General features: G+C 65.8%; 52 protein-coding genes and 1 pseudogene (1 of these 53 only partly in view). 34 read left to right on the plus strand and 19 right to left on the minus strand.

What is annotated here, in order from left to right:
* The 7 genes and pseudogenes from AC1DHL_RS17600 to AC1DHL_RS17630 all read left to right on the plus strand — a co-directional run.
* On the plus strand, window positions 1–170 hold the 3' portion of the coding sequence (locus AC1DHL_RS17600; protein ID WP_478100784.1) for an amino acid ABC transporter permease. It extends 484 nt beyond the left edge of the window; the window shows 170 of its 654 coding nt (coding positions 485–654); its start codon lies off the left edge, out of view; the stop codon is at window positions 168–170.
* A 142-nt stretch (window positions 171–312) separates the two neighbouring features.
* Window positions 313–1,110, plus strand: coding sequence for a transporter substrate-binding domain-containing protein (locus AC1DHL_RS17605; RefSeq protein ID WP_478162784.1), 798 nt, complete (start codon window positions 313–315; stop codon window positions 1,108–1,110).
* A 25-nt stretch (window positions 1,111–1,135) separates the two neighbouring features.
* Window positions 1,136–1,915 (plus strand): amino acid ABC transporter ATP-binding protein, encoded by a 780-nt coding sequence (locus AC1DHL_RS17610; protein WP_478162785.1) that lies wholly within the window; start codon window positions 1,136–1,138, stop codon window positions 1,913–1,915.
* 19 nt (window positions 1,916–1,934) lie between these two features.
* Window positions 1,935–2,681, plus strand: a complete 747-nt coding sequence (locus tag AC1DHL_RS17615; RefSeq protein ID WP_478162786.1) for a sugar phosphate isomerase/epimerase family protein — start codon at window positions 1,935–1,937, stop codon at window positions 2,679–2,681.
* A pseudogene (locus tag AC1DHL_RS17620) lies at window positions 2,678–3,625 on the plus strand (sugar kinase); the annotation flags it as partial. The gene AC1DHL_RS17615 and the pseudogene AC1DHL_RS17620, both read left to right, overlap by 4 nt.
* 60 nt (window positions 3,626–3,685) lie before the next feature.
* Window positions 3,686–4,693 (plus strand): 2-hydroxyacid dehydrogenase, encoded by a 1,008-nt coding sequence (locus tag AC1DHL_RS17625; RefSeq protein ID WP_478162821.1) that lies wholly within the window; start codon window positions 3,686–3,688, stop codon window positions 4,691–4,693.
* A gap of 14 nt (window positions 4,694–4,707) precedes the next feature.
* The gene (locus AC1DHL_RS17630) at window positions 4,708–5,733 is read left to right on the plus strand and encodes a LacI family DNA-binding transcriptional regulator (protein ID WP_478162787.1); all 1,026 of its coding nucleotides are present in this window, start codon (window positions 4,708–4,710) and stop codon (window positions 5,731–5,733) included.
* A gap of 23 nt (window positions 5,734–5,756) precedes the next feature.
* On the opposite strand, the gene AC1DHL_RS17635 is transcribed toward AC1DHL_RS17630, so the two are convergent.
* Window positions 5,757–6,731, minus strand: coding sequence for an RNA polymerase sigma-70 factor (locus AC1DHL_RS17635; protein ID WP_478162788.1), 975 nt, complete (start codon window positions 6,729–6,731; stop codon window positions 5,757–5,759).
* Between the two features lies 1 nt (window position 6,732).
* On the opposite strand from AC1DHL_RS17635, the gene AC1DHL_RS17640 reads away from it, so the two are divergent.
* The 4 genes from AC1DHL_RS17640 (at window position 6,733) to AC1DHL_RS17655 (ending at window position 9,559) form a co-directional block, all read left to right on the plus strand.
* Window positions 6,733–7,668, plus strand: coding sequence for an SDR family oxidoreductase (locus AC1DHL_RS17640; protein ID WP_478162789.1), 936 nt, complete (start codon window positions 6,733–6,735; stop codon window positions 7,666–7,668).
* A complete protein-coding gene (locus AC1DHL_RS17645) occupies window positions 7,665–8,054 on the plus strand; it encodes a nuclear transport factor 2 family protein (RefSeq protein WP_478162790.1) in 390 nt (129 codons plus the stop codon). The genes AC1DHL_RS17640 and AC1DHL_RS17645 overlap by 4 nt, the downstream gene beginning before the upstream one ends.
* Window positions 8,055–8,199: 145 nt before the next feature.
* A complete protein-coding gene (locus AC1DHL_RS17650; protein ID WP_478100797.1) occupies window positions 8,200–9,195 on the plus strand; it encodes an ABC transporter substrate-binding protein in 996 nt (331 codons plus the stop codon).
* 73 nt (window positions 9,196–9,268) lie between these two features.
* Window positions 9,269–9,559: a 2TM domain-containing protein gene (locus AC1DHL_RS17655; protein WP_478162791.1), complete on the plus strand. Its 291-nt coding sequence runs from the start codon at window positions 9,269–9,271 to the stop codon at window positions 9,557–9,559.
* A 45-nt stretch (window positions 9,560–9,604) separates the two neighbouring features.
* Here the strand turns inward: AC1DHL_RS17655 and AC1DHL_RS17660 are convergent, their stop codons facing one another.
* The 7 genes from AC1DHL_RS17660 to AC1DHL_RS17690 all read right to left on the minus strand — a co-directional run bounded on the left by AC1DHL_RS17660 (window position 9,605) and on the right by AC1DHL_RS17690 (window position 14,404).
* On the minus strand, window positions 9,605–9,997 hold the full coding sequence (locus AC1DHL_RS17660; RefSeq protein ID WP_478162792.1) for a hypothetical protein: 393 nt from the start codon (window positions 9,995–9,997) through the stop codon (window positions 9,605–9,607).
* On the minus strand, window positions 9,994–10,287 hold the full coding sequence (locus AC1DHL_RS17665; RefSeq protein ID WP_478162793.1) for a type II toxin-antitoxin system Phd/YefM family antitoxin: 294 nt from the start codon (window positions 10,285–10,287) through the stop codon (window positions 9,994–9,996). Before AC1DHL_RS17665 ends, AC1DHL_RS17660 begins: the two co-directional genes overlap by 4 nt.
* 294 nt (window positions 10,288–10,581) lie before the next feature.
* Window positions 10,582–11,361, minus strand: a complete 780-nt coding sequence (locus AC1DHL_RS17670; RefSeq protein ID WP_478162794.1) for a cyclase family protein — start codon at window positions 11,359–11,361, stop codon at window positions 10,582–10,584.
* Between the two features lie 28 nt (window positions 11,362–11,389).
* Complete coding sequence (locus AC1DHL_RS17675; RefSeq protein ID WP_478162795.1) at window positions 11,390–11,773, minus strand: RidA family protein; 384 nt, start codon at window positions 11,771–11,773, stop codon at window positions 11,390–11,392.
* 14 nt (window positions 11,774–11,787) lie between these two features.
* Complete coding sequence (locus AC1DHL_RS17680) at window positions 11,788–12,771, minus strand: Bug family tripartite tricarboxylate transporter substrate binding protein (RefSeq protein ID WP_478100803.1); 984 nt, start codon at window positions 12,769–12,771, stop codon at window positions 11,788–11,790.
* A gap of 41 nt (window positions 12,772–12,812) precedes the next feature.
* A complete protein-coding gene (locus AC1DHL_RS17685) occupies window positions 12,813–13,259 on the minus strand; it encodes a hypothetical protein (RefSeq protein ID WP_478162796.1) in 447 nt (148 codons plus the stop codon).
* Window positions 13,260–13,267: 8 nt separating this feature from the next.
* Window positions 13,268–14,404, minus strand: coding sequence for an aminotransferase class V-fold PLP-dependent enzyme (locus AC1DHL_RS17690; RefSeq protein ID WP_478162797.1), 1,137 nt, complete (start codon window positions 14,402–14,404; stop codon window positions 13,268–13,270).
* Between the two features lie 35 nt (window positions 14,405–14,439).
* Between AC1DHL_RS17690 and AC1DHL_RS17695 the strand changes: the two genes are divergently transcribed.
* From AC1DHL_RS17695 to amaB, 3 genes are all read left to right on the plus strand, one after another.
* Entirely contained in the window at window positions 14,440–15,132 is a 693-nt protein-coding gene (locus AC1DHL_RS17695) for a Crp/Fnr family transcriptional regulator (protein ID WP_478162798.1), read from the plus strand.
* A gap of 227 nt (window positions 15,133–15,359) precedes the next feature.
* Window positions 15,360–16,562 carry a saccharopine dehydrogenase family protein gene (locus tag AC1DHL_RS17700; protein ID WP_478162799.1) on the plus strand — a complete coding sequence of 401 codons (1,203 nt, stop codon included), beginning with the start codon at window positions 15,360–15,362 and terminating at the stop codon, window positions 16,560–16,562.
* Window positions 16,559–18,061, plus strand: coding sequence for an L-piperidine-6-carboxylate dehydrogenase (gene amaB, locus AC1DHL_RS17705; RefSeq protein WP_478162800.1), 1,503 nt, complete (start codon window positions 16,559–16,561; stop codon window positions 18,059–18,061). Before AC1DHL_RS17700 ends, amaB begins: the two co-directional genes overlap by 4 nt.
* 8 nt (window positions 18,062–18,069) lie before the next feature.
* On the opposite strand, the gene amrS is transcribed toward amaB, so the two are convergent.
* Together amrS and amrB are read right to left on the minus strand one after the other, a co-directional pair.
* Window positions 18,070–19,134 carry an AmmeMemoRadiSam system radical SAM enzyme gene (gene amrS / locus AC1DHL_RS17710; protein ID WP_478162801.1) on the minus strand — a complete coding sequence of 355 codons (1,065 nt, stop codon included), beginning with the start codon at window positions 19,132–19,134 and terminating at the stop codon, window positions 18,070–18,072.
* A complete protein-coding gene (amrB, locus tag AC1DHL_RS17715) occupies window positions 19,131–19,940 on the minus strand; it encodes an AmmeMemoRadiSam system protein B (RefSeq protein WP_478162802.1) in 810 nt (269 codons plus the stop codon). Before amrB ends, amrS begins: the two co-directional genes overlap by 4 nt.
* A gap of 85 nt (window positions 19,941–20,025) precedes the next feature.
* Between amrB and AC1DHL_RS17720 the strand changes: the two genes are divergently transcribed.
* Entirely contained in the window at window positions 20,026–20,232 is a 207-nt protein-coding gene (locus AC1DHL_RS17720; RefSeq protein WP_478162803.1) for a DUF6494 family protein, read from the plus strand.
* A gap of 116 nt (window positions 20,233–20,348) precedes the next feature.
* Here AC1DHL_RS17720 and AC1DHL_RS17725 read toward each other — a convergent pair whose 3' ends face one another.
* From AC1DHL_RS17725 to AC1DHL_RS17745, 5 genes are all read right to left on the minus strand, one after another.
* Window positions 20,349–20,807, minus strand: coding sequence for an Lrp/AsnC family transcriptional regulator (locus AC1DHL_RS17725; RefSeq protein ID WP_478100818.1), 459 nt, complete (start codon window positions 20,805–20,807; stop codon window positions 20,349–20,351).
* Window positions 20,808–20,820: 13 nt separating this feature from the next.
* Window positions 20,821–21,279: a RidA family protein gene (locus AC1DHL_RS17730; protein WP_478162804.1), complete on the minus strand. Its 459-nt coding sequence runs from the start codon at window positions 21,277–21,279 to the stop codon at window positions 20,821–20,823.
* Complete coding sequence (locus AC1DHL_RS17735; RefSeq protein WP_478162805.1) at window positions 21,279–22,256, minus strand: transglutaminase family protein; 978 nt, start codon at window positions 22,254–22,256, stop codon at window positions 21,279–21,281. The genes AC1DHL_RS17730 and AC1DHL_RS17735 overlap by 1 nt, the downstream gene beginning before the upstream one ends.
* Before the next feature lie 2 nt (window positions 22,257–22,258).
* Window positions 22,259–24,925: a circularly permuted type 2 ATP-grasp protein gene (locus AC1DHL_RS17740; RefSeq protein WP_478162822.1), complete on the minus strand. Its 2,667-nt coding sequence runs from the start codon at window positions 24,923–24,925 to the stop codon at window positions 22,259–22,261.
* 150 nt (window positions 24,926–25,075) lie between these two features.
* Window positions 25,076–28,579 (minus strand): transglutaminase family protein, encoded by a 3,504-nt coding sequence (locus AC1DHL_RS17745; RefSeq protein ID WP_478162806.1) that lies wholly within the window; start codon window positions 28,577–28,579, stop codon window positions 25,076–25,078.
* Window positions 28,580–28,861: 282 nt separating this feature from the next.
* On the opposite strand from AC1DHL_RS17745, the gene AC1DHL_RS17750 reads away from it, so the two are divergent.
* From AC1DHL_RS17750 to AC1DHL_RS17800, 11 genes are all read left to right on the plus strand, one after another.
* The gene (locus AC1DHL_RS17750) at window positions 28,862–30,178 is read left to right on the plus strand and encodes an MFS transporter (protein ID WP_478100826.1); all 1,317 of its coding nucleotides are present in this window, start codon (window positions 28,862–28,864) and stop codon (window positions 30,176–30,178) included.
* 2 nt (window positions 30,179–30,180) lie between these two features.
* Window positions 30,181–30,909 carry a maleate cis-trans isomerase family protein gene (locus tag AC1DHL_RS17755; RefSeq protein WP_478162807.1) on the plus strand — a complete coding sequence of 243 codons (729 nt, stop codon included), beginning with the start codon at window positions 30,181–30,183 and terminating at the stop codon, window positions 30,907–30,909.
* 30 nt (window positions 30,910–30,939) lie between these two features.
* Window positions 30,940–32,367 carry a dihydropyrimidinase gene (gene hydA / locus AC1DHL_RS17760; RefSeq protein ID WP_478162808.1) on the plus strand — a complete coding sequence of 476 codons (1,428 nt, stop codon included), beginning with the start codon at window positions 30,940–30,942 and terminating at the stop codon, window positions 32,365–32,367.
* 25 nt (window positions 32,368–32,392) lie between these two features.
* Window positions 32,393–33,148 carry an aspartate/glutamate racemase family protein gene (locus tag AC1DHL_RS17765; RefSeq protein WP_478162809.1) on the plus strand — a complete coding sequence of 252 codons (756 nt, stop codon included), beginning with the start codon at window positions 32,393–32,395 and terminating at the stop codon, window positions 33,146–33,148.
* Window positions 33,149–33,207: 59 nt separating this feature from the next.
* Entirely contained in the window at window positions 33,208–33,915 is a 708-nt protein-coding gene (locus tag AC1DHL_RS17770) for a GntR family transcriptional regulator (protein WP_478100834.1), read from the plus strand.
* Between the two features lie 26 nt (window positions 33,916–33,941).
* Window positions 33,942–36,353 carry a DNA internalization-related competence protein ComEC/Rec2 gene (locus AC1DHL_RS17775; protein ID WP_478162823.1) on the plus strand — a complete coding sequence of 804 codons (2,412 nt, stop codon included), beginning with the start codon at window positions 33,942–33,944 and terminating at the stop codon, window positions 36,351–36,353.
* A 35-nt stretch (window positions 36,354–36,388) separates the two neighbouring features.
* Window positions 36,389–37,897 (plus strand): circularly permuted type 2 ATP-grasp protein, encoded by a 1,509-nt coding sequence (locus tag AC1DHL_RS17780; RefSeq protein WP_478162810.1) that lies wholly within the window; start codon window positions 36,389–36,391, stop codon window positions 37,895–37,897.
* Between the two features lie 20 nt (window positions 37,898–37,917).
* Window positions 37,918–38,880 (plus strand): alpha-E domain-containing protein, encoded by a 963-nt coding sequence (locus AC1DHL_RS17785; protein WP_478100837.1) that lies wholly within the window; start codon window positions 37,918–37,920, stop codon window positions 38,878–38,880.
* A 467-nt stretch (window positions 38,881–39,347) separates the two neighbouring features.
* Window positions 39,348–40,109: a hypothetical protein gene (locus tag AC1DHL_RS17790; RefSeq protein WP_478100838.1), complete on the plus strand. Its 762-nt coding sequence runs from the start codon at window positions 39,348–39,350 to the stop codon at window positions 40,107–40,109.
* A gap of 21 nt (window positions 40,110–40,130) precedes the next feature.
* Window positions 40,131–41,543, plus strand: coding sequence for a phospholipase effector Tle1 domain-containing protein (locus tag AC1DHL_RS17795; RefSeq protein ID WP_478162811.1), 1,413 nt, complete (start codon window positions 40,131–40,133; stop codon window positions 41,541–41,543).
* A gap of 34 nt (window positions 41,544–41,577) precedes the next feature.
* Entirely contained in the window at window positions 41,578–42,159 is a 582-nt protein-coding gene (locus AC1DHL_RS17800; RefSeq protein ID WP_478100842.1) for a hypothetical protein, read from the plus strand.
* A gap of 20 nt (window positions 42,160–42,179) precedes the next feature.
* On the opposite strand, the gene glpK is transcribed toward AC1DHL_RS17800, so the two are convergent.
* Complete coding sequence (gene glpK, locus AC1DHL_RS17805; RefSeq protein WP_478100844.1) at window positions 42,180–43,676, minus strand: glycerol kinase GlpK; 1,497 nt, start codon at window positions 43,674–43,676, stop codon at window positions 42,180–42,182.
* A gap of 11 nt (window positions 43,677–43,687) precedes the next feature.
* Window positions 43,688–44,458, minus strand: coding sequence for a DeoR/GlpR family DNA-binding transcription regulator (locus AC1DHL_RS17810; RefSeq protein WP_478162812.1), 771 nt, complete (start codon window positions 44,456–44,458; stop codon window positions 43,688–43,690).
* Window positions 44,459–44,556: 98 nt separating this feature from the next.
* On the opposite strand from AC1DHL_RS17810, the gene glpD reads away from it, so the two are divergent.
* The 8 genes from glpD (at window position 44,557) to AC1DHL_RS17850 (ending at window position 53,160) form a co-directional block, all read left to right on the plus strand.
* Window positions 44,557–46,233: a glycerol-3-phosphate dehydrogenase gene (gene glpD / locus AC1DHL_RS17815; RefSeq protein WP_478162813.1), complete on the plus strand. Its 1,677-nt coding sequence runs from the start codon at window positions 44,557–44,559 to the stop codon at window positions 46,231–46,233.
* Window positions 46,224–47,300 (plus strand): ABC transporter ATP-binding protein, encoded by a 1,077-nt coding sequence (locus AC1DHL_RS17820; RefSeq protein ID WP_478162814.1) that lies wholly within the window; start codon window positions 46,224–46,226, stop codon window positions 47,298–47,300. Before glpD ends, AC1DHL_RS17820 begins: the two co-directional genes overlap by 10 nt.
* A gap of 1 nt (window position 47,301) precedes the next feature.
* Window positions 47,302–48,372: an ABC transporter ATP-binding protein gene (locus tag AC1DHL_RS17825; RefSeq protein WP_478100852.1), complete on the plus strand. Its 1,071-nt coding sequence runs from the start codon at window positions 47,302–47,304 to the stop codon at window positions 48,370–48,372.
* Window positions 48,373–48,387: 15 nt separating this feature from the next.
* Window positions 48,388–49,284 (plus strand): carbohydrate ABC transporter permease, encoded by an 897-nt coding sequence (locus tag AC1DHL_RS17830; protein WP_478100854.1) that lies wholly within the window; start codon window positions 48,388–48,390, stop codon window positions 49,282–49,284.
* Window positions 49,281–50,093, plus strand: a complete 813-nt coding sequence (locus AC1DHL_RS17835; protein ID WP_478100856.1) for a carbohydrate ABC transporter permease — start codon at window positions 49,281–49,283, stop codon at window positions 50,091–50,093. The genes AC1DHL_RS17830 and AC1DHL_RS17835 overlap by 4 nt, the downstream gene beginning before the upstream one ends.
* Window positions 50,094–50,222: 129 nt before the next feature.
* A complete protein-coding gene (locus AC1DHL_RS17840; protein ID WP_478162824.1) occupies window positions 50,223–50,531 on the plus strand; it encodes a DUF2160 domain-containing protein in 309 nt (102 codons plus the stop codon).
* Window positions 50,532–50,625: 94 nt separating this feature from the next.
* Window positions 50,626–52,356, plus strand: a complete 1,731-nt coding sequence (locus AC1DHL_RS17845; RefSeq protein ID WP_478100860.1) for an ABC transporter substrate-binding protein — start codon at window positions 50,626–50,628, stop codon at window positions 52,354–52,356.
* A gap of 96 nt (window positions 52,357–52,452) precedes the next feature.
* Window positions 52,453–53,160 (plus strand): hypothetical protein, encoded by a 708-nt coding sequence (locus AC1DHL_RS17850; RefSeq protein ID WP_478162815.1) that lies wholly within the window; start codon window positions 52,453–52,455, stop codon window positions 53,158–53,160.
* A 1-nt stretch (window position 53,161) separates the two neighbouring features.
* Here the strand turns inward: AC1DHL_RS17850 and AC1DHL_RS17855 are convergent, their stop codons facing one another.
* A complete protein-coding gene (locus AC1DHL_RS17855) occupies window positions 53,162–54,478 on the minus strand; it encodes a hypothetical protein (RefSeq protein WP_478100864.1) in 1,317 nt (438 codons plus the stop codon).
* Window positions 54,479–54,559: 81 nt separating this feature from the next.
* Window positions 54,560–55,537 carry an alpha/beta hydrolase gene (locus tag AC1DHL_RS17860; protein ID WP_478100866.1) on the minus strand — a complete coding sequence of 326 codons (978 nt, stop codon included), beginning with the start codon at window positions 55,535–55,537 and terminating at the stop codon, window positions 54,560–54,562.
* Window positions 55,538–55,693: the final 156 nt, after the last annotated feature.

The following is a 55,693-nucleotide window of genomic DNA, read 5'->3' on the forward strand; positions in this document are numbered from 1 at the left end:
TCATCGGCTTCACCGAAATCACGCGCGCCGGGCAGATCATCAACAACGCGACCTTCCAGCCGCTGGAAGTCTTTGCGACGGTGGCAGCGATCTACTTCGTCATCTGCTGGCCGCTTTCGTTGCTGGCAGCGCGCATGGAGCGCAAGCGTGCCCGCGCCCTGGCCAGATGAAGCACTCCCCCATGCTTCGCGCACTTCGTGTCGCTGCGCAAACCCCCTCGCCGGGGGCAACACCAGCGGCCCGGCAAAGCCGGTTCCGCGGTGTTTCCCGAATTCCATTCTTCTCTCGTTCGTTCAATCAAGGAGCTTTGACATGATCCGTTCCACCACCCGCCGCGCTGCTATTGCAGCCCTGGGCCTGGGCGCCGCGCTGACCGTATTCGCCCCCTTCGCAACGGCCCAGACGGTGGCCGACATCAAGAAGAAGGGTGAGATCACCATCGGCATGCTGGTCGACTTCCCGCCCTACGGCACCACTGATGCGAAGAATCAGCCCGACGGCTACGACGCCGACGTCGCCAAGCTGCTGGCCAAGGACTGGGGCGTGAAGGCCAACATCGTGCCGGTCACCGGTCCGAACCGCATTCCCTTCCTGCTCACGAACAAGGTCGACCTCCTCGTCGCCTCGCTGGCCGTGACGCCCGAGCGCGCCAAGCAGGTCCAGTTCTCGCAGCCCTATGCGGCAGCGACCATCGTGCTCTACGGCAAGACCGGCACGCCCATCAAGAGCGCAGCCGACCTCAAGGGCGTGCGCGTCGGCGTGGCCCGCGCCAGCACGCAGGACGTGGCCGTGACCAAGGCAGCGCCCGAAGGCACCGAGATCCGCCGCTTCGACGACGACGCGTCGGCCATGCAGGCGCTGATGTCGGGGCAGGTCGACGCCATTGGCGCTTCCACCACGGTCGCCGCGCAGATCGCCAAGCGCGTACCGGCCAACACCTTTGAGAACAAGTTCACGCTGGTGCAGCAGAACATGGGCATCGCGATGCGCCCGGGCCAGGAAGACTTGCAGAAGAACGTGAACGAGTTCATCCAGAAGAACACAGCCAATGGCGAGCTCAACAAGCTCTACCAGAAGTGGCTCCAAACCGACCTGCCCAAACTCCAGTAAGCGCCTGGCCTTTCAGGGAACACCCATGACCGACGCAGTTACGACCCACGCGGGCTCGGAATCGATCATCCAAATGGAGGCGGTGAACAAGTGGTACGGCACCTTCCAGGTGCTGACCCACATCGACCTTTCGGTGCGTACCGGCGAGCGCATCGTGATCTGCGGGCCTTCGGGCTCGGGCAAGTCGACGCTGATCCGCTGCATCAACCGGCTCGAGACGGTGCAGAAGGGCCGCATCGTGGTCGACGGCATCGATCTCACCGCCGGCGGCAAGAACGTCGATGCGGTGCGGGCCGAAGTCGGCATGGTGTTCCAGCAGTTCAATCTGTTCCCGCACCTCACCATCCTGCAGAACTGCACGCTGGCGCCGATGCGCTCGCGCGGCATGTCGAAGACGCAGGCGGAAGAGGTTGCGATGAAGTACCTCACCCGCGTGCGCATTCCCGAGCAGGCGCACAAGTACCCGAGCCAGCTCTCCGGCGGCCAGCAGCAGCGTGTGGCCATCGCGCGCGCGCTGTGCATGTCGCCCAAGATCATGCTGTTCGACGAGCCCACTTCGGCGCTCGACCCGGAGATGGTCAAGGAAGTGCTCGACACCATGATCGGCTTGGCTGAAGACGGCATGACGATGCTTTGCGTGACGCACGAGATGGGCTTTGCCCGCAGCGTGGCCGATCGCGTGATCTTCATGGCCGACGGAAAGATCATCGAGCAGGGGCCGCCGGCCGAGTTCTTCGGCAATCCGAAAAACGAAAAGACGCGCCAGTTCCTGGGGCAAATCCTGAGTTCGCACCAGGCGCACTGAGGCGTCGATCACCAACGGTATGACGCAGGTATTGATTTCTCTCTCATCGTTCGGCGCCGCCGAGACCGGCCGCCACGGCCAGCTCTGGTGCGCGCAGCTCGCCAAGGCAGCTGGCGCCGACAGCGTCGAAGTGCGCGGCGAGTTGCTGCGCGATCCGGCGACGGAGTTGCCAGCGATGGCTGGTCTTGCATCTGTCTATTCCAGCCCTGAAGGCCTCTGGGCCGAAGGGGGCTGGCTCGACAGTGCGGCGCTCGGTCGCGGCATCGCGGCCGCGACCACGCTCGGCGCCAAGCGGCTGAAGATGTCGATCGGCGACTTCCGCCCGTCGTCGCACGGCTCGCTGTGGGGCCTCAAGGTGCAACTCGCCGAAACGCGCATCGAACTCGTGATCGAGAACGACCAGACCGTTTCCGCCGGGACGCTGCCCGCGCTGCAGGCCTTCTTCGACGCCGCCGACCATGCCGGGCTCGACCTGGGCATGACCTTCGACATGGGCAACTGGCACTGGGTTGGCGAATGCCCCCTGCAGGCTGCCCAGGTGCTGGGCCGCCGTGTGCGCTACGTGCATTGCAAGGGCGCGCAGCGGTTGCCGGCCAAGTGGGTGGCGGTGCCGCTCGCGGACTCCGCGGCGCCCTGGCGCGCCGTGTTGCGCGCTCTGCCGGCCGACGTGCCGCACGCCATCGAATATCCCCTGATCGGAGACGACCTGCTGGCCGTCACGCGCGACCAGATCGCGCACATCCGCTCTTTGCGAGCCACTTCATGACGAATCCTTCCTTCGACGTCGCGCTGTTCGGCGAAGCCATGCTGCTGCTGGTGGCCGACCAGCCCGGCCCGATCGAAAACGCCACCGCCTTTCACAAACGCACGGCCGGCGCCGAGACCAACGTGGCGATCGGCCTCTCGCGCCTCGGCCTCAAGGTCGGCTGGGCCAGCCGGCTCGGCACCGACTCGATGGGTCGCGCGCTGCTCGCCACCATGCAGGGCGAAGGCATCGACTGCTCGCACGTGATCACCGACGCGACGCAGCGCACCGGCTTCCAGTTCAAGGGCCGCGTGACCGACGGCAGCGATCCGCCGGTCGAATACCACCGCAAGGGATCGGCCGCCAGCCACATGGGCCCCGGGGATGTCGATGAGAACTGGCTGCGCTCCGCGCGCCATTTGCACGCGACGGGTGTGTTCGCGGCGATTTCCGACACCAGCCTGCAGGCGGCGATCAAGTCGATGGACGTGATGCGCAGCGCGGGTCGCACCATTTCCTTCGACCCGAACCTGCGGCCGACGCTGTGGTCGTCGGCCGAGACGATGCGGCACTGGATCAACGATCTCGCGTCGCGCGCCGACTGGGTGCTGCCCGGCATGGAGGAGGGCCTGATCCTCACCGGCGAAAGTACGCCCGAAGGCGTGGCGCATTTCTATCGGAAGCTCGGCGCGAAGCTGGTCGTGGTGAAGCTCGGTGCCGAGGGTGCCTACTACGACAGCGATGTCGCGAGCACGGGGCGCGTCGAAGGCTTTCCGGTCAAGAAAGTCGTCGATACCGTGGGTGCCGGCGACGGCTTCGCGGCCGGCGTGGTCAGCGCGCTGCTCGAAGGCAAGTCGGTGCCCGAAGCGGTCCGGCGCGGGGCCTGGATCGGCGCGCGTGCCGTGCAGGTGCTCGGCGATACCGAAGGACTGCCGACCCGCATGCAACTCGAAGAGGCTGGCATCGAAGGCCCCCACGCTCAGCGCTTCGCGTCATCGCTGCCCCCCGAGGGGGCCGCAGCCGCCTTGGGGCGGCCCGGCGGCGGCTGGACTCGCAAGAAGATCCTCGTCTTTCGCGAACTCCCCGACGATCAACTGGCCCGACTGCAGGCCGCGCACGATGTCACGGTCGCCAATCCGCGCGAGGCCGCACAGCGTGATGCATTTGATGCAGCGCTGCCGCACGCGCAGGGCCTGATCGGTTCCAGCTATCCGGTCGACGATGCGCTGCTCTCGCGAGCGCCGCGGCTCGAAGTCGTGTCCAGCGTCTCGGTCGGTGTAGACAACTACGCGCTGGCGTCGCTGCACGCGCGCGGGATCATGCTGTGCCACACGCCCGGCGTCCTCGATGAGACCGTGGCGGACACCGTCTTTGCATTGCTGATGGCGACCAGTCGCCGCGTCGTCGACCTGTCGAGCCTCGTGCGCGAGGGTGCCTGGACGAAGAACATCGGCGAAGACCTGTTCGGCTTCGACGTGCACGGCAAGACGCTGGGCCTGCTGGGCTTCGGCCGCATCGGCCAGGCGATCGCGCGGCGCGCGGCCCTGGGCTTCGGCATGCCTGTGCTCTATCACGCGCGCCGGCCGGTGGATCTCGCAACGCAGGCGCCGGAACTGCAAGGACGCGCAATCCACACGCCGCTTGACGCGCTGCTCGCGCAGTCCGACTTCGTCGTCGCCATGCTGCCTTTGTCGGACAGCACGCGCGACATGATCGACGCCAAGGTGTTCGGCGCGATGAAGCCTGGCGCCATCTTCATCAACGGCGGACGAGGCGCCACGGTGCGCGAAGACGCGCTGCTCGCGGCGCTCGATCACGGCACGCTGCGCGCCGCCGGCCTCGACGTGTTCGCGACGGAGCCGCTGCCCATGGATTCGCCGCTGCGTACGCATCCTCGCGTGACGCCGTTGCCGCACATCGGCTCGGCCACGCACGAGACGCGCCACGCCATGGCCGAGCTTGCGACGACCAATCTGCTGCGTGCCTTGGCCGGTGAGCGGCCGCTCGCCGTCTACGACACGGCTTCGGCTTGAACGCACGAAATCCCATGCAGCGAACGGGGCGCGCGACCATTGCCGACGTGGCCAAGGCGGCCGGCGTGTCGAAGGCCACCGTCTCGCGCTTCCTCAACCATCGCGAGCGACTGCTGAGTCCGGACATCGCGGCGCGCGTCGAAGCCGCGGTCGCCCAACTCGACTACACGCCGAGCCCGATGGCGCAGGCGCTGAGCCGCGGCCGATCGCGGCTCATCGGCCTGATCGTGGCCGACATCACCAATCCGTACTCGGTGGCCGTGCTGCGCGGTGCCGAGAAGGCCTGCCAGGACGCCGGCTACCTCGTGATGCTCTTCAACCTGGGCAACGATATCGATCGCGAGCGCGAGGCCATCGATGCGCTGACTGGCTACCAGGTCGACGGCTTCATCCTCAACACGCTGGGTCGTGGTGCCGGGCTGGTCGATGCCGATGCGCTGCACGGCAAGCCGGCGGTGCTGGTGGACCGTCGTCACGCCGGCATGCATACCGATTTCGTGTCGCTGGACAACGTGGCCGCGATGAAGTCGGCATGCAGCCATCTCGTGGACGGCGGATTCCGCGAACTGCTCTACATCACCGAACCGCTGAAGGGCGTGAGTTCGCGGCGTGAGCGTTCGGCGGCGTTCGGCGCCTGCATGAAAGCGCACGAGCCGCGCGTGGCCGGTGAGGTTTTCGAATGCACGGGCGACGACAGCGAAAGCCTCGATACCGCATTGCGCGCGTTGCACAAGCGTGCCCGACGTGGCCGCCGCGCCGCCGTGCTGGCCGGCAACGCGGTCGTGACGCTGCGCGTGGCGACGGCCATGGCACGGCTGGGGCTGAGTTTCGGCGCGGACATCGGATTTGTCGGCTTCGACGATCCCGACTGGGCGCCGCTGATCGGGCCCGGCCTGACCGCCGTCGCACAACCCACCGACGCGATCGGACGTACTGCCGCCGCCTGCCTGATCGAACGGCTGCAGGGCCTCGAAGGGCCGCCACGGCAACTCTTGCTGCCGGGCGAACTGGTGATTCGAGGGTCGTCGAGCCAGGCTTGAGGGCAGACTGTGGAAGCCGTCATTCACGTCAACAGGACCGCCTCACCAATCTTTGCCGGATTCGCCACGATGCTGATCGACGAGATTCGATCCTCGTTCGTCTCGAACGCCAGCACTGAATGCAGCGTACCGTTGAAGAAGCGAAGCAGTCCCAACTCGCCGTTGACGCGCACCGGGCGATAGTCGAGCCGCGCGGCATGCGCGGAAACTTGACGGGCGATCACGTGGAAGAGCCGCGCGATGCGCTCTGCTCCATGCAAGGGCTTGAGCACGACGCGCGCATTGCCGCCACCGTCTGCCACGACCTGCGCATCGTTAGACAGCAGCGCGACGATGCGGTCGATGTCGCCGCTCGTCGTGGCCGCCACGAACTGCTCCACCAGCCAGCGATGCTGTGCCGGCGACGCTCGAAAGCGTCCGCGCGGCTCGCCCAAGCGTTGCCTCGCCCGATACACCAGCTGGCGGCATGCGCCCTCACTGCGTTGAAGGGCGTCGGCGACATCGGTGTAGTTGTAATCGAGCACTTCGTGAAGCAGGAATGAAGCGCGCTCATCCGGGCTCAATCGCTCGAGCATCAACAGAAAGGCGATGGACAAGTGCTGGGCCTTCTCCAGCTCGGTCTCGGGCGATGCCACCTCCGCAACGATGGGCTCTGTCAACCACGGCCCGACGTAGGACTCTCGTTCCACTTTCAAGGTCCGCAGGCGATCGATGCACAAGCGCGTCGTCACGCTCACCAGCCACGCTTCGGGCGAGCGCACGCGGCTGGTTTCGGCCTGACGCCACCTGAGGTAGACCTCCTGCACGGCGTCTTCAGCCTCCTGCCGTGTTCCCAACATCCGGTAAGCAATACCGAATAGGCGTGACCGCAGGTTCAAAAAAGTCTGGGTATCCGTCATCGCAGTGAACAGTCGTGGACGGTGACTCGGCACGCGGTGGTGACGAAACCGGAACCTCAAACGTCTTGTTCGATGAGGCTCATCGCCGAGGGGTTTCACGATGTATAGCGACTTCAATCAACCATTGACGTGGGAAGGAAATATGCTTGAGCACACCAGCACAGATGAACAGCGCATTCTCGTCACGGGCGGTACCGGCCATCTCGGCCGTGACATCGTGGGCCAACTGCTGGCCCGGGGCAAACAGGTACGAGTCTTGGCCAGGCTGCCGGGCGACGACCCACGGGTCGAATGGACCCGCGGTGATCTTGCGACGGGCGCCGGCTTGCGCGAAGCGCTTCATGGCGTGACCACCGTCATCAACGCTGCGACCTTCTCTCCGATCGCCCAGCGCGGCCGGATCCGACTGGTGGACTTCTTCACCACGCCTTCAGCGGTGGACGTGGGCGGAACGGGGCTGCTGCTGCATGAATGCCGGAATGCCGGGGTGCAGCATTTTCTGCACGTGTCCATCGTCGGCCTCAGCGAGGCTGCTTCGCTTCCTTATAGCAAGGTGAAGCTACAAGGCGAAACACTGGTTCGGCAATCGGATGTTCCGTGGTCCGTGGTGCGCGCCGGCCCGTTTTATTACCTGCTGGCGCGTCTCTTTGCCAGCATACGATGGATGCCTTGGTGGATCGTTCCCAACGTCATCATGGACGCGGTGGACACCGCCGATGTCGCGTCGTATCTCATCGAGTGCGTCGACGACGGCAGGCGCGGTGTGCGTGACGAGATCGGCGGGCCGTCAGCACTGCAGCTCTCGGAGCTTGCCCGCCAATATCTGCAAGCACGCCGACTGAACAAGCGCGTGGTCGGCTTCGATGTCGCCCCACAGACGGCGGTCCGGCTGGGCTTTGCCGAAGCGCACGGCCGCAAGGGGACCGCTGCCTGGCGTGAATGGCTCGCCGCCAACATCGACGAACCCAAAGGCAGGGTCAGGCGAGCGCCACTGCCTGCAACCGCATTCACTCCCGATGAAAGAGGCGCAAATTGACTACCAACCCACTCGACACCTGGCATCGCATCGTCGTTACTCAAGATCCGAGCGGTCTGCGAGACCTGCTCGCCGACGACGTGGTGTTCCACTCTCCCGTCGTCCACTCGCCGCAACGCGGCAAGGAACTCGCGACGCGTTACCTGGACGCCGCGCTGCACGTGTTCTTCAACCCGACCTTCCACGTCGTTCGCAAGCTCTTCGGCGAGAAGGACGCGATGCTTGAGTTCGAGAGCGACATCGATGGCGTGACCATCAACGCGGTGGACATCGTCAAATGGAATGCCGCTGGCCAGATCGTCGACTTCAAGGTGATGGTCAGGCCACTGAAGGCGATCGGCGTGGTGCAGCAGAAGATGACGGCGAGGCTTCAGGCGGGCAAGTGACGGACTCGTTGGGGACGCTCGATCGCCTTCGCAGAATTGCAGCTGACTCCATCGCCGTCCTTGACCCGAACGTATCGGGGTAGGCATGATTCAGTATCGCCGCCACCCAATTCGGGGACGGGCTCAAGATGCTGGGAGGTGGGACATGATTGGGCGTCGTCGAATCATCTCTGGCCTCGCGTGTGCCCTTGGGACGACGGCGCTGGCCCAGGTTCCGGGGCGGACGTATCACATCGCCTGGTTCGGATACACGGCAAAGAACACTGCGGACGAGGACCGGTACTTGGCGGCGTTCATCAATCGACTGGTTGAGCTCGGCTTCGTGGAAGGTAGGAACCTGACAATCGATTGGCGCTACGCGGAGGGAAAGAATGAACGCTACGCGGAGTTCGCTGCAGAGATGCGGGACAAGGGTGTCGACCTGGTCGTTACCGGCACTTCGACGGCGGCACACGCCGTGGTCGAGGCAAGCCGTAACATCCCAGTAGTCACGTTCGGAATCTTCGACCCGCTGCATACGGGTCTGGTCGAGAGCTTCGCACATCCGGGCGGCCAGGTCACTGGGATTTCAAACTTCAACTCCGACCTCATGCCAAAGCGAGTCGAGCTGTTCAAGGCCGCGGTCCCCACCGTCTCCAAGATCGCATTGGCCCGATGCCCGGAATGCGGGCGGCTGTCGGGCCTCAGCAGCGCAAGTATTGATGCGGCTTTCGAGAGCTACCGTGAAAGCGCGCGATCGGTTGGAGTCACCCTCATCCCCCTGGACATCAACGCGTCCGCAGATTTCTCGGCGGCGGTCGCGTTGATCGAGAGGCAACGAGCCGACGGAGTACTCCTGGGACCCAACCAGATCAACGCGAAGCTGCAGGATGACTGGCTTGCCTTCGAGGCAGCGAATCGGGTGCCTGTGATGGCAGGCAATCGCTTTGGAGCTCTCCTGTCATACGGCCCGGACTATGCGGCGATCTTCCGACGCGTGGCGGAGATCGGGGTGCAGATACTCAATGGCGCAAAGCCCGGCGACCTGCCGATGGAGCTGCCAACGAAGGTTGAGTTCGTTGTCAATCTGAAGGTTGCCAGAACCATTGGCTTGACCATCCCGCAGAGCGCGCTCCTTCGGGCCGACCAGGTCATATCGTGAGTCTCTCGTTGAGGCATGCTGTGCCGAAACCTGTTCCACTTGAGGAATCTGCTTCCCCCTGAGAGGTCGCATCATGAGAAATGCCTCCGCCGACCATGACCAGCTGGAGCGACTTGCTCGCCGTCGCGCCAGCGCCAAGATGGGTTGGTACATCCATGCGTTCGTGTACGTTCTGGTGAACCTGCTCCTCATTCTGTTGGCTTCTTCGCGCGGGCAGAACTGGTATGTGTACCCGCTCCTCGGCTGGGGCCTGGGGCTCCTGATACACGGCGCGGTGGTATTCCTTGTCGCGCCGGGCGGGGGCCTCTACGAGCGGGTGCTTGAGCGCGAGCGCAAGTCGCTGCGGGGCGGTGACCGTCGGTGACGCCTGATGGCCGGCTCTTGCCGGTCATGTTTTCCTTAGTGCTCGTCAGGTGGATGGCTTGGCCAATCCATAACCCAACTGGCGCTCGTGCCGTATTGAGAGCAACGCCACTTCTCGCTCGGAATGAGCGTAGAGCACTACGTGGCGAGCCAGCACCAGCTCCCGCAGCTCGGGCTGGCCAAGTGCTCGGGCAACTTGCCTTGCCTGCTCAGCTTGAAATTGCCCCCAGCCCGACCTGGCGTCTAGGAACCGAGCGGGTCGGCCGCTTGTGGGCGCGAACGAGAGAAGTGCCCGCGCTTTGACCACTTCAGCCTGCAATTTCTTGAAGCGCGCCGGCGCAGAAGCCGCGTCCTGTTCCTCCATGAAGCTACGTGCAGCGTGCAGGCACACCAGAAAGTTCGGAACCGCCCGAACCCTTGCGTTGACGGGAATGCTCACGGCGCCGATGCGACGCCGAGGGCCTGGTCCAGTTCCTCGTCAGACACGAACTGCCCCGCCAAGGCCTGCCGCAGGCCGGCGATGGCGTCTTCAGCAAGCACGAGGTTGGCGTGCTCCGACTCGAGGGCATGGTAGTAGTCCAGCCGGCGTGCATCGACCAAGGCAACGTAGCTCGCCCCGTTCTTGGTCAATACCTTCTCTGAGCCGCTGCCGACCACGTCTTCGGCCAACTCGGTGAGCCGGGCGCGCGCTTCGCTGATGGGAACAATGTCTGATGCTCTCAATGGCATATTGCAGTATCCGTTAAGGTTTGCATTAATACCACTCTAGCAGCGAAATCTGCTCCCTGCAATCGCCGCCGGAGCTCTGGCTCAGAAGCTCTTCACGTTGGGTCCAGGGGCAACCTGGCCCGCCCAATCCGGCAGAGACTGCGCATCCGCCGTCAAGAGACTGGCTGCGGAGAAGCCCGCCGTGCGTCGGGTCAGGGCTGGTTCACCGCGGCCACCTGGTCTTCCCAATCCGGCTGCGGTACTGGGTAGGGCCTAGCTTGATCGGCGCCCCGTGTGCGCGGCGGCTCGGGCGCGCTAAGCCTCGACCAGCGCGAGCACGCGCAACGGACTGCCCGAGCCTTCCTGGATCTTCAGCGGCGCCGACACGATCAGCGCCCCGGTGGGAGGAAGCTGATCCAGATTCTTCAGGCACTGAAGCCCATATCGGTTGGCGCCATGCATCAGCGTGTGGCAGGGGTAGGCCAGCGGCCAGCCGTACGACTGGCCGGCATCCGTGTTGATGGTCTCGACGCCGAACCCATGCACGTTCCGCTCGCGGATCAGCCACTCGACCGCCGCCTGGGTCGGGCCCGGCGTGTGCGCGCCGTCTTCGCGCATGTTGACGAAGGCGGCCGGGTCGCTGAGCCGCTTGGACCAGTCGGTGCGGAACAGCACCCAGGCACCTTCGGGAATCCGGCCGTGGGTGGATTCCCAGGCCTCGAGGAACTCGACGGTGAGCAGCCAGTCGGGGTTGTCCGCGACCTCCACGCTGGCGTCGATGACCACGGCGGGCGCGATGAAGTTGTCGGGCGCGATGGTGTCGACGGTATTGCGCGGGTGGTCCTTGCCCGTGACCCAGTGCGCGGGCGCATCGAAATGCGTACCGGTGTGCTCGCCGCATGAAAAGTTGTTCCAGTACCAGCCGGGGCCCGCTTCGTCGTAATGGGAGATGCGCTCCATCTTGAACGGCGAGACCTGGCCGAACTGCGGCGGCAGTTGCAAGGCGGGGAAGTCTTCGCTCAAGGTGTGCGTCAGGTCGATCGTGCGAACCGTCTGGTTGCGCATGGCCTGGGCCAGTTCGGTCAGGATAGTCATCGGTGGGTCCTGTGAAGAGAAATGGAGATTAAACGCTGCGCCGCGCGGTCACTTCAAGCTCGACCTTCGCACCTTCCACGGCCAGGGCGCTGCAGAGCGTGGTGTTCGCCGGGCGGTTGCTGCCCAGGCGCCGCCGCAGCACCTGGCTGACCGCCACCACGTCGCCACGGTCGGGTATGTAGACGCGCACGCGGACCACGTCGGCCAGGCTTGAATGCGCCTGCGAGAGGGCGCTCTCGATCGTGTCGAGGGCGACCTCGCACTGCTGCTCCGCCGTCGCAGGAAACTCGCCGGTCGCAAAGTCCTGCCCCAGCGTGCCGGAGACGAAGACCCATTCGCCGTCGACCACCGCGCGCGAGTAGCCGGCCAGTTCTTCCCAGCGCGAGCCGCTCTGGATGAATTCGCGTCCCATGTTCGACGCGCTCGTCATTGCGCCTTGAAGCCCGACTCGCGAATCACCTTGCTCCAGTTGCGGTTGGTGTCGACCACCCATTGCGCGACCTCACGGGCCGGCGCCGGATCAACCTCGTTGCCCATCTTCGCAAGGCGTTCCTGCAGTTCGGGCTCCGCCAGCACGGTCTTCATCGCCTGGTCGAAGGTCTCGACGAATTCCGGCGACATGCCCTTCGGTCCGAAGAAGGCCAGCCAGGGATTCTTGTCGATGCCGCTGAACCCGAGTTCTCGGAAGGTCGGGATTTCCGGTGCGGTCTTGCTGCGCTCCTGGCCCGAGCTGGCCAGGATGTGGACCTTGCCGTTGCGGTGGTATTCGATCAGCTCGGTCATCGAGGCGATGCCGATCGGGATCTGGCCGGCGAGCAGGTCCTGCACCATGGGCGCGCCGCCCTTGTAGGGCACCGAGTTCATCGTGACGCCGAAGGACTTGCCGATGATGTGGCCGATGAACTGCGGCACGCTGCCTGCGGCTGGCACGCCGTAGTTGGCCTCGGTCGGATGCGCCTTCACCCAGGCGCGGAGTTCGGCCATGTCCCTGACGCCGGTGGAGGCGCTGACGGCGAGCACGTTGTAGTAGCCCGCCACGCCAGCCAGCGCGGTGAAGTCGTTCACCGGGTCGTAGCCGGCGGCGGCGACCGTCAGAGGAATGATCACCTGCGTGTGGTCGATCGACAGCATGATCGTCGAGCCGTCCGGCGGCGCGGCCTTGAGCAACTGCGCGGCAATCTGCCCCCCGGCGCCGGGCTTGTTGTCGACGATGAAGACCTGGCCGTTCATGGCCTTGCCGAGCTTGTCGACGATGGCGCGTGCCACCACGTCCGTGGCGCCGCCCGGAGGAAACCCCACCAGCACGCGGATCGGACCGGTGTAGGGCTTCGTGGCGGCGAACAATGGCGACGAGAGCGCGGGCGCGAGCAGGGCGGCGGTGAATGCCTGGCCGAAGTGACGTCGGTTCATGGTTTTCTTCCTCGTGGTGGTTTTCGGAGAACTGGCGGGTGCTAACCGTGGTGCTTCTGCAGATCCAGCCGTGCGTGGATCAACAGCACTTCGACTTCGTGGCAGCGCACGAGGCGCAGCCACCGGTCATCGTCCATGCCGGGTGTGCGTGACGCGAGCAGGCTGATCCGGCAGCAATCGTTGCCTTGGCCGAAGGCGGTGCCGGGTTCGACCACGGCGCTGATGCGCGGGCTCAACGCTTCCGGCGAGCCGCCCACGTGATAGACGACCATGAGGCGCGCCGCGTCGGCGACGGGACGCACCCAGCTCGGCTGATCGTCGAACAGGGAGTGGCCCTGCACCACGCCATCGCCGACGGAGCGCGTCTGCCAGCACCCCATCGCCCATTGCCCGAGCTGAAGGCCGTCGGCAAGAAAGGCCAAGGCGACATCCGCGGACACCCGGCACACGATCGAGGCGCGATGCGACGGCAAGGAAAGCGTCGACATTGGGGACATCAGCGTGTCAGGCGCGCCAGTTCGCGCAGGGCGCCGACAACGTCGTCGGCGGTGTTGTAGAAGTGCGGGGCGATGCGAATGACGTCGTTGCGCGCCGAGACGACGTAGCCGGCTTGCAGCATCTGTGCCTCGACCTGCGCGGCATTCGGGATGCGGACCGCCGTATTGGCGCCCTTGGCGGAAGGCGTCGCCGGGCTGGCCACCGACAATCCCAGGCGTGCGGCTTCTTCGAGCGCGACCTCGGACAGTTGCGCCAGGTACGCCTCGATGGCGGGCACGCCGATCTCGTTGAGCAGGCCGATGCTGGCGCGCGCCACGCTGGCGCACATCATGGGCGGCGTGCCCGTGTTGAAGCGCTGGGCGCCGGCGGCGAAATCCAGCTTGCCGGGGTCGAACTCGAAGGGGTTCACGCGGCCGAACCAGCCGGTGACCGTGGGCGTGAGGTGCCGCGCGAGTTCGGGCCGCACATAGAGGAAGGCGATGCCCGGAATCCCGAGCAGGTACTTCTGTGCGCCGGCGGCGAGGATGTCGATATCCTGCGCGCGGACGTCGATCGCGATCGAACCGGCGGACTGGTACGCGTCGACGAACTGGACGGCGCCCCGCCTGCGCGCTTCGCGGCCGGTGGCGGCGATGTCGACGATCTGGCCGTCGTAGAAGCAGGCGTGCGACACCGACACCAGCGCGGTCTGCGCGTCGATGGTTGCCGCGATGCGGCGCGTCGCATCCGTGCTGCCGGCATGGCCCTGCACGAAGCGCACCTGCGCGCCGCGAGGCTGCTGCGCCAGCCAGACGTGACAGAGCGACGGGAAGTCGAGCGTGGTGGTGACGATGTCGCGGCGATCGCCCTCGAACCGAAGCGACGAGGCGATGCTCGACGCGGCATCCGACACGCTGCCCAGCACGGCGATGTCATCAGCATCGGCATGGATCATGCGAGCGAACTCCGCGCGCGCCAGCGCCACCTGGTCCATCCAGTAGCCCCAATCGGCACCGCGCCGCATCCAGACTTCGAGGTATTCGTCGATCGCGCGCTTGACCGGCAGGCTGAGCGCGCTTTGCGAGCAACTGGACAGCTGGATCGCGTTGTCCAGGATGGGGAAGAGCTTTCGGTACGAAGAGAATGGGTGTTTCATGAACTTGCCTTGTGCAACGACAAGGCCTTGAGGCGATGAACAAGAATGCCGACGCGGCAGCATCCCCTTCGGCGTGGATCGAGGTGCCGCATTTCGGTTGGAACACACTGATCGCGGACAGTGCGCCCACGGTGTTGTTTCGCAAGGGGGAAACCCTGTATTCGCAGGGCGACCCCGTCACGCACGTGTATGTGGTGGAGGAGGGGCGCGTGCGACTGGTGCTGCTGTCGGAGGCCGGCCATGAGAAGCACATGGCCATCGTCGGCACGCACGGCATGGTCGGGGAGTGCAGCGCATTCCTCGACGGCCGGCACTCGGTGAGCGCCGTGGCCTCGTCGGATGTCGTCGCGCGCCAGGTCGAGCGCGCGCAGTTGCTGCAGCGCATGGAGCGCGATCCGGAATGCCTGCGCCAGGTGCTGTGGCTCATGAGCGTCAAGCTGCGTGTGCTGGCGAACCAGAACCTGCTGCTGAGCCAGGCGACGGCGGCCCAGCGGGTGATCCATCATCTGGTGCAACTGGCCGACACGTACGGCGAGGTGCAGGCGGCCGGTGTTTCGATCCGCATTTCCTTCACGCACCAGGAGATGGCCAACATCACCGGCCTCAGCCGCGTCATGACCTCGAACGTGCTGATTCAGCTTCAGGATGAGGGACTGATCGAGATGGCCAGGTCGCATTGCGTGATTCGCGATATGCAGGGGTTGAGGCGGCGTGCGCCGGGTCTGTGATGCGTTTTGAAAGGTTGTGGGCCAGTTTAGGAATGCGCCGGAACGCCGTATGTCAACGGCTTTACATCGGCTGAAGTTTTTTCGCGGCCGACCTTTCGACCTTTTGATCATTCGCCCCGTCGTTTCGTCCGAAAGGCGCGGCGCTTCGCCGCAATGCTGGCTTCCGCCTGCCAGCATCCGACTCTAGAGTTGGGCAGTTGCCGGCGAACGCCGTGGAAGGGACCCTCATGAACACGCTCAATCTCGGAATCGCCAAGGTGCTGGTCCTCGGCGCCGGCAAGGTAGGGGCCACGGTGGCCGACATGGTGGCCGAGTACCACCACCTGCCCGTCACGCTCGCCGACCGCATCCATCCGCCGCACGCGCCTGGCGACCGGCTGGTGTCGCGCGCGCTCGTCGATGTCGAGAACGACACGGCACTCGCTGCGGCTCTGGCTGGCCATGACGTGGTAATCAACGCCTTGCCCTTCTATCTCGCGGCACGCGTTGCAGCCGCGGCCCGCGCCCATGATGTGCACTACTTCGACTTGACCGAAGACGTGGCCGCAACCACCGCCATCCGTGCCATGGCCGATGGCGCGAACGCCGTGCTGATGCCGCAGAGCGGACTCGCACCCGGCGTGATCGGCATGCTGGGCGGCCACCTGGCGGGGCGCTTCGACGAACTCTACGACCTGCACCTGCGCGTCGGCGCGCTCTCGCGCCATGCGACCAACGGCCTGCGGTACAACTTCACCTGGAGCATCGATGGCGTGATCAACGAGTACTGCCAGCCGTGCGCGGCCATTGCGCAGGGCCGGCCGGTGTCGGTGCAGCCGCTCGAAGGCCACGAGACGCTGGTGCTCGACGGCGACACCTACGAAGCCTTCAACACCTCCGGCGGGCTCGGAACGCTCTCCGAGACACTGGCCGGGCGGGTGCGCAACCTCGACTACAAGACGATCCGCTATCCCGGCCACCGCGATGCCATGGCTTTCCTGTTGCACGACCTGCGCCTGATCGAGCGGCGTGACCTGCTGCGGCAGGTGCTCGAACAAGCCGTGCCGCACAGCCGGGAGGACGTCGTGATCGTGTTCGCTTCGGCATCCGGCCTGCGAGGCGGACGCTTCGAGCAGGAAACCCGCATGGCGCGCATCCACGGCGGCCGGCTGCGCGGCGTGGACCGGACCGCGATCGAACTGGCGACTGCGGCCGGCGTGGTCGGCGTGTTCGAGTTGCTGCGAAATGGCCGCCTGCCGGCACGTGGATTCGTCGGACAGGAGCACGTGTCGCTCGAAGACTTCCTTGCCACCCGCGTCGGCGGCTGCTATGCCGCGCTGGGCGCACCGGGCGCCGACGCGGCACCGCCCAGCCCGCACCGCGGCACGACCTTCGCTCATACTTGGCCGCCACAGGCGCGACGCCGCGCCAGGAAGGAGCCCAGCGAATGAACGACCTGCGAAATGTCTTCGAACGGAGCGGCATCGCCGCCTCCGAACTGTCCGGTGGCACCTTGGCCGTGCGCTCGGCCGTCGAAGGCGCCGAACTGGCGCGGCTGCACGAGACACCGATGGCAACGATGCCCGACGTGATCGGGCGGTCGGCTGCCGCCTTCCGCCATTGGCGCGAAGTCCCGGCGCCGGCGCGCGGCGAGCTGGTTCGCCTGTGGGGCGAAGAGCTTCGCAAGGCGAAGGCCGACATCGGCCACATCGTGTCGATCGAGGTCGGCAAGATCGCGCAGGAAGGCCTGGGCGAAGTGCAGGAGGGCGTCGACATCTGCGAATTCGCGCTCGGCCTGTCGCGGCAGCTCTATGGCAAGACCATCGTGTCCGAGCGGCCCGGCCACCGCATCATGGAGCAGTACCACCCGCTGGGGCCGGTGGCGGTCATCACGGCATTCAACTTTCCGAGCGCGGTGTTCGCGTGGAACGCAGCCATCGCGCTGGTGTGCGGCGACCCGGTGATCTTCAAGCCGTCGGAGAAGGCGCCCTTGTCCGGGCTCGCGACGTTCAGGGCCTTGGAGCGCGCGATGGCGCGATTCGACCGCGCGCCGGAGGGACTCGCGCAGATCGTCATCGGCCGTGCGGCACAGGCGCAGGCGCTCGTCGACAGCACCGACATCGCGCTGGTGTCCGCGACCGGCTCCACGCGCATGGGCCGCGAAGTCGGTCCGCGCGTCGCCGCACGCTTCGGCCGGCGCATCCTCGAACTCGGCGGCAACAACGCGATGATCGTGACGCCCGCCGCCGATCTCGACATGGCACTGCGGGCGATCCTCTTCAGCGCGGTGGGCACTGCCGGCCAGCGCTGCACCTCGCTGCGCCGGCTCATCGTCCATCGCACCGTCAAGGACGCGCTGATCGCCAAGCTGCTGCCGGCCTATGAAAGCCTGCGCATCGGGCATCCGCTGGAGGAGGGCACGCTGGTCGGCCCGCTGATCGACGAGGCGGCGTACAACACATTGCGGCGCGCCATCGACGATGTCGAGGCACAGGGCGGCCGCATCCTCACGGGCGGTGACCGCGTGCTGGCCGACCGCTTCCCCGAGGCCTTCTACGTGCGTCCCGCCATCGCGGAAATGCCGACGCAAACCGAACTGGTTCGCCGCGAAACCTTCGGTCCGCTGCTCTATGTGCTCGGCTACGAGGATCTCGACGCGGCGATCGCGATGCACAACGATGTTCCGCAGGGACTGTCGTCGTGCATCTTCTCGAATGACTTGCGCGAGGTCGAGCGCTTCATCTCCGCGGCCGGTTCCGACTGCGGCATGGCCAACGTCAACATCGGCCCGAGCGGCGCGGAGATCGGCGGCGCATTCGGCGGCGAGAAGGAAACCGGCGGCGACCGCGAGAGCGGGTCCGACGCGTGGAAGCAGTACATGCGGCGCACCACCAACACCATCAATTTCTCGACCGAACTGCCGCTGGCGCAGGGCATCCGGTTCGGTTGAGTTGCTCGCTACGCAGCCAGCCGCACCGGAATCCGCCGCCGCCCGAAGCCTTTCTCGAAGGCGCCGAAGCGGCCGGCGATCGGCGTGCCGCAATGCGGGCAGATGCCGCGCTCGTCGAGTTGGCAGTCCAGCACGAGATACCAGTCGCGCCGCACCAGCGCTTCGTGGCATTGCGGGCAGAAGGTGGTGCCGCCTTCGACATCGTGCACGTTGCCGGTGTAGACGTGGGGCAGCCCGTTGGCGAGCCCGATCGCGCGGGCTCGCGTCAGCGTGGCCGGTGGCGTCGGGGTGACGTCGAGCATCTTGTAGTCCGGATGAAATGCCGTGAAGTGCAGCGGCACATCCGGCCCGAGCCGGTCGGTGATCCAGCGCGTCATCGCATCGATCTCGGCATCGCTGTCGTTGTGCCCGGGAATCAGCAGCGTGGTGATCTCGAACCAGCAGTCGGTCTCGAACCGCAGGTACTGCAGCGTGTCGAGCACCGGCGCGAGGTGGGCGCCGGTCTGCTGGAAGTAGAAGCGCTCGGTGAAGCCTTTCAGGTCGACGTTCGCCGCGTCCATATGGTTGTAGAAAGCGCGCCGCGGCTCGGCATGCATGTAGCCCGCCGTCACCGCGACGCTGTGCAGGCCGAGCGCGTGGCAGGCGTCGGCGGTGTCCATCGCGTACTCGGCAAAGATCACGGGGTCGTTGTAGGTGAAGGCCACGCTCGCGGCGCCGCTTGCGCGCGCCGCCTCGGCGATTCGTTCGGGCGAGGCGGCGTCCATCAGCCGGTCCAGTTCGCGGCTCTTCGAGATGTCCCAGTTCTGGCAGAACTTGCAGGCGAGGTTGCAGCCCGCCGTGCCGAAGCTCAACACGCTGCTGCCGGGAAAGAAGTGGTTGAGCGGCTTCTTCTCGATCGGATCGATGCAGAAGCCCGAACTGCGCCCGTAGGTGGTGAGCACCATCGCGTCGCCCACGCGCTGGCGCACGAAGCACATCCCGCGCTGGCCTTCGTGCAGCCGGCAGTCGCGCGGGCACAGGTCGCACTGGATGCGCCCGTCGTCGAGCCGGTGCCACCAGCGACCGGGCGTCATGGCAGCGCTTCGAAAGCGATCGAGCAGTAGCCGACCACGCGGTCGTGGGTGCCGACGGTATCGCCCGAGTTGCGCAAGTCGAGCAGCCGAGGCGCGAGGCCCTGCCGGCGCGCGGCGACCAGCGCGCCGTTGATTGCCGTCGATCCGCAGGCCTCGTGTGGCGAGAGGCCGGCGTCGAGCCGCAGGATGCGTTCCGCGGTGGCCCGGTCGGCGACGCGGGCCTGGGCGTACGGCAGGTAGTGCGACAGGTCGGAGCTGATCACGATCACCGTCTCCGCGCCGCCCCAGAGCCGTTCCAGCACTTGCGCCACCGCCTCCGCGCCGGCGTCGCCAACCACCAGCGGCACGAGCGTGAAGTGGCCGAGCACGGCCTGGAGGAATGGCAACTGGACTTCGAGCGAATGCTCGCGCTCGTGCGCCGCGTCGTTGCGGATCACCTGCGGCAGGTCGTCGAGGCTGGCGAGCGCCTCGGCGTCAAGCGGGATGCGGCCCAGCGGTGTCTCGAAGGCCGTGGCCTCTGGGGCAGCGAGGCCGCGCACCCGCACGCGATGCGCGGGGCCAAGCAGCACGACGCGGCGGATGACGGGCTCGCGCCGCCGTCCGAGCAGGGCATACGCGCGCGCGGCGATCGGGCCGGAATATTCGTAGCCGGCGTGCGGCGCGATGAGCAGTTTCGGTGGGGGGAGTGCACCCTCGCTATCGGCAACTTCGTCCAGATAGCCTGCGATCTGCCCGCGCAGCGCGATGGGCGCGGCGGGGTAGAACAGGCCGTCGACAGCGGCGCGGCGCACGGCAGGCATGGGCATGACTCCTGTCGTTGAATTTGAACCTTCCGCGGCTGAAAATCAACCTTGGCCGGCTTCGCCGAAGCGCCTCATCCGGGAGATCGCCATGAATGAAGAGACCTTCAATCTCAGCATCCGCAAGTTTCTCAAGATGGTCGGCGTCAGCTCACAGCGCGAGATCGAACAGGCCGTGGCGAAGGCGCTTGCGGCAGGGGCGGTCGCCGGCAACGCCGCCTTGCCGGTCAGGATGACTTTGGAGATCCCGGGCCTCCAGCTGAAGATCGGGTTCGACGGCGAGATTCGGCTGGACTGAGATCTCCCCCAGCCTCGCCCACTTCGTGTGGCTCGGGCACCCCCTCACCGGGGGCAACCCTGGCGGCCAGGCGAAGCCGGTTCCGCGGGGTTTCTGGAGTGGGCTGAGCCGCCCCGTCAGGCTGCCTGAGGCGGTGGCGCCACGGCGCTGCGGCGGTCGATCTTGCGGCTGAGGACCACCGAGGTGTGCGTGTGCTGGATGCCTTCGATCAGGCCAATGCGGTCGAGCAGCGCGTCGAGCTGCTCGTTGCTCTCGCAGCGCAGGAACACCATGTAGTCGTACGGGCCACTGACGGCTGAAAGCTCCTCGACTTCGGGCAGGCGTTCGAGCGCGCGGACGACGGCGGCGCCAGTCTTCGGTGCAACGACGAGGCCGCAATAGGCGCGCACCGCCGCCTGTTCGAGCCGCTGGCCGAGTCGCACACCGTAGCCTGAGATCACGCCTTCGCGCTCGAGCCGCGCAATACGGGCTACGACCGTGGTGCGTGCCAACTTGAGCTTGCGCGCCAGCGTCGCCGCCGGCTCGCGTGCGTTGGCCTGGAGCAGGCTCAGCAGATGGCGGTCGGTGTCGTCCAAGACGGATGCAGCTTCAGTCCACTTCGGCGATCAGCTCGATCTCGACGCAGGCGCCCATCGGGACCTGCGCGACGCCGAAGGCGCTGCGGGCGTGGGCACCTTTTTCGCTGCCGAAGACTTCGGCGAGCAATTCGCTGGCGCCATTGGTCACGAGGTGCTGCTCGGTGTAGGTGCCGACCGAGTTGACCAGGCTCATGACCTTGACGATGCGCTTGATCTTGTTGAGATCGCCCACCGCGGCATGCAGCGTGCCGAGGAGGTCGATCGCGATGGCGCGAGCGGCCTGCTTGCCTTCGTCCGTCGTCATCGTGGCGCCGAGCTGGCCGACCCACGGCTTGCCGTCCTTCCGCGCGATGTGGCCCGAGAGGAAGACCAGCTTGCCGGTCTGCACGAAAGGCACGTAGGCCGCGGCCGGGACCGAGACGGGCGGCAGGGTGATGCCGAGGGTGGAGAGTTTGTCGTAGATGCTCATCAGGGCTCCTGGTTCTGGGATTGCGATTGCGATTGTGTTTGTGTTTGTGTTTGCGTCTGCGCGACCTGCACCGCTTCGTCCCGGCGCTCCTCCAGCGGCAGCACCGTGACGCCGACGTGCAGGGTATGCCGCGCGCCGCCGTGCAGCACGCCACGCATCGGCGACACGTCGGAGTAGTCGCGGCCGATGGCCAGCGTCACGTAGTCTTCGCCGGGCTGGCGGCCGTTGGTCGGATCGAAGTCGGCCCAATCGCCAGGCCCATCTTCGCCGGGCAAATAGACCGACACCCAGGCGTGCGACGCGTCGGCGCCGACCAGGCGGGGCTCGCCGGGCGGCGGCTGGGTGAGCAGATAGCCGCTCACGTAGCGCGCGGGCAAGCCCATGGTGCGCAGGCAGGCGATCATGATGTGCGCGAAGTCCTGGCACACGCCCTTGCGCTGCGCGAGCGCCTCGATGGCCGGCGTGCTGATCTCGGTGCTGTCGGCGTCGTAGGTGAAGTCGCGGAACATGCGCATCGTCAGGTCCATCGCGGCGTCGAAGGCCGGACGGCCGGCCGCGAAGCTGGCGCGCGCGTAGGCGGCAAAGTCGTCATGGCGCGGCACGTAGCGCGAGGGGAAGACGAATTCCGCCGCGGGGTCGTAGCTCGAATCCTTCACGTAGCGGAAGCGCTCGCGCACTTCTTCCCATGGCAGGTCGCGCGCCACGGCGGGCGACAGCAGCGGCTCCGAAGTCTCGACCACGCTCTCGGCCGTGACGACGAGTTCCTCGTGCGTGGATTCGAGTGCGAAGAAGGCGCGCGTGTTGCCGTAGACATCGGGCGACTCGCTGCTTTGCGCAGGCGTCGGGCTGATGGTCAGCGCGTGGCTCACCAGCCGCTGCGATGCCGTGCTCATGGGCTTCAGGTGCGCGAGGTGCTGCGCCGTCTCCACCGGCGGGGTGTAGTCGTAGCGCGTCGAATGCGTAACGTGCAGCAGCATGGTCAGGCTCCCACCGACCTGAGTGATTCGGACGTGAGCGTGAAGTAACGCGTGCCGATCCCGTCCGACACGTGGTACGCGGCCGTCTCGCACGCGGTGAACAGGTGGACCAGCGCAGGATACTGCGCATCGGGGCCGGCCTCGCACAGCCGTTCCAGCGTCCACTCGTCGGGATCGGGCAGCTCGTACGACAGGGCGGTGAGCCTGTCGGGCGCGCTGCCCGCCAGCTTGGCGATGCGCTTGCGCAGTGTTTGCGCGACCCAGCACAGCGAGCGCGGGTTGTCGCCGTCGAGCACCAGCAGGTCGACCAGCGTCGCCACGTCGCGGCGCTGCTGGTAGCGGGCGTGGAAGGTGATCGTGCTGTCGAACAGCGCCACCATGGCCTCGAAGCCGCTCACCTCATGCACCGAGCCGTGCTCGAAGCCGGCCGTGAGCGCGCTGCAAAGGAAGGCCAGCCGCTCGATGTGCCGCCCGATGGACAGCAGGCGCCACGCATCGTCGCGCGTCATGCGGTCGGTCTGGGCGCCGGTCATGGCGGACAGTGCGCTGCTTGCCGATTCGAGCAGGCGCAGCGCGGCGCTGGTCTCGTAGCCGGCTTCGCCTTTTTCGCCGGCTTGCTCGGCGCTGCGGCGGAGGAAGTCGGTCTCTGCGCGCACGATCTGGTTCCAGTGGTCCTGCGACAGCCGTTCGCGCACCGCGGCGGCGGACTGGCGGATGCAGCGCAGGCTGTAGCCCACGCTGCCGCCTTGATCGACGTCGCCCAGTTCCGCGATGAGTGCACGTTCGAACACGCGGCGCGACTTGGGCAGGCTCGGCACTTCGCGCGGCACCAGCGAATTGCGCAGCGCCAGTTGGTGCAGCCAGACCAGCAACGCGTGGGCGGATGCGTCCTCGCCGCCGAGCAGATCGAGCGTGACGCGCGCGAGCCGCACCGCGTTTTCGGCGCGCTCGGTGTAGCGGCCCAGCCAGAACATGTTTTCCGCCGCGCGGCTGGTGACCGGCGCGCGGTGCCGCGCCAGCGAGGCCGGTGTGGCGTGGGGGTGCAGCCGGGTGGTCCGATCGACTTCGCCCGGCGTCTGCACCCACACGTCGGCGCTGCTGCCGCCGCGCTGCATCGAGGCGATCTGCGCATCGCGCCCCGCCAGGCGGGCGAGGCCGCCGGGCAGCACGCGCCAGGAGCGCGGCCCGTCGCTGATCGCGAAGACGCGCAGCAGGACCGAGCGTGGTGCGATGTGGCCGCGACCGAGGTCCTGCGTCCAAGTCGGCATCTGCGAGAGCGGGAGGTAGCTCTGCACCGTGTGCTCATCGCCCTGGCGCACGATGCGGCCCGCCCATTCGTCGAGGTCGCGGCGCCCCATGTGGCGTCCGAGCACTGCATCGAAGCTGGCGTGCGAGTCTTCGCCGGTATAGGTGGACTTGATTGCGCAGTCGGCCAGTTGCGGCAACACCGCTTCCATGGCGGCGCGCTCGCCGCACCACCAGGTAGGCAGCGCGGGGAGTTGCAGCTTTTCGCCGATGAGGCGGCGCGCGAGAGCGGGCAGGAAGCCGAGCAGCGCCGGCGATTCCAGAAAAGCCGACCCGGGCATGTTGGCGACCAGCACGTTGCCGGCGCGGATCGCCTGCAGCAAGCCCGGCACGCCGAGCGTCGAATCGGGTCGCAATTCCAGCGGATCGAGAAACTGGTCGTCGAGCCGCTTGATGAGCCCGTGCACCGGCCGCAGGCCCTGCAGCGTCTTGAGGTAGAGCCGCTGGTCGCGCACCGTCAGGTCATTGCCTTCGACCAGCGTGACGCCGAGGTAGCGCGACAGGTAGGCGTGCTCGAAATAGGTTTCGTTGTAGGGCCCGGGCGTCAGCAGCGCGATGTGCGGCGGCTGCCCGGCGGGGCACATGCCTTGCAAGCCTTCCATCATCGCGTTGTAGGTTGCGGCGAGGCGCTGCACCTGCAGGCTCTCGAAAGCCTGCGGAAACTGGCGCGTGATCGCGAGGCGGTTTTCGAGCAAGTAACCGAGGCCCGAAGGCGCCTGCGTGCGCTGCGAGACCACCCACCAGTTGCCGTCGGGTCCGCGCGCCAGGTCGAAGCCGGTGATGTGCAGCCAGGTGTCGCCGGGCGGCTTGACGCCGTGCATCGCGCGCAGATAGCCGGGATGCCCCTGCACCAGTGCGGGCGGCAGCAGGCCTTCGGCCAGCAGTTGCTGAGGCCCGTAGACATCGGCCATCACGCGATCGAGCACGCGCACGCGCTGCTGCACCCCGGCCTCGATCTGCGCCCAGCTTTCGGGCGAGACGATCAGCGGGAACAGGTCGAGCGACCAGGGCCTCTGAGGGCCGTCGGTATCGGCATAGACGTTGTAGGTGACGCCGTTGTCGCGGATCTGCCGCTCCAGGCTGATGGCGCGCCGCGGCAGGTCGTCGAAGCCGCCAGGGCCGAGATGCTCGAAGAAATCGGTCCAGCCCGGGGCCAGGGGTGCTTGCTCGCGGGGCGCGCCGTCGTCCTGTTCGGCGACGCGTGCAGCGGGTGGAACAGATGCGGCATCGTGAAGCGGTGCGGGCTGCGACGACGCGCCGAGGCGCGAAGCGCTCTGCGGCGAGGCAACACCGCGCAACTCGTCGAAATGGCCCGGCAAGGCCGGGGGAGCGAGCGCCGAGGCCAGGTCGGCAGGCGCCTCCATCGCTTGCGCGTCGAAGAGGGATTCGTTCAGTGGGTCCACGGTGTGATTGTCACTCGCCCCCAGGTTGCCCGCACTTCGTGTCGGGCGCCCACCCCCTGCCGGGGGCAATACCGGCGGCCCGGCGGAGCCGGTTCCGCGGTATTCCTGGGCTTAGCGCCGCAGGTCCAGCGTGAAGGGGAACTCGCGGCTGCCTGCGAATTCGATGGTTGCTGGCGGGGTGGTGAGCAATCCGGGTGTGTGGCCCATGCGCGAGAAGCGCGAGTGGCGTCGGCTCTCGGCTTCGTAGGCGTTGACGGGGAAGGTGTCGTAGTTGCGCCCGCCCGGGTGCGCCACGAAATACTGGCAGCCGCCCAGCGAACGCTTCATCCAGGTGTCGACCAGGTCGAAGGTCAGCGGGGCATGGGCGCCGATGCTCGGATGCAGCGCCGAGGGCGGATTCCACGCCTTGTAGCGCACGCCGGCAACGAACTCGCCCGTGGTACCGGTGGGTTGCAGCGGCAGCACCTTGCCGTTGACGGTGACGACATGCCGGCTCTCGTTGAGCCCGGTGACGCGCACCTCGATGCGTTCGAGCGACGAGTCGACATAGCGCACGGTGCCGCCCGCCGAGCCTTCCTCGCCCATCACGTGCCATGGCTCCAGCGCATTGCGCAATGACAACTCGATGCCCATGGCCTGCACCTGGCCGACCAGCGGGAAGCGGAACTCGAAATGCGGCGCGAACCAGTTGGGGTCGAAGGCAAAGCCCGCCTGCCGCATTTCGCTGATGACGTCGTCGAAGTCCATCTTCACGAAGGTCGGCAGCAGGAAGCGGTCGTGCAACTCGGTGCCCCAGCGGGTGGCCGGCGCAGCGTAGGGCGCGTCCCAGAAGCGGGCGATGAACGCGCGCAGCAGCAGTTGCTGCGCGATGCTCATGCGCGCATGCGGCGGCATCTCGAAGGCGCGCAGTTCGAGCAGGCCCAGCCGGCCGGTGCTGGAGTCCGGCGAGTAGAGCTTGTCGATGCAGAACTCGCTGCGGTGCGTGTTGCCGGTGACGTCCACGAGGATGTTGCGCAGCGTGCGGTCAACGAGCCAGGCGGGCATGTTCTGCCCGTAGATCTCGCGGTTGCGCGCGATTTCCTTCAGCGCGATCTCGAGCTCGTAGACCTGGTCGTTGCGCGCCTCGTCGACGCGCGGCGCCTGGCTGGTCGGACCGATGAACATGCCCGAGAACAGGTAGCTCAGCGACGGATGGTTGTGCCAGTAGAGCAGCAGGCTCGCGAGCAGCTCGGGCCGGCGCAGGAAGGGGCTGTCGGTCGGCACGGCGCCGCCCATCACGAAGTGGTTGCCGCCGCCGGTGCCGGTGTGGCGGCCGTCGGTCATGAACTTCTCGGCCGACAGGCGCGTCTCGAAGGCCGCGTTGTAGAGGAACTCCGTGTGGTCGACCAGTTCGCTCCAGCTGTGCGCCGGATGGATGTTGACTTCGATCACGCCCGGGTCCGGCGTGACTTGCAGCATCTTCAGTCGCGGGTCGCGCGGCGGCGGGTAGCCTTCCATCACGATCTTCAGGTCGAGCTGTTGGGCCGTGGCTTCGACGGCTGCGACGAGGTCGAGATAGTCCTCCAGGCGCGCGAGCGGCGGCATGAAGACATAGAGCACGCCCGAGCTGTCGCCGACCTTCTCGGCCGCCGGTCCGTTGGCGCGGCGCGGGTCGCGCACTTCGACGCACAGCGCGGTGCGCGTGACCCAATGGGCCGATTCGCCGCGCCGCGGATGACGTGCAATGGTGGGATCCTGCGTCGCGTCGGCGTGTTCACCGCCATCGCCGCCTTCACCGCCCGGCGTCTGCATGCGCACCGTGGCGGGCGTGGCCTGAGGATTGCCGAAGGCGTAGGGCACGGCGCCGCGGTCTGCGTCCGGCCCCGCGGGTGCGCTCGCATAGCGCGCGCGGTAATCAGCGGCGGTGGGCAGGCTGCCGCGCGGCGCGGTCGGATCGCGCTCGACGAGGTAGGGGTAGTCGCCCTTGCTGGCCCAGGGCTGGGAGTCGAGCGGGAGGCGATAACCCATCGGCGAATCGCCGGGGATCAGGTACATGCGGTCATCGCGCAGGAACCAGGGGCCGGTCTTCCATCCCGGGCCAGCCAGTGCGGGCGCATCGGCGTCGGCGTTCGAGGCCTCGATGGGCAGCATGTAGCCGATCACGGCATCGAGCTTCTGGGTGAACACGCGGCGCAGGCGCACGCGTTCCATCTCGTCGTCGAGTTTCGAGTCGAAAGGATCGACATTGACCGGCAGCCGGCGTTCGCGCCAGAGGTAGTAGTAGACGTCCTCGTAGCCGGGCTGGATGTAGCGCTCGGTCAGGCCGAGGCGGTGCGCGAGCACGGTAGTGAAGCGGCGCGCGTCTTCGCTCGTGTAGTGCGTGGGGGTGCGTTCATCGGCGAAGAGTTCGGGGTTGTGCCATAGCGTCTCGCCGTCGGCGCGCCAGAAGATCGACAGCGCCCAGCGCGGCAACTGCTCGCCCGGATACCACTTGCCCTGCCCGAAGTGCAGGAAGCCGCCCTTGCCGTATTCCGCGCGCAGCTTGTGCACGAGTTCGGTGGCGTAGAAGCGCTTCGTGGGGCCGAGCGCGTCGGTGTTCCATTCGGGCGCATCGCGGTCGGTCGTGGCGACGTAGGTCGGTTCGCCGCCCATGGTGAGGCGCACGTCGCCGGCTTTCAGGCGCTTGTCGACCGCCTCGCCGAGCGCGACCACCTCGGCCCATTGCTCTTCGGTGTAGGGCTTGGTCACGCGCGGCGATTCGTGAATGCGCGTGACGTTCATCTCGTGGCCGAACTCGACCTCGGCGTCATCCACCACGCCTTCGATCGGTGCGGCGCTCGACGGCGTCGGTGTACAGGCGAGCGGAATATGGCCTTCGCCGGCCAGCAGGCCCGACGTGGCGTCCAGCCCGATCCAGCCGGCGCCGGGGAGGTAGACCTCGCACCATGCGTGCAGGTCGGTGAAGTCAACGGTCGTGCCGCTCGGACCGTCGAGCGCTTTCACGTCCGGCGTGAGCTGGATGAGATAGCCCGACACGAAGCGCGCAGCCAGCCCGCAATGGCGCAGCAACTGCACCAGCAGCCAGCCCGAGTCACGGCACGAGCCGGAGCCGTTGGTGAGTGTCTCTTCCGGCGTCTGCACGCCGGGCTCCATGCGGATCAGGTAGTTGACGTCCTTCTGCACCTGCTGGTTGATCCCCACCAGGAAATCGATGGTGCGCTGCGTCTTGCGATCGATCTTGTCGAGGTAGGCCTGCACCAGCGGCGTGGCCTCGTCGGCGACGAGGTAGGGCGCCAATTCCTGCGCCTGTGCTTCGGTGTACTTGAAAGGGAAGTTCTCGGCCTGCGGTTCGAGGAAGAAGTCGAAGGGGTTATAGACCGCCATCTCGACCACGAGATCGACCGTGACCTTGAATTCGCGTGTCTTCTCGGGAAACACGAGCCGCGCGAGGTAGTTCGCGAACGGGTCCTGCTGCCAGTTGATGAAGTGCTGCTCGGGTTCGACCCGCAGCGAATACGAAATGACGTTGCTTCGGCAGTGCGGTGCCGGGCGCAGGCGGATCACCTGAGGCCCTAGCTGCACTGGACGGTCGTACTTGTAGTGAGTGACGTGGTGAAGTGCGGCGTGAATGGACATTCTTTTTCCGTGCGTCGAGCGTGCCTCGGGTGGCTCGCATACTAGCCCACACCGGAAGCAATTAGCGCGCCATAAAGGCGTGCCAGGGGTTTGCCGGGTCCGCCGGTGCCGGGAGGGTGTCGCCCCGCATCATTGCTTCGACATAGGTGTTTTCGATAGTGTTGGCGTTATTGTCAACAACGACGTTGACAGTTGTGTCGTCAGAGCCTAAATTTCGCCTCATCAGCTTCCGCTCGGGGCTTGCGAGGGTCCGAGGGCGATATGCAACCAAGGAGACAACAGATGCAATCCACGACGGCTCTGCCGCAAACGGCGCTCGCCAATCCAGCCCTCCAGCCCTCCAAGGTGCGCTGGAAGATCTTCCTGATGATGTTGTTCCTGATCTCGATCAACTACATCGATCGGGCTTCGCTGTCGGTGGCCATGCCGCTGATCGCCAAGGAGTTCGACATCGGCCCGGCGGTGCAGGGCCTGCTGCTCAGCTCCTTCTTCTGGACCTATGCCTTGATGCAGATTCCGGGCGGCATGCTGGCCGACCGCTACGGCCCGCGCGTGGTGATTGCCGGCGCCACCCTGGGCTGGGGCTTTTTCCAGGCGATCGCCGCTGTTTGCACCGGCTGGGTCCCGCTGCTGCTGACGCGGCTGGGCCTCGGAGCCGCTGAAGCGCCGATCTACCCGGCTGGCGGCAAGCTCAATGGCATCTGGATGACCCAGACCGAGCGGGGCCGCGGCGCGACCTTGCTCGATGGCGGCGCACCGCTTGGCGCCGCGCTGGGCGCGATCCTCATCTCGGCCTTGATCGGCCTGCTCGGATCCTGGCGCCTCTCGTTCGTCATTGCCGGCATCGGCACCGTGCTTGCCGGCTTCTTCGCCTGGAGCTACATCCGCAACCATCCGCGGCAGCATCCTGGCGTCAATGAAGCCGAGGCAAGCTACATCGAGGCCAGCCATGCCGCCGATGCCGCCAAGGAATCGAAGGATGCGAGCGGCCGCGTGCTGGACTTCTTCCGCTACCGCTCGGTGTGGGGCATGTTCTTCGGCTGGATGTGCTTCAACGCACTGTTCTACGGCCTGCTCACCTGGATGCCGAACTACCTCTCGAAGGTGCACGGTTTCGACATCAAGCAGATGGGCGGCGCGGTGTTCATCATGTTCTTCTCGGGCTTCGTCGGCGAAATGTTCGGCGGGTGGCTCGCCGACAAGTGGCAGGCGAGCGGAGCGTCGCAAGGGAAGGTGCTTCGCACGCTGTTCGGCTTCTCGTCGATCATTGCCACCGCCTCGATCTACATGGTTTCGCAGATCACCGACCCGATCGCTGTCGTCGTCCTGTTGTCGGTGACGCTGTTCTTCCTGCGCTGGTGCGGCCTGTTCTGGTGCGTGCCGGCGATCCTCGGCACGCGCGCCCGGGTCGGCTTCCTCGGCGGCACCATGAACCTGGGCGGCAATGTGGCGGGCATCGGCGTGCCGATCGTGGTCGGCCTGATCGTGCAAGCCACAGGCTCCTACTTCCTGGCGCTGATGCTGTTCGCGGCAGCGGGTGCCGGACTGTTCGTCTGCTCGACGATGTTGATCGACTACAGCAAGAAGCTGCCGGTCTGATCATGGCTCAGCGCAAACTCATTGGCGTGCTGACGCCGTCGTCCAACACCGCGCTCGAACCGCTGACCAGCGCGATGGTCAGTAGCGTGCCTGGTGTCTCGGCGCACTTCTCGCGTTTCACCGTCACCGAAATCTCGATGCGCGATGCGTCCCTGAACCAGTTCGACGACAGCAAGATCCTCGAAGCCGCACGGTTGCTGGCCGACGCGAACGTCGACGTGATCTGCTGGAGCGGCACCTCGGCCAGCTGGCTCGGCTTCGAGAAGGACCGGGCACTGTGCGCCCGCATCACCGAGGCGACAGGCATTCCTGCCACCACCTCGGTGCTGGCGCTCAACGAACTTCTGTCGGCCCAGGGCGCGCGCACGCTGGGCCTGGTCTCGCCCTATGTCGAGGACGTGCAGCGGCGTATCGTTGCCAACTACGCCGGCATCGGCATTGACTGCGTCGCCGAGCGGCACCTCGACCTGAAGGTGAACTTCTCGTTCAGCGAAGTCGAGCCCGACACGCTGCGCCGCATGCTTCGCGAGGTGGCCCGGGAGAGGCCCGACGCCATGACCATCATGTGCACCAACCTGCATGGTGCGCAGCTGGTCGAAGAGATGGAGCGCGAACTCGGCATCCCGATCTACGACTCGGTGGCCACCGTGGTGTGGAAGGCGTTGAAGACCGTCGGCGTCGACCTGCGCAGCGTCAAGGGCTGGGGCCAGTTGTTCGACGCGCACGCCTGAACTCGAATCAGAATCCCGCAAGAGAGAAACATGACCATTCGCGAACTTGATCTGGTGGTGCGCAATGCCCGCGTCGCGACCGCCAGCGACACCTTCGATTCGGACATCGGCATCCGCGACGGCCGCATCGTGCAACTCGGCCTCGATCTGCCCGCCGGGCGGCAAGAGATCGACGCCGCCGGCCGCTACGTGACGCCGGGTGGTGTCGATGCCCACTGCCATCTCGACCAGCCGATGGAGCCGCCGGTGCGCATGGCCGACGACTTCGACACCGGCACCCGGGCCGCGGCTTGCGGCGGCACCACGACGGTGATTCCGTTCGCCGCTCAGCACAAGGGGCAGTCGCTGCGCGCCGCCGTGCAGGACTACCACCATCGCGCCGAAGGCCGTGCCCACGTCGACCACGCTTTTCACCTGATCGTCAGCGACCCGACCGAGGAGGTGCTGAAGCACGAACTGCCGCAGTTGATCGCCGAGGGCTACACCTCCTTCAAGATCTACATGACCTACGACGACCTGAAGCTCGACGACGGCCAGATCCTCGACGTGTTGTCGGTGGCGCGCGAACAGGGTGCGATGGCGATGATCCATGCCGAGAACGCCGACTGCATCGAATGGCTGACCAAGCGCCTCGAGGCGAGCGGCCGGACGGCGCCGCGCTTCCATGCGCATTCGCGGCCGATGCTGGTCGAGCGCGAGGCGACCCACCGCGCGATCGCGCTGTCAGAGCTGGTCGACGTTCCGATCATGATCGTCCACGTCTCGGGCCGCGAGGCCGTCGAGCAGATCCGCTGGGCGCGCGCGCACGGACTGAACGTGTTCGCCGAGACCTGTCCGCAGTACTTGTTCCTGACCGCCGAGGATCTCGGCATCGACGACAGCTATCAGGGCGCACGCTGCGTCTGCAGCCCGCCGCCGCGCAACCGCGACAACCAGCAGGTGATCTGGAACGGCCTGGCCGACGGGCTGTTCACGATCTTCTCGTCGGACCACGCGCCGTTCCGCTTCGACGCGCCCGAAGGCAAGAAACCCGGCGGCGAGGAGGTCGCGTTCCGTCATATCCCCAACGGAATTCCGGGCATCGAGACGCGGCTGCCGCTGCTGTTTTCGCACGGCGTGCTCGATGGTCGCATCACCATCAACCGCTTTGTCGAACTGACGTCCACCAATCCGGCCAAGGCCTACGGACTGCATCCACGCAAGGGCACGATCGCCGTGGGTGCCGACGCCGACCTGGTGGTCTGGGGTACCACGCCGCGTGCGATCCGCAATGCCGACTTGCACCATGCGGTCGACTACACGCCCTACGAGGGCATCGACGTCAAGGCCTGGCCGGCGGTGACGCTGGCGCGCGGCGAAGTCGTCTGGGACGGCGAGCGCTTCCATCCGCGGGCAGGGAAGGGGCAGTTCCTGCGCCGTGCGCAGCCGACCTTGCTGCCGGACCGCCGCCTCCGCTGAACAACGCACGCTTCGAGAGCACACCATGAACCTGCTGCTGATCAACCCCAACACTTCGCAAAGCGTTTCCGACCTGATCGCGGCCGAAGCCAGGCGTGCCGCGGCGCCCGACACGCGCATCGAAGTCCTGACCGCGCCCTTCGGCGTTGCCTACATCGAGACCCGGTTCGAGTCGCTGATCGGCGCCTACGCGACGGCCACCCTGGCGGCCGAGCATTGCGACAAGCACGACGCCATCGTGGTGGCCGCATTCGGCGACCCCGGCATCGATGGGCTGCGCGAGGCGCTCGACATTCCCGTGGTCGGCCTGACCGAGGCGGCGCTCATGAGCGCCTGTTTGCTCGGCAAGCGTTTTTCGATCGTGGCGATCTCGCGCCGCATCACCGCCTGGTACCGCGAATGCGTGCAGGCCAATGGCCTGATCGACCGCCTGGCGAGCATTCACAGCCTCGACGGTCCGCTGAAGGACATCGGACGTGTGCAGGACGACCACGAGCAGCGCCTCGAAGCACTGTGCCTTTCGGCCGTCGAGGACGACGGCGCCGACGTGATCATCATCGCCGGCGCGCCGCTGGCGGGCTTGGCGCGTTCCATCAAGGACCGGATTCCGGTGCCCGTGGTCGACGGTGTGTCCAGCGCGGTCTGCCACGCGCAGACGCTGGTGTCGCTTGCGCCCGCACCGGCGCGGCGCGGCAGTTTCGCGCCGCCGCCGATCAAGCCCAACCAGGGTCTGCCGGAATCCCTGGCGCGCCTGTTGGCAGGCGGTGCCGGTCGCGCATGAAACCGCGCGCCTGTGGCTGCAAGCCTTCGCTCGCAGCGGCACGGCTAGAATCGATTTCGATGGTCAGCAAAGCTTCCGCTCGCATTGAAAACGCTGCCGCCGCCCGCGAGCACGGCACCGATGAGATCGCGGAGAAAATCTCTTCGGCGATTCTCGAACACCGTCTGGCGCCGGGCACCAAGCTCGGCGAGGACCGCCTGGCGACGATCTTCGGCACCAACCGCGCCAAGGTGCGCGAGGTGCTGGCCCGCCTGGCGCACGAGCAGATCGTCGAACTCATTCCGCAGCGCGGCGCCTTCGTCGCAAAGCCCACCATCGAGCAGGCGCAGGATGTGTTCGAAGCACGCCGGCTGATCGAGCCCGGCGTATTGCGCCGGCTCATCGCCACGCTCGACGACGTCAAGCAGCAACGGCTGCGCCGCCATCTCGAACTCGAAGCCGAGGCGCGGCAGCGCGACGACAAGCGCGCCATCGTGCGGCTGTCGGGTGAGTTCCATGTGCTGCTGGCCGAACTGGCGGGAAACTCGGCGCTGGCCCGCACGATGCGCGAACTGTCGGCGCTGACATGCCTGATCATCTCCCTGTACGACGCACCGACCGCCACCAGTTGCCGCGCCGACGAACATGAAGAGATCGTCGACGCGGTCAAGCGCGGCAACGTCAAGCGTGCCGAGACCCTGATGCTTCAGCATCTCGATCACATCGAACAGAGCCTGAAGCTCGACGCCGACGTCGAAGAAGCCGACCTCGAAAGCATTCTGGGCTGACCCCGGCGTTGATTGTCTTTGCCGCGATGGCCGGTTCGGTGGTGGGCGCGGCGTTGCAATTGCAGCAGGCGGCGCTATGGCCTTGGACGGTCTACGCGGGGCTTGTGGTTGGCTCTCTGGTCGGCGGGTTGGTGTGGCGCCGGCGCATTCAGGCCGCCTTTCCATTTCTGTCCGTAGCGCTGCTGCTCGGAGCGATGGCCGGCGCCGGCCTGACGGGCTGGCGTGCGGCAACTTATGCGGAAGACGTGCTGCCGGCGGCGCTGGAAGGCCGCGACGTCCTGGTTTCGGGCGTGGTGGCCCAGATGCCCCAGCGCGGCGGGGGCGGTGTGCGCTTCACATTGGAAGTCGAGTCGGCGCGGTGGGTCGATTCCACCTCGGAGGATGGACCACCGCCCGTGCCGCCGCGCATTGCGCTCGGCTGGTATTCGGAGGGCACCGGCCTTTGGGGTCGCGCCTCGGAGAATGCTGTCGAGACCGGTGCACCTTCGGCGGCCGGTCCGGTGCATGCCGGCGAACGCTGGCGTCTGGCGGTGCGGCTGAAGGCGCCGCACGGTCAGCTGAATCCACACGGCTACGACCACGAACTCCGCCTGTGGGAGCAGGGCGTGCAGGCGACGGGCTATGTGCGCACCGGCCCGCGCGATCCGCGCCCCGAGCGCATCGGGACGACGTGGCGCCACCCGATCGAGCGCATGCGCGAATCCGTGCGCGATGCGATCCTCGAGCGGGTGGCCGACCGGCAGGCGGCCGGCGTGATTGCGGCGCTGGTCACCGGGGACCAGAACGCGATCGATCGCGCGGACTGGGATGTCTTCCGCGCGACCGGCATTGCGCACCTCGTGGCGATCTCGGGGCTTCATATCACCATGTTCGCCTGGCTCGCGACGGCCGCGGTCGGCGGCCTGTGGCGGCGCAGCAGCCGCCTGATGTTGCGGTGGCCGGCGCAGCATGCGGGGCTGATCGGCGGCGTGACGCTCGCGACCCTCTATGCGGTGTTCAGCGGATGGGGATTGCCTTCCCAGCGGACGGTATGGATGCTGGCGGCCATCGCCTTGCTGCGCCTGTCCGGGCGACGTTGGCCCTGGCCTTGCGTTTGGCTGTTCGCTTGCGCGGTCGTGGTCCTGCTCGATCCCTGGGCGTTGATGCAGGCGGGTTTCTGGCTGAGTTTCGTGGCGGTGGGCGTACTGTTCGCCGCCGGGGCCGATGGAAGCGGTGGCGACAACGCGGGCTGGCTGGCTCGAATGCTTCGAGAGCAATGGGTCGTCACGCTGGGATTGACGCCCTTGACGCTGCTGCTCTTCCAGCAGATTTCCGTCGTCAGCCTGCCGGCCAATGCCGTGGCGATCCCGTGGGTCACGCTCGTGGTCACGCCTCTGGCGATGCTCGGCACGGTGCTGCCGCCGATCTGGGACGTGGCCGCCTGGGCGGTTCAGGCCATGTCGGTGCTGCTGCAATGGCTCGCGCGCTGGCCGTTCGCGACGGTGTCGATGCCCGCGCCGCCACTCTGGATGGCGGTGGCCGGCGTCGCGGGAGGGCTCTTGCTCGTCATGCGCCTGCCGTGGTCGATGCGCACGCTCGGCCTGCCCTTGCTTCTGCCGGTGTTGCTCTGGCAGGCGCCGCGCCCGGTGTCGGGCGAGTTCGACCTCCTTGCCGCCGACATCGGGCAGGGCAACGCCGTCCTGGTGCGCACGGCCGGCCACAGCCTGCTCTACGACGCCGGGCCGCGCTACAGCCTCGAATCCGACGCAGGCAGCCGGGTGCTCGTCCCGCTGTTGCGGGCCCTGGGCGAGCGCCTGAATACCGTGGTCCTGAGCCACCGCGACAGCGACCACACCGGCGGCGCGCCCGCGGTGCTGGAGTCGCAGCCGCAGGCGGAACTGCTGAGTTCGATCGAAGCGGGCCATCCGCTGCAGCACCTCCGCGCCGCCCGGCGATGCCTCTCGGGCCAGCGCTGGACCTGGGACGGCGTGGACTTCGAGATCCTTCATCCCGGCGAGAACGAGTACACCTTTTTCACCCGGCCCAATGCGGTCTCCTGCGTGCTGCGCATCACGAACGGACGCGCGACGGCCCTGCTGGCCGGCGACATCGAGCGTCTCCAGGAAACTGCCCTGGTGGTGCGCAACACCCGTCTGGATGCCGACGTGCTGCTCGTTCCCCACCACGGGAGCAAGACTTCGTCGAGCCCGCTGCTGCTCGATGCGGTGCGCCCGCGCATCGCGCTGGTCCAGGCCGGCTGGCGCAACCGTTTCGGACATCCGGCGCCGGAGGTGGTGCAGCGCTACGCCGAACGCGGCGTTTCATTGGTGGACACGCCGCACTGTGGCGCGGCATCGTGGTCCAGCGTTGCGCCGGATGAGGTGAACTGTCAGCGGCAAGCCGCGCGGCGGTACTGGCACCACGACGTTTCGTCATATTCCGCCGATATTTGGCCTTGAACTTGCTAAGCTACGGTCAAGGAGATTGGTCGTCCATGCACAAATTCGACGAGATGTATGAGCAGCTGCCCTACAACGGCGCTGCCGTCAGGAGCCACTACAAGCGATACGACCAATGGCTCGCGAAGCAGCCCGCCGAGGTGATGCGACAGCGGCGCGAGGAGGCGGAAATGATTTTCCGCCGGGTCGGTATCACTTTCGCGGTCTATGGCGCGAAGGACGAAGACGGCTCGGGCACCGAGCGATTGATTCCCTTCGACCTGCTTCCGCGCATCATCCCGGCCCATGAATGGGCCTCGATGGAAAAGGGCCTGGTGCAGCGCGTGACGGCGCTCAACCGCTTCATCCATGACGTCTACCACGGCCAGGAAATCATCAAGGCCGGCGTCATCCCGGCCGAGCAGATCCTGAACAACGCCCAGTACCGCCCCGAAATGGTCGGCGTGAAGGTGCCCAACGACATCTACTCGCACATTTCCGGCATCGACATCGTCCGGGCACCCGACACGAGCGGCAATGGCGAGTACTACGTGCTCGAAGACAACCTGCGCGTCCCCAGCGGCGTGAGCTACATGCTCGAAAACCGCAAGATGATGATGCGGCTCTTCCCCGAGTTGTTCAGCCAGAACCGCATCGCGCCGGTGGCGCATTACCCCGACCTGCTGCTCGAAACGCTGCGCGCCTCCGCGCCGCCCGCGACCGCCGAGCCCACCGTCGTGGTGCTCACCCCCGGCATGTACAACAGCGCCTATTTCGAGCATGCCTTCCTCGCGCAGCAGATGGGCGTCGAACTGGTCGAGGGGCAAGACCTTTTCGTCAAGGACGACTTCCTCTACATGCGCACCACGCGCGGCCCCAAGCGCGTCGACGTGATCTACCGCCGTGTGGACGACGACTTCCTCGATCCGGAAGTCTTCAGGCCCACCTCCACGCTCGGCTGCCCCGGCCTGATGCGCGCCTACCGCGAGGGCAATGTCGTCATCTGCAATGCCGTGGGCACCGGCGTCGCGGACGACAAGTCGATCTACCCTTACGTGCCGAAGATGGTCGAGTTCTACCTCGGCGAGAAGCCGATCCTGAAGAACGTGCCGACCTACATGTGCCGCAACAAGGACGACCTCGACTACACCCTCGCCAACATGAAGGACCTGGTGGTCAAGGAAGTGCATGGCGCCGGTGGCTACGGCATGCTCATCGGCCCCGCCGCGACCCAGGCCGAGATCGAGGATTTCAAGAAGGCCGTGCTGGCCAGGCCCGACGGCTACATCGCGCAGCCGACGCTGAGCCTGTCGAGTTCACCGACCTTCGTCGAATCGGGCATCGCGCCCCGCCACATCGACCTGCGACCCTTCGTGCTGTCGGCCAAGGAAGTGCAGATGGTGCCGGGCGGCCTCACGCGCGTCGCGCTCAAGGAAGGCTCGCTGGTCGTCAACTCGTCGCAGGGCGGCGGCACCAAGGACACCTGGATCCTCGAGGCGGACCGCGGCGCCCGTGCGCCGTCGGCGGCGCAAACCCAGACTCAAACTCAAACCCAGTCGTCCTGATCAACGGGAGCTTTCAGATCATGTTGTCACGCACCGCCGATCACCTCTACTGGATGTCCCGCTACACCGAGCGCGCCGAGAACACCGCGCGCATGCTCGATGTCAACTACCAGACCTCGCTCCTGCCGCAATCCGCCGAAGTCGCCAAGTACGGCTGGCAGGGCCTGCTGTCGATCAGCGAACTGCTGCCGCTCTACAACGAGAAGCACGAGGGCGAGGGCTTCAAGCCCGACGAGGTGATGGAGTTCATGGTCAGGGACGAATCGAATCCTTCGTCCATCCTCTCGTGCCTGCGCGCGGCGCGCGAGAACGCCCGCGCCGTGCGCGGCGCGCTCACCACCGAAGCCTGGGAAACGCAGAACACCACCTGGCTCGAAGTCAATCGCATGCTGCGCGCCGGCGAGTTCGAGCGCGACCCGGCGCAGTTCTTCGAATGGGTCAAGTTTCGTTCGCATCTTTCGCGCGGCGTGACGCTGGGCACCATGCTGCAGGACGAAGCCTTCTACTTCTCGCGCCTGGGCACCTTCCTCGAGCGCGCCGACAACACCGCAAGGCTGGTCGACGTGAAGTTCCATGCGCTCAACAGCGAGTTCTTCGGCACCGCCACCGAGGAAGATCAGGAATACGACTTCTATCACTGGAGCGCGATCCTGCGCAGCGTCTCGGCCTTCGAGGTCTACCGCAAGGTGTACCGCGACGTGATCAAGCCTGAGCGCGTGGCTGAGTTGCTGATCCTGCGCGCGGATATGCCGCGGTCACTGCATGCGAGTCTGCATGAGGTCGTCAGCAACCTCGATAGGGTGAAGAACGAGCAGAGTGCGGAGACGCAGCGGCGCGCGGGCAAGCTGCTGGCGGACCTGCAGTACGCGACGGTCGACGAGATCCTCGCGACCGGGTTGCATGCGTATCTGACGCAGTTCCTTGATCGGGTGAACGAGTTGGGGTGGCGGATCAGCCAGGACTTTCTGGTTCCGACGCACTGAGCACGGCGTCGAATCGCCGGCGTACACGATGTGCGCCGAATGTGTCGGGCTTGGTGACAGTCCGTCGTGGTGTTGCAACGCCTTTTGTTTCGTCGCCGCAGGCAAATTGCGCTTTGCCGTGGTCCCTGTTGTATCTTGGTCCCTGAACTAGAAACATAGATCAGGGGGCAGCCTATGAAGGCTGGATATGCGGGCGCTGCAGTGCCTGTTGTCGTGTTGCGCGCCGGTCAGCAAGCCGGAGTCATCGCGCAATGGCGGTTTTTGATTGCAAGGTCCGCAGGGGCCGCCTTGCTACTTGCCTCACTTGTATTGACGGGATGCAAAACCGCCAACGTCGGGCACGCGAACGCCTCGGAACCCTTGGACAACATGAAGCTGCCGCCCGGGGAGGGGCCGGTCGCAATGACCTGATCAAGATCTTCAGCCAGACCTATTAAACAAACAAGGAGCATCGAACAATGGGGAGCATGGACAAGAATCCGGACGGCGTGGATGCCGATCTGGCCACTGAAGATCAATTGCAGAGCTATCCGCGCGCGGAGGCGGACTTGGCGCAGTTGCAGAGACCGATGCCGCTGCATCCCTCGATGAATCGACCACTTTCGGCGCGGAGGTCCGCATGGGCCGCTGTATTGCTCACCTCACTTGCTTTGACAGGATGCCAGACCGCCATGTCCAGTTCAGCCAATTCCACGGAACCCTTTGACAACATGAAGCCGCCGCGTGGGGAGGCGCCGTCTACCGACACCGTGGTTGATTGGCCGTTGCGGTTTACGGGGCATTGGTTTGCCGCGTACAGCTACAGCACCTATGGCTGCAAGGTGAAATATGCCCGCTACCACATGGATGACCCCGAAGACGTACTGCAGTTGTCCTCGGCCTCCATCGGCGACAAGTATCCGAACAATCTGGGCGCCAGCTACGGCCCGATCCGCAGCTTTCCGCCACCTGCCGTTGTCACGTGGCGGTCCAAGGACGGTACTTCACTGCGAGCCGAGGTTGATATTGCGGAAATCTTCAAGGACCGGCTGATCAGGCACAACCTCAAGCGCGAGGAGGTTTCAACGAATGCCAGCGGCATCACGCCGGGAATCATTCTGGAGGTCAACGACCGTGCCATCAATGTGTATATGCGGGCCTTCATTTCTACAAAGGAGGAACAAAGACCGGGGCACCCTCATAGCAACTATCGCAATGACCTGGTCAAGGTCTTCAGCCAAACCTACTAAACAAATAAAGGGCATCGAACAATGGGGAGCATAGACAAGAATCCGGACGGCGTGGAGGCCGATCTGGCCAATGAAGATCAATTGCAGAGCTATTCACGCGCCGAGGCGGACTTGGCACAGTTGCGCATACCTGTGCTGCTGCACGCCGACAATCCGCACGAGCGCCTGTATGTCGCTGCGCAGGATGGCACCGGCAACAGCCTGTACAAGGATGCGCCCGAACACCACAGTATCGTGGCGCAGGTTCATACACAAATAGACCGCATGAAAAAGCAAGGCGTTGCCAACATCGCCAGCGGTTACGTCGAAGGCATCTATACCCAGGACAATCCCCTCAAGCGCATCCCGGACGGGATCAACGGCTACACCTTCGAGCGAAGGGTGGAAAAGGCCTATTACCAGTTCTGTGAGCAAGCAAAAATATGGATCGATGAAGACCCCCACGCACAGATCCGGGTGATGGGCATCGGTTTCAGCCGCGGCGCCGAACAGACAGCAGCGCTGATGCGGATGATCGAGGTGCGCGGCATCCAGGACCCCACCGATGCGAGGATTGTCCTGGACGGAGACGAACTCATCGCCCACACTGAATACACCAAGCCGCCCCTGATTCAGCCCGGCCACACCATCCAGGCCGCATTGCTGCTGGACCCCGTGGCCACCGGCATCAAGGAACACGACCGCCGCCTGCCATCCTCGGTCATGTCAGTCCTCCAGGTCACCGCAGCGGACGAGCGCCGCGACCAGTTCAAGGTCAGCGACCACATCCCGCCCGGCTTCAGCGAAAACAAGCGCGCGCTCAACGTCACCGTCGGTGGCGCGCACAGCGACATCGGCAACACCTACGCCGTCGACGGCCTGGGTGTGCTCAATTACAACTTCGCGGCGCAGTACATCAACCGCCTCAGCGATACGCCCATCCTGCCAATGCGGATGCAGCCCGAGGATCCGGATCAGTACCGCATCCATCGCTCCGACCAGCACGCCTTCTTCTACAGCACCCGTGGCTACGACGCGAATGGCCTGCGCGACCATGCCCATGAGCTCGGGTCCGAGGCGCAATGCCGTGTGGTCGAAGTGCGCGAGTGCATCAGCAAGGACCCGATGAGCCCGGTGCTGGAGCAGCAACTGGAGCGCCGCACCGCCGAGCCATCGCTCGCGCCCGCGCAGCAGGCGGAGGCTTCGCCCAAGAGTGATCTGGACCGCATGATCGACCAGCTGTACGAGGCCTCGCTGAGCGGCGACAAGGCCACTTGGCAGCAGGCGCTGCAGGCCACGTCGCAGCAGTTCATGGCCTCGCCACAGGGGCAGGCCTGGCAGCGCGAAGTGGACGAATACGGGCGGGCGCAGCAGGCCTTGCAGGAGGCTCAGCAACAACAGCAAATGCAGCAGCAGGAAGCTCCCGCCCACAGGCTTCACGCCATGCGGATGTGACGCTCTCCCGAGACAAGCCAGGGAGAAACAACTGATGAAAACAGACAGCACCGAAGAAGCCCAGCAGTTGCTGGTAAAGCTCGCGCACCTCGCCAGCCAGATCGAGGCCGGGAGCGCCGACGCGCTGCGCCGCATCGAAGCTGGCGCCGCCGCCATGCACCAGGGTGTGCAGCGCCTGGACGATGGCGTCGAGCGCTTTGCCCAGCAGGCCATGCAGGCGATCAGCCAGGGTTCGCAGGCGGCCGTCGCTCAGGGCGCGAGCCAAGCATTGGAGGCGTTCAACCATCAATTGCAGCAATCCGCCAGTCACGCGAAATGGGCCGCTGACGCGCTGGGCGAGCAGCGCCGGACGCTGACGCACGCGCAGCGCACATTGGTGTGGAAGGGCCTGATTGCGCTGACCCTTGGCTCTCTGCTGGCCGCCGGCGGCAGCGCATATGTCGCCTGGAGCAGCATGCGCGAAGTCCGGCAGGCCGAATTCGGCACGGCCATCTTGCGAGCCACTCGTTCCGGCGCGTTGACAGCCTGCGGCGAGGAGCAGGCGCTGTGCGTGCGAGTGGGGCAGAAATCGCGCCGCGTCGGTGCTCGCGGCGAGTTCCTGCTTGTGGACGAGTGAGCTGGGGCGGCGGCGGAGGCTTATGCGACCAACGTCGCCCGTCGCACCGCCAGTTCCCACTTCGCCATCGCTTCATCCGCCTTGCCCCGACTCAACGTCGGCATGAAGCGCCGCTCGACGCTCCACAGCTTGGACAGCTGACTCACATCGCTGTAGACGCCGGTCGACAATCCCGCAAGGTAGGCCGCGCCCAACGCCGTGGTCTCCGTCACTTCCGGCCGCACGACCGGAATGCCCAACAGGTCGGCCTGGAATTGCATCAGCAGATCGTTCACCGACGCTCCGCCATCCACCCGCAATTCGGCCACAGGCGTGCCGCCGGCGGCGACAGCATCACGGCTCATCGCCTGCAGCAGCGCGGCGCTCTGGTACGCAATGCTTTCAAGCGCCGCGCGCGCGATGTGCGCCACGGTGGTCCCGCGCGTCAGACCGGTGATGATGCCGCGCGCCTCGGCATCCCAGTAGGGCGCGCCGAGGCCGGTAAAGGCCGGCACCATCATCACGCCGCCGGCATCGGGCACGGTTTGGGCCAATGCCTGCACCTGCGCGCTGCCCGGAATCGCCTTGAGTCCGTCGCGCAGCCACTGCACGACGGCGCCGCCGACGAACACGCTGCCTTCCATCGCGTACTGCGGCTGTGCGCTGGTCTGCGCGGCGCTGGTCACGAGCAGGCCGTTGTGCGAAGGCTGGAAGGCACCGCCCGTGTGCATGAGCAGGAAACAGCCGGTGCCGTAGGTGTTCTTCGCCATGCCGGCTTCGAAGCAGGCCTGGCCGAAGAGGGCGCTTTGCTGGTCGCCCGCGACGCCGCCGATCGGCAGGCTGCGATCGAACAGGCCCTCGGCCGTATCGGCGAAATGCGCGCTCGACGGCTTGACCTCTGGCATCAGCGATGCCGGGATGTCGAGTGCCTTCAGCAGATCGGCGTCCCACTGGTTGGTGTGGACGTTGAACAGCATCGTGCGCGACGCATTGCTGACGTCGGTGACGTGCACCTTGCCGCCGGTCAGTTGCCAGATGAGCCAGCTGTCGATGGTGCCGAAGGCCAGTTCGCCGCGCTCGGCCTGGGTGCGCACGCCGGGCACGTTGTCGAGCAGCCAGCGCAGCTTGGTGCCGGAGAAGTAGGCATCGATCACGAGGCCGGTCTTGTCGCGGATGGTGTCGGCCATGCCGTCTTCGCGCAGCTTCGCGCACATCGGCTCGGCGCGACGGTCCTGCCAGACGATCGCGTGGTGCACCGGTTGCCCGGTCCTGCGGTTCCACACGACCGTGGTTTCGCGTTGGTTGGTGATGCCGACCGCGTGGATGTCGCTCGCTTTCAACTTTGCCTTGGCCAGCACTTCGTGCGCGGTGGCGAGCTGGCTGGTCCAGATCTCCATCGGATCGTGCTCGACCCAGCCGGGTTGGGGGTAGATCTGCGTGAGTTCCTTTTGGGCGATGGTGACGATGCGGCCCGCGCCGCCGAAGACGATGCTGCGTGAGCTCGACGTGCCCTGGTCGAGGGCGAGAAGGTAGGTCATGAGAGGGTCCTTCAGTGTTCGCGAGCTATTTCGCAGCGTACTTGCGCTTGTTCGATCAACTCCGGGAAGGGCGGCGGCGGCTCGGCGTCCGTGAACAGGCAATCGATCTGCGAGAGCTTGGCCAGTTCGATCATCGCAGGCCGGTTGAACTTGCTGGCATCGGCAGCAAGCCACACCTCCCGCGCCTGCGCGATGATGGTTTGTGCCACCTTGACTTCGCGCAGATCGAAGTCCCGCAGCGTGCCGTCGGCCTCGATGCTGGACACGCCGATCAGCGCGATGTCGACCTTGAACTGCCGGATGAAGTCGACGGTCGCCTCGCCCACGATGGCGCGATCGCGCAGCCGCACCGAGCCGCCGGCCACGATCACTTCGCAGTGGGGGTTGTCGCTCAGGATCGTCGCGACATTGAGGTTGTTCGTGATCACCCGCAGACCGGTGTGATGAAGCAGCGCCTTCGCGATGGCTTCAGTGGTCGTGCCGATGTTCAGGATCAGCGAGCAGTCGTTCGGCACCCGTGCAGCGACCGCACGCGCAATGCGTGCCTTGCCTTCGGCATGCAGCGTCTCGCGCTGCCGGTAGCCGATGTTCTCCGTGGTCGAACTCGGCACGCGCACGCCGCCGTGAAAGCGCGTGAGCAGTCGTTCATCCGCCAGGCGCTGCACGTCGCGGCGGACCGTCTGCAGGGTCACGCCGAGCATGTCGGCCAGTTCTTCGACGGTGATCGAACCGCGTGAGCGGACGGTATTGAGCAGCTTGAGTTGGCGGGGATTCGAGTTCACGGAGGGGCAGACAGACGCGTTCGCCTGACTTTAGAGCGAAAGGAAACGAATGGAATTAAGGGTTAACGCCGAAGAAAATCGCGCCTTAAGGAACCAGAATGAAAAGATACGAAAAAGAAAGCGCCTCGATTCGCGCAATAAGCAACCTTGGAACGGAGCCAACCCCCTTGAGCGCAACCGCCTCGCCACTCTCCGCTTTTGCCGCCGATTGCGACGTGCTGATCGTTGGTGGCGGGATCAACGGCTGCGGGATTGCGCGCGATCTCGCGGGGCGCGGCTGGCGCGTGGTGCTCTGCGAGAAGGATGATCTCGCCGCGCACACCTCGTCGTCATCGACCAAGCTGATCCATGGCGGCCTGCGCTACCTGGAGTACTACGAGTTCTCGCTGGTGCGCAAGGCGTTGCAGGAGCGCGAGGTGCTTCTCAAGAGCGCGCCGCACATCATGTGGCCGCTGCGCTTCGTCATGCCGCACGACCCGTCGATGCGGCCGGCCTGGATGATCCGCTTCGGTCTCTTCATGTACGACCACTTGGCCAGGCGCGAGGTGCTGCCGGGTTCGCGCACGATCGACCTTCGGCGCCACGAGGCCGGCGCGGCGCTCAAGCCCGAGTTCAGGCGTGGCTTTGTGTATTCGGACGGCTGGGTCGACGATGCGCGGCTCGTGGTGCTGAACGCGATCGACGCACGCGCGCGCGGCGCCGAGGTGCTGACCCGCACCTGCTGCATCAGCGCGCAGCGCAACGCGGAAGGCTGGACCGCCGTGCTCGAAGGCCCGGAAGGGCGGCGCACGGTGCGCGCCCGCGCGGTGGTGAACGCGGCAGGCCCCTGGGCTGAGGCCTTCCTGCGCGGCGTGGCGCATGCGGCGCAGGGCGAAGCGCTGGCGACCCGGCACCTGCGGCTGGTCAAGGGCAGCCACATCGTGGTGCCGCGCGTGTTCGGCCACGACCACGCGTACATCTTCCAGAACCCCGACAAGCGGATCATCTTCGCGATCCCGTACCAGGACGACTTCACGCTGATCGGAACGACCGACATCGAACTGCAGGGTGACGACCCGGGCGCCGCGCGCATCGGCGAGGACGAGGTCGAATACCTGTGCAACCAGGCCAGCCGCTATTTCGAGAAAGCGATCTCGCCGTCGGATGTGGTTTGGACCTATTCGGGCGTCCGACCGTTGCTCGACGACGACTCGGGCGATCCCTCGGCCGTGACGCGCGACTACATGCTCGAATCCAACACCGCAGCGGCGCCATTGCTGTCGGTGTGGGGCGGCAAGATCACCACCTTCCGCAAGCTGGCCGAGGATGCGGCCGACGAGCTGGGGCGCATGCTCGGCGACACACGCATGCCGTGGACCGAAGGCGCCTTCATGGCCGGGGGTGACCTCTCGACATGGATCAGCGGCACCAGCCGCACATCGCGGCCCGACGACGACTTCGAGCGCTTCGTCGACGCGGTCCGCACGAAATACCCGTGGCTCGAATTCATCCTGGCGCGCCGGCTCGCACGGGCCTACGGCGCCCGCGTCGCGGAGGTCATCGGTGACGCGCAATCGATGGACGACATGGGCGAGGCCGTCGCGCCGGGCCTTCACGAGCGCGAACTGCATTACCTGCGCGACGAGGAATGGGCATGCAGCGGCGACGACGTGCTGTGGCGGCGATCGAAGCTCGGCCTCCACTTCACGCGGATGGAGCGCGAACAGGTCAACACGTGGATGCAGGCACATGCACGTTCCGACGCCTATGCGACAGAGGGAGGTCCATGCAGCTGACACTCGAACGCGTCACCAAGAAGGTGGGCGCGCAGACCTGGCTCTACCCGCAGAGCATCGCGCCGAAGAGCGGCGCGGTCACCGTGCTGCTGGGCGCCACGCAGGCCGGCAAGACCAGCCTGATGCGGCTCATGGCCGGGCTCGATGCGCCCACCGAAGGCAAGGTCTTCGTCGACGGCAAGGACGTGACGGGCGTGCCGGTGCGCGAGCGAAACGTGGCGATGGTGTATCAGCAGTTCATCAACTACCCCTCGCTGAAGGTGGCCGAGAACATCGGCTCGCCGCTCAAGCTCCGCGGCGAAAAGAACGTCGATGCGCGCGTGCGCGAACTGGCCGACAAGCTGCACATCGGCATGTTCCTCGACCGCTATCCGGCGGAGCTTTCGGGCGGCCAGCAGCAGCGCGTGGCACTGGCGCGCGCGCTGGCCAAGGGCGCACCGCTGATGCTGCTCGACGAGCCGCTGGTGAACCTCGACTACAAGTTGCGCGAGGGCCTGCGCGACGAGCTCACGCAGCTCTTCGCGACCGGAGACTCGACCGTGATCTACGCCACCACCGAGCCCGGCGAGGCCTTGCTGCTCGGCGGCTACACGGCGGTGATGGATTCCGGCGAACTGCTTCAGTACGGGCCGACCGCCGAAGTCTTTCACGCGCCGCAGTCGCTGCGCGTGGCGCGCGCATTCAGCGATCCGCCGATGAACCTGATGACAGGACGCACGGTGGACGGCGGCGTGCAGATCGAAGGGGGCCCCCTGCTGCCAGTGGCGCTGCGTGCAGGCGTCGACGGCGTCGTCACTGTCGGCCTGCGCGCCAGCGCACTCAATGTCGGCGGCGGCAATGGCGACATTCCGTTGCCCGGCAAGGTGGAGCTGGCCGAGATCTCGGGGTCCGACACCTTCGTCCACGTCGAGACGCTGGTGGGCGAGGTGGTGGCGCAACTGACCGGCGTGCATCGCTTCGACCTGGGTACGGCGGTCACGCTGTATTTCAGCGCATCGCAGGCTTATGTGTTCGACAGCGGCGAGCGGCTGGTCGTTGCGCCCGCCTGGCGCCACAAGGGAGGCTGACATGGCCCGTATCGACCTGGACCTCGCCCACGCCTACCGTCCCAACCCGACGGAGGACAGCGACTACGCACTCCTGCCGCTCAAGATGAGCTTCCGCGATGGCGGCGCCTATGCCTTGCTCGGCCCCTCGGGCTGCGGCAAGACCACGATGCTCAACATCATCTCGGGCCTGCTCGCGCCGTCGAAGGGCAGCGTCAAGTTCAATGGCCGCGACGTGACGTTGGAGACGCCGCAGCAGCGCAACATCGCGCAGGTGTTCCAGTTCCCGGTGATCTACGACACGATGACCGTGGCGCAGAACCTCGCGTTTCCGCTGCGCAATCGGAACATGCCCGCCGAGCAGATCCGCAGGCGTGTGGGCGAGATCGCCGAGATGCTCGACATGAGCGGCCAGCTCAACCAGCGCGCGGCGGGCCTCGCCGCGGACGCCAAGCAGAAGATCTCGCTCGGTCGCGGACTCGTTCGCAGCGATGTGTCGGCGGTGCTCTTCGACGAGCCGCTCACCGTGATCGACCCGCACCTCAAGTGGCAGCTGCGGCGCAAGCTCAAGCAGATCCATCGCGAACTCAAGCTCACGCTGATCTACGTCACGCACGATCAGGTGGAGGCGCTGACCTTCGCGGAGGAAGTGGTCGTGATGACGCGCGGCAAGGCGGTGCAGATCGGCAGCGCGGAAGCGCTGTTCGAGCGGCCGGCCCATACCTTCGTCGGTCATTTCATCGGATCGCCCGGCATGAACTTCCTGCCGGCGCAGAGTGTGGGCGGCATGCTGGACATTGCCGGAACACGGCTGCAAGCGATACGCGAACTGCCGGAAGGCGCACTGAAGGTAGGCATCCGCCCCGAATACGTGGCGCTGGCGGCGCCAAACGCATCAGGAGCGGTGATGGCCACCGTGGCGCAGGTGCAGGACGTCGGCACGCACGTGATGCTGAGCGCGAAGGTCGGCGACAACACCCTGAAAGCCCGTTTCGGCCTGGAGACGCAAGTCCCGGCGGCGGGCGAGCCAGTCTGGCTGACCGTGATGAGCCGCCACACCTGCTACTACCGCGACGAAGAGTTGGTGGCCTGAACCGGAGGCTTCGACATGAACGGAATCAACAAACCGATCAACCAGAAGGCATGGTGGCTCGTGCTGCCGGTGCTGGTCTGCGTGGCCTTCTCGGCCATCATTCCGCTGATGACGGTGGTGAACTACTCGGTGCAGGACATCATCTCGCCGGACCGCCGCGTCTTCGTGGGCACCGAATGGTTCGCCTCGGTGATGCGCGACAGCGAGTTGCACGAGGCGCTGCTGCGCCAGCTCGGCTTCTCGTTCGCGGTGCTGTCGATCGAGATCCCGCTCGGCATCTGCCTTGCGCTGTCGATGCCGTCGAAGGGCTGGCGCTCGTCGGCGGTGCTGGTGATCGTCGCACTGTCGCTGCTGATTCCGTGGAACGTGGTCGGCACCATCTGGCAGATCTTCGGGCGCGCGGACATCGGCCTGTTCGGCTATGCGCTGCAGAAGCTGGGCATCGACTACAACTACACCGGCAACGCGACGCACGCGTGGCTGACGGTGCTGCTGATGGACGTGTGGCACTGGACGCCGCTCGTGGCGCTGCTGTGCTACGCGGGCCTGCGCTCCATTCCCGATGCCTACTACCAGGCCGCGCGCATCGACGGCGCGAGCAAGTTCGCGGTGTTCCGCTACATCCAGTTGCCCAAGATGCGCGGCGTGCTGGTGATCGCGGTGCTGTTGCGCTTCATGGACAGCTTCATGATCTACACCGAGCCCTTCGTGCTGACGGGCGGCGGTCCGGGCAATTCGACCACCTTCCTGAGCCAGTACCTCACGCAGAAGGCGGTGGGGCAGTTCGATCTCGGGCCGGCGGCGGCTTTCTCGCTGATCTATTTCCTCATCATCCTGCTGCTGTGCTTCGTGCTCTACAACTGGATGCTGCGCGTCGGCACGCAAGACGTAGAAGTTGGGGAGGCGAAATGAACGAAGACCGCCTGCGCAAGCGCAGCCTCTTTCTGGTGCTGTACATCGTCTTCGCGCTGTTGCCCATCTACTGGATGATCAACATGAGCTTCAAGACGAACGAGGAGATCCTGTCGAGCTTCTCGTTCTTCCCGCAGCATTTGACGTGGGAGAACTACAAGCGCATCTTCACCGACGAGTCGTGGTACTCGGGCTACATCAACAGCCTGATCTACGTCGGCATCAACACGGTCATCTCGCTCACGGTGGCGCTGCCTGCGGCCTATGCGTTCTCCCGCTATTCGTTCCTCGGCGACAAGCACGTCTTTTTCTGGCTGCTGACCAACCGCATGACGCCGCCGGCGGTCTTCCTGTTGCCGTTCTTCCAGCTCTACACGACCGTGGGCCTGATGGATACGCACCTCGGCGTGGCGCTGGCGCACCTGCTGTTCAACGTACCGCTGGCGGTGTGGATCCTCGAAGGCTTCATGAGCGGCATACCGCGCGAGATCGACGAGACGGCCTATATCGACGGCTACTCGTTCCCGCGCTTCTTCCTCACGATCTTCCTGCCGCTCATCAAGGCGGGCGTCGGCGTCGCGGCCTTCTTCTGCTTCATGTTCAGCTGGGTCGAGCTCTTGCTGGCGCGCACGCTGACCAGCGTGAACGCGAAGCCGATCGTCGCAACGATGACGCGCACCGTCAGCGCCGCCGGGATGGACTGGGCGACGTTGGCTGCTGCGGGTGTCTTGACGATCGTGCCGGGCGCGATCGTGATCTGGTTCGTGCGCCACTACATCGCGAAGGGATTCGCAATGGGGAGGGTCTGATGAAAGCCACAGCGATTGCAGTGCGTTTTTGGGAACACCGCGGAACCGGCTTTGCCGGGCCGCTGGTGTTGCCCCCTGCAAGGGGGTTGGCGAAGCGACACGAAGTGCGCGAAGACTGGGGGTGTGCTCATGCTTGATTGGATGGTCTGGACCACGCCGGTGGCTGTCTTCTTCACCTGCATCGCGCTGATGCTTGTCGGAATGACCGTGTGGGAACTCAAGTCGCCCACCACCCTGCGCCGCGGCTGGCTGCCGCTGGAGACCACGCGCGGCGACCGGCTCTTCATCGGGCTGCTCACCGCTGCCTACGTCAACCTCATCTTCATCGGGCTCGCGGGCAAGTTCCAGGATTGGATGAGCCTGGAGGAAGAGCCGTCGATCTGGATCAGCTTCGTCGTTTCCATGTTCGTGCTCGGACTGATCATGCGCAAGGGCTGACGCCGTCTACCTTTCTTGTTTTCAACTGGACCGGCTCTCCGCTTTCCCGGAGCCGACTCCTCCAGAACCGGGAAGCGCCATCGAGGAGACAGCCATGAAGATTCGCTACACAGCATTGGCACTGGCCGCGGCGACATTCGCCATGCAGAGCGCCGGGGCGGGGGAGGCGGAGGCCAAGAAATGGATCGACAGCGAGTTCCAGCCGTCGACACTGAGCAAGGACCAGCAGATGGCCGAGATGAAATGGTTCATCGATACGGCCAAGAAGCTGCAGGACAAGGGCGTGAAGGAAATCTCGGTGGTGTCCGAGACGCTGACCACGCACGAGTACGAGTCGAAGACATTGGCCAAGGCCTTCGAGGAAATCACCGGCATCAAGGTCAAGCACGACATCATCCAGGAAGGCGACGTCGTCGAGAAACTCCAGACCTCGATGCAGTCGGGCAAGTCGATCTATGACGGGTGGATCAATGACTCCGACCACATCGGCACCCACTACCGCTATGGCACCGCGCTTTCGCTCACCGACCAGATGGCGGGGCCGTGGAAGGAATACACCAATCCGGGCCTCGACCTGAAGGACTTCATCGGCACGAGCTTCACGACCGCGCCCGACGGCAAGCTCTATCAATTGCCCGACCAACAGTTTGCCAACCTCTATTGGTTCCGCGCCGACCTTTTCGCGCGCAAGGACCTGCAGGACAAGTTCAAGGCCAAGTACGGCTATGAACTCGGCGTGCCCCTGAACTGGAGCGCCTACGAAGACATCGCTGCTTTCTTCAGCGAAGACGTCAAGACCGTCGATGGAAAGCCCATCTACGGCCATATGGACTACGGCAAGAAGGACCCATCGCTCGGCTGGCGCTTCACTGATGCATGGCTGTCGATGGCCGGCGAGGCCGATGTCGGCATCCCCAACGGCATTCCGGTCGACGAATGGGGCATTCGCGTGGCGGCCGACAAGTGCACGCCGGTGGGCGCATCCGTCGAGCGCGGCGGCGGCGCCAACTCGCCTGCGGCCGTCTATGCGTTGACCAAGTACATCGACTGGATGAAGAAATACGCGCCCAAGGAAGCCACCGGCATGACCTTCGGCGAAGCCGGCCCGGTGCCGGCGCAAGGCCAGATCGCCCAGCAGATCTTCTGGTACACCGCCTTCACCGCCGACATGATCAAGCAAGGCCTGCCGGTGGTGAACGCCGACGGCACGCCCAAGTGGCGAATGGCGCCCGGCCCCAACGGTCCGTACTGGAAGCAGGGCATGCAGAACGGCTACCAGGACGTGGGCTCGTGGACCTTCCTGAAGTCCAACGACCCGAACCGCGCGGCGGCGGCGTGGCTCTATGCGCAGTTCGTGACGGCGAAGACGACTTCGCTGAAGAAGTCGATCGTCGGACTGACCTTCATCCGCGACAGCGACATCCGCTCCGACTACTTCACGCAGAACGCGGCGAAGTACGGCGGCCTGATCGAGTTCTATCGCAGCCCGGCGCGTGTCGCCTGGACGCCGACCGGCAACAACGTGCCCGACTATCCGAAGCTCGCGCAGCTCTGGTGGAAGAACGTGGCCGTCGCCGTGACGGGCGAGAAGACCCCGCAGCAGGCCATGGACAACCTGGCCACCGAGATGGATGACGTGATGGCACGCCTGCAACGCGCCGGCATGGCGCACTGCGCGCCCAAGCTCAACCCCAAGAGCGCGCCCGACAAATGGCTGAGCGACAAGGGTGCGCCGTGGAAGAAGCTGGCGAATGAGAAACCGCAGGGCGAGACGATCAACTACGACAAGCTCGTGGGTGCCTGGAGGGAAGGGCGAGTCCGCTGAGGCTGCATCGCATGCATCGCATGCATCGCATGCATCGGGCATGAGCTGCCGCCCCGTCGATTGCGAAGATCGGCGGGGCGCTTATCCTTCGAGCGCATGAACATCACCTTTCGCTGCGATCCGGCGCTCATCGACTTGTTGCCGCGCCCCGTGCCGGCGCACGCCATGCTGCCCGACTGGTTGCGCGCGATGCCGCCGCGCGTGCCGTCGGCAGTGCACCAGCGCAGCGTGCGCACGGTGAAGCAGTGCCCGCCCTTCGTCGATGCGATGTCGCACGGGTTCATGATGCTCCTGCCCTGCGATGTTCTCGTGGAGGCCATGCAGTTCAGCTGGGACTGGCCCTTGCCGCCGCTGGCCTCGGCCGCGCATCCCCGCGCGCCGTTGAGTTTTCATGTGCCGGAGCAGATCGAAGGGTCGCCTTTCGCGCACGACCGGCGCTCGGCGTTGAAGTTCAACAGCTTCTGGACCATCGAGCTTGAACCGGAATGGTCGCTGATGGTGGTGCATCCGGTTCATCGTGACGATCTGCCGTTTCGGCTGATCACCGGGATGGTCGATTCGGACCGGTTCGTCGATATCGGCATCAACTTTCCGGCCGTGTGGACCGACCCGGCTTTTCGTGGCGTGCTGCCGCGCGGGACGCCAGTGGCGCAGTGCTATCCGGTGCGGCGTGAAGCACCGACGCTGGTGTGCGAAGCCATGTCGGCACAAAACGTCGAGCGCTACAACGAAGTGTCGGCAGGGATCATGGCCGGGCCAGGCGTGTATCGGCGGGGCTATCGGACCAAGCGAGATCGGCGCTGAGTCAGGCGGCGGGCGCGCTGCGCAATGCGGCGCGCAGGGCGTCGAGGTCCAGCCAGAGCCGGCCGGTGTTCGCGGCGGCCAGTGCGTGGGCGATGCGGCCGAACGTGTCTTCGCGCAGGCGGTAGGCGCGGCCATAGGCTTGCATCGCACTGGCGAAGTCGCCGCTTTCCTGCAGCACGATGCCGAGGTTCACTTCCGCTTCGGCGTATTGCGGCAAGAGGAATAGCGCGCTGCGCAGGGCGGCGGCTGCTCCGGCGAGGTCGCCGGTGTCTTGCCGCTTCAACGCGAGTTCGAACCATGCGGCGCCTACGGCGTGCCGGCGTTCGGCGCGGTCGGGCTGCAGGCCGTGGGCGCGTTCGAAGAAGGCCAATGCTTCGGTCGGTGCGCCTGCAGCGCGGGCGATGTCGCCTGCCAGCGCGAGGGTTGGACCATGGGCCGGTCGCATCGCAAGGCTTTGCGTGATGTGATCCCGCGCCTGGGCGATCTCGCCGTCCTGCAGCATCAGGAAAGCGAGCAATTGAAGAACCGCCGGGTGAGGTGCGTGCGCGATGAGTGCCTGATCGCAAAGCGCGCGTGCCTGCGCACGATCGCCGGCATTGACGCGCTGGATCGCAAGCGCCAGCAGCGCCTCCGCCGATGGAGCGGCGGTCGGCACCACGCCGACCGCGGACTGAAGATTGGTGCGCGCCTGCGCTTCGCGTTCCGAGCGCAACCCGGGCGTCAGATAGATCGGCTGCCGTTCGAGAAAGCGCGAAAGGATGGCGCGCCGTCGTTCTTCGAACAGCGGCTGCGCGACGTGCGCGTACTCGGTGCGAATCTGGCGCTCGTATTCCGCAAAGCGCGGTGGGGTGGCGCCCAGGATCGCCAGGTCGATGTCGACGAGCAGCGCCGCATCGTGGCCTTCGGGAACGGCGTCGTGCCGCGTCGCCATGACGAGGTCGTGCACTCTGCGGGCGGACTCCTCAGGCAAGCCGGCGGCGGTCAGCGCCTCGAAGGCCCAGGTGGCGCTTTGTGCTTCGTTGTCGTGGCGGTGTACGTCGTAGATTGCGTCGTGGAACCAAAGCGCGAGCGCCACTTCGGCCGGTCGCTCGGCTGCTTCGCGGTGTGCGTCCAGAAGGGCCAGACATTCGTCCAGGTGCTGGAGCGAGTGGTAGTGACGATGCGGCTCGGCGTAGCGCGCCAGCAATTGGGCGAGGAGAGGATCGTCGGCGGAAGATGTCGGCCTTTGGATGCCGATCGCTCGCCAAGCATCAGCCCACGCTGCGCGCAGACGGGTCGTGTCCGTTGAAGCGGCGGCGGGGGAGGGCGAGCGTTGCATCGTGCCGATTGTGCCGCCGGGAAGGCGCACGAGAACAGGCGTCTCGCTCGCCTTCTGCCTTCGACGTGCCGGGCGCATCCGTCACGGACGGACGAGCAGAAACCGATTGGTCGCCAACTGCTTCCGAGTAGGCACCACCGTTCGATCCGTCCCAATCAACGTGTTGAACAAGTCCAAAGTGAAGATCTTGTTCCCGAAGTACCACGAATGGCCCTTGATGCCAACGAATCCATTCGGCTCGTCCGCGAACGCCACGGCACCATCGCTATCAAGCTGCTCGTAGTAAGTCGTGCAATCCACGTTGACTGCTTTCGCAGGTGCATCCGCCGGCAATTCAACGCGTCCCACCCGAGGCCCGAGCCCGATTCGCTTCGCATTCGAAATATCGAGAACCTCGTCGTGCCGATTGGAGTAGTTCGTGAACCGGATGCAATGCCGATACACCGACTGCGCGGCACTGTCGGTCGCGCTCATCGAGTCCGACGACACATCGCCGGCCGCAAAGAGAATCTGGCTGGCGGTCCAGGCACCGTTCTCCAGATTCGAATCGTCGGCATCGTCGCATGCCTCCCGAATGACATAGGCGCCTGTCGAATGCCCCAATAGGTGGACGTTGGTCACGCACGCCGTTGTCTGGACCTTGGAAAGATAGGTGATGCCATCCGATACCAACTGCAGAGCGGACTTCTTCGCGCGATGCCGATCCGGCAAATACGCCAGCGCCGAATTGTCGCTGGGCCAGTCGAACGATGCGACGACACCCTTGAAGCCCAGCGCCTTCAGATCGTCACGGATGCGGCGATGACGCACCATGATGTCGTCGATCGAAAGGTTGTACCCATGGACGATGAACAGCACGTCGCCGCGAAGCTCGCCTTGGCTGTTCGTCCATTCCGCAGCTTTCCGGACAGCGCTGCACCATGCGGTGCGCGTCATCGATTGAGCGGCGACCGGCTGCGGCATCTCGCCCTCAGGGACCGCCAGGAACTTGGACGGCCCGACATCCAACGCGAATGCGCCGCCGCGAACGGCGCGGGTTGACAAGACATAGTCGACCATGTGGCTCCTCCGTCTCTGCCGGTGTCCGAAACGAATCTTTGCGACAGGGGAATCAATATAGCTTGGGTCCGCGGCGCCATCACGGCCTGGGCATCCTCACAACGGAGGAGGTCAGTGCGCGACAGCATGCGGTCGTCCCATCCGGCGGTGACACGG

It is taken from the genome of Variovorax sp. 10L426 (assembly GCF_056395305.1).

What these genes read in the sequence shown, in the direction of transcription:
- AC1DHL_RS17605 (WP_478162784.1), top strand. Translation starts at nt 313, where the DNA reads ATGATCCGTTCCACCACCCGCCGCGCTGCTATTGCAGCCCTGGGCCTG.
- AC1DHL_RS17610 (WP_478162785.1), top strand. Translation starts at nt 1,136, where the DNA reads ATGACCGACGCAGTTACGACCCACGCGGGCTCGGAATCGATCATCCAA.
- AC1DHL_RS17615 (WP_478162786.1), top strand. Translation starts at nt 1,935, where the DNA reads ATGACGCAGGTATTGATTTCTCTCTCATCGTTCGGCGCCGCCGAGACC.
- AC1DHL_RS17630 (WP_478162787.1), top strand. Translation starts at nt 4,708, where the DNA reads ATGCAGCGAACGGGGCGCGCGACCATTGCCGACGTGGCCAAGGCGGCC.
- AC1DHL_RS17640 (WP_478162789.1), top strand. Translation starts at nt 6,733, where the DNA reads ATGTATAGCGACTTCAATCAACCATTGACGTGGGAAGGAAATATGCTT.
- AC1DHL_RS17650 (WP_478100797.1), top strand. Translation starts at nt 8,200, where the DNA reads ATGATTGGGCGTCGTCGAATCATCTCTGGCCTCGCGTGTGCCCTTGGG.
- AC1DHL_RS17655 (WP_478162791.1), top strand. Translation starts at nt 9,269, where the DNA reads ATGAGAAATGCCTCCGCCGACCATGACCAGCTGGAGCGACTTGCTCGC.
- AC1DHL_RS17665 (WP_478162793.1), bottom strand. Translation starts at nt 10,287, where the DNA reads ATGCCATTGAGAGCATCAGACATTGTTCCCATCAGCGAAGCGCGCGCC.
- AC1DHL_RS17670 (WP_478162794.1), bottom strand. Translation starts at nt 11,361, where the DNA reads ATGACTATCCTGACCGAACTGGCCCAGGCCATGCGCAACCAGACGGTT.
- AC1DHL_RS17675 (WP_478162795.1), bottom strand. Translation starts at nt 11,773, where the DNA reads ATGGGACGCGAATTCATCCAGAGCGGCTCGCGCTGGGAAGAACTGGCC.
- AC1DHL_RS17680 (WP_478100803.1), bottom strand. Translation starts at nt 12,771, where the DNA reads ATGAACCGACGTCACTTCGGCCAGGCATTCACCGCCGCCCTGCTCGCG.
- AC1DHL_RS17685 (WP_478162796.1), bottom strand. Translation starts at nt 13,259, where the DNA reads ATGTCGACGCTTTCCTTGCCGTCGCATCGCGCCTCGATCGTGTGCCGG.
- AC1DHL_RS17690 (WP_478162797.1), bottom strand. Translation starts at nt 14,404, where the DNA reads ATGAAACACCCATTCTCTTCGTACCGAAAGCTCTTCCCCATCCTGGAC.
- AC1DHL_RS17695 (WP_478162798.1), top strand. Translation starts at nt 14,440, where the DNA reads ATGAACAAGAATGCCGACGCGGCAGCATCCCCTTCGGCGTGGATCGAG.
- AC1DHL_RS17700 (WP_478162799.1), top strand. Translation starts at nt 15,360, where the DNA reads ATGAACACGCTCAATCTCGGAATCGCCAAGGTGCTGGTCCTCGGCGCC.
- amaB (WP_478162800.1), top strand. Translation starts at nt 16,559, where the DNA reads ATGAACGACCTGCGAAATGTCTTCGAACGGAGCGGCATCGCCGCCTCC.
- amrS (WP_478162801.1), bottom strand. Translation starts at nt 19,134, where the DNA reads ATGACGCCCGGTCGCTGGTGGCACCGGCTCGACGACGGGCGCATCCAG.
- amrB (WP_478162802.1), bottom strand. Translation starts at nt 19,940, where the DNA reads ATGCCCATGCCTGCCGTGCGCCGCGCCGCTGTCGACGGCCTGTTCTAC.
- AC1DHL_RS17720 (WP_478162803.1), top strand. Translation starts at nt 20,026, where the DNA reads ATGAATGAAGAGACCTTCAATCTCAGCATCCGCAAGTTTCTCAAGATG.
- AC1DHL_RS17730 (WP_478162804.1), bottom strand. Translation starts at nt 21,279, where the DNA reads ATGAGCATCTACGACAAACTCTCCACCCTCGGCATCACCCTGCCGCCC.
- AC1DHL_RS17735 (WP_478162805.1), bottom strand. Translation starts at nt 22,256, where the DNA reads ATGCTGCTGCACGTTACGCATTCGACGCGCTACGACTACACCCCGCCG.
- AC1DHL_RS17740 (WP_478162822.1), bottom strand. Translation starts at nt 24,925, where the DNA reads ATGGAGGCGCCTGCCGACCTGGCCTCGGCGCTCGCTCCCCCGGCCTTG.
- AC1DHL_RS17745 (WP_478162806.1), bottom strand. Translation starts at nt 28,579, where the DNA reads ATGTCCATTCACGCCGCACTTCACCACGTCACTCACTACAAGTACGAC.
- AC1DHL_RS17750 (WP_478100826.1), top strand. Translation starts at nt 28,862, where the DNA reads ATGCAATCCACGACGGCTCTGCCGCAAACGGCGCTCGCCAATCCAGCC.
- AC1DHL_RS17755 (WP_478162807.1), top strand. Translation starts at nt 30,181, where the DNA reads ATGGCTCAGCGCAAACTCATTGGCGTGCTGACGCCGTCGTCCAACACC.
- hydA (WP_478162808.1), top strand. Translation starts at nt 30,940, where the DNA reads ATGACCATTCGCGAACTTGATCTGGTGGTGCGCAATGCCCGCGTCGCG.
- AC1DHL_RS17765 (WP_478162809.1), top strand. Translation starts at nt 32,393, where the DNA reads ATGAACCTGCTGCTGATCAACCCCAACACTTCGCAAAGCGTTTCCGAC.
- AC1DHL_RS17770 (WP_478100834.1), top strand. Translation starts at nt 33,208, where the DNA reads ATGGTCAGCAAAGCTTCCGCTCGCATTGAAAACGCTGCCGCCGCCCGC.
- AC1DHL_RS17775 (WP_478162823.1), top strand. Translation starts at nt 33,942, where the DNA reads ATGGCCGGTTCGGTGGTGGGCGCGGCGTTGCAATTGCAGCAGGCGGCG.
- AC1DHL_RS17780 (WP_478162810.1), top strand. Translation starts at nt 36,389, where the DNA reads ATGCACAAATTCGACGAGATGTATGAGCAGCTGCCCTACAACGGCGCT.
- AC1DHL_RS17785 (WP_478100837.1), top strand. Translation starts at nt 37,918, where the DNA reads ATGTTGTCACGCACCGCCGATCACCTCTACTGGATGTCCCGCTACACC.
- AC1DHL_RS17790 (WP_478100838.1), top strand. Translation starts at nt 39,348, where the DNA reads ATGGACAAGAATCCGGACGGCGTGGATGCCGATCTGGCCACTGAAGAT.
- AC1DHL_RS17795 (WP_478162811.1), top strand. Translation starts at nt 40,131, where the DNA reads ATGGGGAGCATAGACAAGAATCCGGACGGCGTGGAGGCCGATCTGGCC.
- AC1DHL_RS17800 (WP_478100842.1), top strand. Translation starts at nt 41,578, where the DNA reads ATGAAAACAGACAGCACCGAAGAAGCCCAGCAGTTGCTGGTAAAGCTC.
- glpK (WP_478100844.1), bottom strand. Translation starts at nt 43,676, where the DNA reads ATGACCTACCTTCTCGCCCTCGACCAGGGCACGTCGAGCTCACGCAGC.
- glpD (WP_478162813.1), top strand. Translation starts at nt 44,557, where the DNA reads ATGAAAAGATACGAAAAAGAAAGCGCCTCGATTCGCGCAATAAGCAAC.
- AC1DHL_RS17820 (WP_478162814.1), top strand. Translation starts at nt 46,224, where the DNA reads ATGCAGCTGACACTCGAACGCGTCACCAAGAAGGTGGGCGCGCAGACC.
- AC1DHL_RS17825 (WP_478100852.1), top strand. Translation starts at nt 47,302, where the DNA reads ATGGCCCGTATCGACCTGGACCTCGCCCACGCCTACCGTCCCAACCCG.
- AC1DHL_RS17830 (WP_478100854.1), top strand. Translation starts at nt 48,388, where the DNA reads ATGAACGGAATCAACAAACCGATCAACCAGAAGGCATGGTGGCTCGTG.
- AC1DHL_RS17835 (WP_478100856.1), top strand. Translation starts at nt 49,281, where the DNA reads ATGAACGAAGACCGCCTGCGCAAGCGCAGCCTCTTTCTGGTGCTGTAC.
- AC1DHL_RS17840 (WP_478162824.1), top strand. Translation starts at nt 50,223, where the DNA reads ATGCTTGATTGGATGGTCTGGACCACGCCGGTGGCTGTCTTCTTCACC.
- AC1DHL_RS17845 (WP_478100860.1), top strand. Translation starts at nt 50,626, where the DNA reads ATGAAGATTCGCTACACAGCATTGGCACTGGCCGCGGCGACATTCGCC.
- AC1DHL_RS17850 (WP_478162815.1), top strand. Translation starts at nt 52,453, where the DNA reads ATGAACATCACCTTTCGCTGCGATCCGGCGCTCATCGACTTGTTGCCG.
- AC1DHL_RS17855 (WP_478100864.1), bottom strand. Translation starts at nt 54,478, where the DNA reads ATGCAACGCTCGCCCTCCCCCGCCGCCGCTTCAACGGACACGACCCGT.
- AC1DHL_RS17860 (WP_478100866.1), bottom strand. Translation starts at nt 55,537, where the DNA reads ATGGTCGACTATGTCTTGTCAACCCGCGCCGTTCGCGGCGGCGCATTC.